Below are 57671 nucleotides of genomic sequence, written 5' to 3'. Positions count from 1 at the left end.
GCGAAGTTGATCTCAGCGTATTTGGTAATAAAAGCTCACGTAATTTCCAGTGGGACTTTTATGATGCCAGCCAAGACACCGACGGCAATCTAGGAACAAGCTGGAGTGATACCACACAAGAAGCCACTCATTTGCGTAACTCCCCACGAGACTTTACCGTATTTGGTATCGAACCCACGACAAGTCTTCTTATTGACGGCGATATCAGTCAGCATATTATTGCTGGTGTACGTTACGTTAATGAAGACATTAGTTATCAACTTAACCACATAGACAAATCGTCACAAGTCGCAACTCGACCACGTGACTGGCAGATGGATACCAATGCCATGGCTTACTATGTCAGCAACAAACTGGGCTTTTTTGATGATACATTATCGATTACCCCAGGCCTGAGATATGAAGATGTTCATATGACCTTTAGCAATCTTGGTCAAGACTATAGCCAAGATAACCATGTTACCGAATGGCTACCTGGGATCACCTTAGGTTATGAATTCAGTTCAAATTGGTTTGCTTATACCAATGCGCAACGTTCACTCAGAACACCACAAATTTCACAGTTATGGCCTAAAGATCAAACTCTGGAGTCAGAGCTATCTTGGAACTATGAAGCCGGTGTGCGCTTTACCCCCACACCAAGAAGTAACTTAAGTATTGCGGCATACCGTATCGATTTTGAAAACAAAATTGAATACGACAACGATATCAGAATGTTTGTGAATATTGGCCAAACGCGTAACCAAGGTATTGAACTAGAAGGCACATATTCACCAATGGCTCTTCCAGATTTGATATTAAGTGGCAGCTATAATTATTTAGATACCGAACAACTTGACGGCGAATTTGCCGGGAACGAATTAGCATATGTGTCTAAACATCAACTGTCTGCCAGTGCTATGTATAGCATCAACGAGATAGATTTAGGCTTGATGGCGTTCTACTACAGCAAGTCATTTTCTGATCTGGCTAACACAGTAGAAGAGAATGTTTCAGGCACAGCAGGCGAAGTGCCTGCTTATACCGTGGTTAACTTTAATATTGGCACTGAGTTTTTCAAACAAGATAATCACGGCTTAAAAGTCGGTTTATCGGTTAACAATCTATTTGATAACCAGTATTACTTTAGAGGCTTAGATGTTTCTCCCGCTGGACGAGTTGCCGCGGCAGGTCGCTCACTTAGCTTAGATGTTGGTTATACCTTCTAATCAAGCTAAGTTGCTAAGGTGAGTATTGTCAGCTCAACGAGCAAATTCATCGCATACCAAACGGCTATATAAAACACAGCCTCAACACAAATGTTGGGGCTTTTTTATCCGTTATTCAAATACCATTTTATGCTAAAACATCACCAATAAATTGCAGCCGCGTTGCTTGTTTGATAAGCCTAGATTGAGGCTAGTAAGCCTTTAATTCGCTCATGTACTTCATTGGTGATTTTTTCATGACTTTTTTAAACATGGTAATAAAAGCACTGACCGACTCATAGCCTAATAACTCAGAAACATGCTGCACACTGTGCTTATCTGACAGCGCTTGCAGTGAGGTAATAATATGAATTTGGGTGCGCCACTTTCCAAATGTCATACCGGTTTCTTTTTTGATCAGCCGCGCTAATGTGCGCTCGGTTAATGCAAATTGTTCGGCCCATTGTGGTAGTGTTTTTCTGTCGCTAGGTTGGCTTATCAATTGTTGACTCATCGCCTGAATAACAACATGTTTAGACAAGGCAACATCTAAATGCTGAATAGGCATCTCAATCAGTTGATCCAATAAAACCTGCGCTAATCGTGCCGTGTTACTGGATAAATCATAATGCTGATCACGCCCTGCAAGCTCACACATCAGCTCTTTTACTAAGGGCGTAATCGCCAAAGTACAAGTATTGAGCGGCATTTTGAACATCGTATTGTCAATAAATAAGTGACATAACTGGGCGTTGTCTGATGCGCGGTTACTGTGGACTTTATTTGCCGGGATCCAAATGGCACTATGGGTTGGCACCATCCACATTTTTGCAGACACCTCACAGGTGACATAACCATGCAAAGCTAAAATCAACTGCCCTTTAGGGTGAGTGTGTAACGGAATTTCGTGGCTGGCACAGGTATGCTCAATTTTGGCGATAATAGCTTGCGGCATATCTTCAAAATTCTTGATTTCATCCCAGCCAATTGCATCAAACATCGTTTTGTCAGTTTTCAATCATTAAATGTCACTATTTCTAAATTATAACGTCCGGCAAATCTTTATACTAGCGACCATTATTGACGCTAAAAACAAAAACACGGTATGACTTCAGCTATCTTACATAACAAACCGAAATCGCGCTTCTCAGGCATATTACTGGTGCTGGGCATTTTGCTTATTGCGGCAAATTTACGCGCGCCTTTTACTGGGATTGCCCCAGTACTGGAGCAAATTATTAGTCACTTTGGCCTGACCGGATCGCAAGCAGGCTTTTTAACGACATTGCCGTTAATTGCCTTTGCCGTTATTTCACCAATGGCGGCAGTGTTTGCTAGAAAACAAGGTTTAGAACACGCATTATTTACCGCGTTGATCCTGATATTTTTAGGTATTGCCGCTCGATTTATCGACTCCTCCACCATGCTCTTTATCGGTACGGCTATTATTGGTGTCGGAATCGCGATTGCCAACGTGTTATTACCCAGTCTGATTAAACGTGATTTTGCCACGAAAGTAGCACTGATGACCTCAGCCTACGTGCTGACTATGGGAGTCACCTCTGGTGGGTTTTCAACCTTGGTATTTCCCCTTAGCCAACTCAATGGTTTAGGCTGGCAATTTGCTCTGGGCTCAGCAGCCATCATCACAATTGCCAGCTTAATCGTCTGGACAGCTCAGCTGGGTAAACACACTAAACCAAGCTATTGTGCACATCAATCGGCTGCCTCAAAAAGTGTTTGGCGTTATCTTTTAGCCTGGCAAATTAGTTTGTTATTAGGCCTAAACTCATTTCTGAATTACATCATTATTACTTGGTTGCCAAGCATACTGACTGATACTGGCCACTCAGCCGTTGAAGCCGGGGCGTATCATGGCGCTTTTCAAATTGCGACAGCACTGCCAGGCTTAGTATTAATTCCGTTACTGGCTAAGTTAAAAGATCAAAGTGCGCTGAGCTTTATTCTGGCGCTACTCAGTGCGCTCAGTGCCCTTGGTCTGCTGTATATGCCTCACTTTGCTTTTGTGTGGACACTAATGCTGGGCTTTTGCTCTGGGGCTTGTTTTATTTTAGGCTTATCGTTTATTAGTTTGCGCACCGATAACCCGCACCAAGCCGCATCACTTTCTGGTATGTCACAAAGTGTCGGCTATTTACTGGCAGCCGTTGGACCTATGGTCGCAGGCGCGCTACACACTGCAACAGGCAGTTGGGATGTTCCATTATGGTTATGTGCGATTGCAGGCGTATTGTGTGCTTTATGCGGTTTAGGTGGTGGCAGAAACACCACCTTAAGCAAGTCAGTTAGCGGATAAAAAACCACCAAGCGGCTATTACAACATCGTTATAGCCGTTATGTTATTAGCAAATATTACACACTGCGGTTGAGATATTTACGCGCTTTTTTATTGCCTAATTCAGCACTTTGTTTTATCCATTTATCACCCTCAGCTTGATCTTGGTTGGCAATTAATCGTGTTCCCAAAACATATTGAGCATCGCTCAGCCCAAGCTCAGTAGCTTTAATTGGCGCGCTCAAAGCCTCCCTGTAGTATGTAACTCTAACCATAAGCCTTTAAGCGGCGGTTAAATTCATTGCCTTAGCATATCTGCTAGGCGAAAACGTTATGGTAACCAAAAACATAAATGTAAGGGTCACTATCACCATAAGCCAGGAAGTTTGAAAACTGCCGCTCCATTGGCGAAGAGCTCCTGCGATGTAAGGGATAACCGCTGTCACGATAAAACCAACACCTTGAACAAAAGCGGTTAATGCTCCGGCCAGTTTAGGTGAAGATAAGTGGTCAAGCGTTACGGTCAGAGTCAGCGCAAAACAGCCGCCAAGGCCGTAGCCGATCATTGCAACCCATGAGGTTAACATTAACTCAGGCGCTAACATTAATCCGCAAAATCCAACTAGCTGAATACCGACCGCAAAAAATAACCAAGGACGTCTATCAAGACGACCAGCAGATAATGCCGGAGCAGCTAGAGCACCAATTACCTGAAATATCGTCATAATCCCAATGAGTTCACCGCTATCTTGGGCGCTCCAACCTAATTCCTGAGCATAACTTGGTAACCATGCAATCATGCAGGCGTAACCGCCGTTAGCCAGCCCAAAGTAGCAAGCCAGTAACCATGCACGGCGATTAGTAAAAAAATTAATCTTAACGCTATTGTCGCTAATATGTAGATTTTCTCTGGGCCTTGTCCACCACAATAACAGTGCTATCAAGGCCGGTATTAGCCAAATACCAAGCCCAGATTGCCAATGACCTTGATGGTTCGCCACTAGCGGGCTAATGACTGCGGCTATACCTCCACCAGCCATAAGTGAGGCAGAATATCCTCCCATTGCTAGTGGCACACGTTGTGGATACCAGCGTTTAACTAAACCAGGAAGTATCGCCTGTACAATTGCGATGCCTGTACCCGCCAGCAATGCACTGGCAATCAGCGCGCCACTATCGTTGAGCCATAAACGCCAAAAACTCGCCAAAGCAATTGCAACAAGGCCTGCTGTTATCCACACACTCTCGCTAAATAATCTGCCCAACCAAGGCAGCAATAAGGCAAATATCCCCATACATAACATAGGTAACACTGTAAGTAAGGATGCGGCTTGTAAGCCTAAACCGGTAGTGGCAGTAATGTCGTCCAGCAAAGGGCCTATGGCGGTAAGTGTCGGCCGTAAATTGATTGCCATCCCAGCAATAATGAGCATCGGCCACAACATGGATAATACCGACTGGTGTGCAGCGGTAGTATGATCTTCACTCATGAGTAATGGATAATCCTATTGGTGAAAAAAATAATCGGCACTAAGTGCCGACTATGGTGAAATGATTTGGTTTTAAAAAGGCTTATAGGGTAAGAATTTACCATCAAGGGTAATCACTGCGCGCGAGCCACCTTCAGGATCTTCAACCTTCTTAATATCCATTTTAAAATTGATTGCGCTGATTATCCCATCACCGAACTGTTCGTGCACTAAGGATTTTAAGGTCGTGCCGTATACTTGCATCATCTCGTAGAAACGATAAATCGTCGGATCTGTAGGGATACTATTTTCAACACTGCCGCGTAATGGAATAGCTTGCAGCAACGTAATCGCACTGGCATCAAGACCAAGCGTTTCGCCAACTTGCTTAGCGGCGTCGGCGGGTAAAGGCTGCTGACCTAGCAAAGCCGCTGTAACGAATACATCACTTAAGCCAGTACCCTGGGCGATTTGTTCAAATGAAAGATTCTTTTCTGCTTTGGCTGCAATAATGAGATCGGTTAATGCTTGGCGAGCAGTATGGCTAATTTGTGATTGGATCATAATAATACCTCTATTGTGTTTTATTTACACAGCAACCTTTAGCTGTGTGTGGGTTGCGCGGACGTCAGGATAGTCCGCAAGGGAAACGAAAGTATTGGTGTGGTAGTCCAAGGCATCAATACTGCCTGACTCGATATCGTAGACCCAGCCGTGCAAAGCCAGACGGCCTTCTCCTAACGCGAGGCGGACCGAGGGATGCGTTCTAATATTATCAAGCTGGGCGATGACATTTTCTCGCACCATAGCTTCAATCCGTGCGCGTTCACTTGTGTGCTGGCGGGCTTCATTGACGATACGAGCAGAGTCGGCATAGCGCAGCCAACTGCCCACCGCAGGCATGTGATCCATACACTTGCAGGTGGCAATCGCGGTCATCGCTCCACAATCAGAATGTCCACAGATAACAACGTCGGTGACTTGCAATGCGGTTACGGCGTACTCCACCGATGCCGAAACACCGCCGGGTTCAGGCCCATAAGACGGTACAATATTACCGGCGTTACGAATAACAAACAGGCCACCCGGTTCATGCTGGGTCACCAACTCAGGCACTAAGCGACTGTCCGAGCAAGAAATGAATAATGTGCGTGGATGTTGGCTGGTAGCCAAACTCTTGAACATCTCTGCACGTTCGGGGAATACGTCAGTTTTAAACTTTAAAAAACCTTCAATAATATTTTTCATCATAGTGACCTCTGCCTTGCAATACAGTGAATGCTACGCCCACACTAGAATAAGGTAAAATACTGGTTTATTATGATATCGATAAGCAATACTTATACATCGGATCGCATATGCTATTACGACACATCAACTATTTTCTCGCGGTGGCGGAATATCGCAGCTTCACTCGGGCTGCAACTTCACTGTATGTTTCACAACCGGCGTTATCTCAGCAGATCAAACAATTAGAAGAACAATTAGGTTGCCAGCTATTTGATCGTTCAGGACGCAGCGTACGTCTAACAGATGCTGGAGAAATGTATGCCCGCTATGCGCGTAACGCCCTCCAGGATCTACAAGAAGGCAAGCGAGCGATTAATGATGTGAAAAACCTCAGTAGTGGAGAACTGCGTATTGCTATTACACCAACTTTTACGACCTACCTTATCGGTCCTTTGATAAAAGTATTTCATCAGCGTTACCCCAAGGTGACACTGAGCGTGAAGGAAATGTCACAGGAGCAAATGGAACAGCGATTGCTGGACGACGAATTTGATGTCGGTATCGCATTTGAAAATGTGCATTCTGCGGATATTGAATCGCAGACTCTTCTGGTAGAAACCTTGGCATTAGTCGTGAGAAAAGATCACCCTCTTGCGCAAGAGTCAGTCGTTAATCTGCAAATATTAAACCAGCAGTCAATGGTATTATTAAGTAATGAATTTGCTACCCGTGAACAAATTGAACGTTATTGCCGTCAGCATCAAGTACAACCAAAGGTGTTGATGGAGGCTAACTCACTCAGTGCAGTTATTGAGATTGTGCGCAATACTCAGCTTGCCACTTTGCTGCCGTCAAACATTACTGGCGAGCGAGATGAACTCGTCGCTATCACCCTAACCCCCTCTTTACTGCAACGTACAGCAGTATTGCTCCAGCGAAAAGGAGCCTACCAAACCGCGGCGGCGAAGGCGTTTATAACCTTAGCACATCAGCATTGTCAGCCAGATAACTGTGTTGAAAGCGATAGCGAACAACATTAGGTTGCTAGCTCATTGGTTATGGATGTGTGGATCAAGCTGTTTATTAATGTGATAGGTATTTTAAGGCAAGGTATTGATTATTACGATTCGCAGTGACCTATTAGCTATCGTCGCTGCGATTTTCGACGACAATGTATACTCTTATAAATTTTAGTCACTAAACTAAGATAAATAATAAAAGACTTATTTAGATAACATTAGAAAACCTATCAATATATTAACCTACTTACTCTACTACTATAGCCTTCTCTTAAAATAGATAAGTAAACCATGACAATTAATATATTAAGTATGCCATGCCATTAAACACATATAATACATATAACACATCATATTGTTTAATGTATTAAATCGATTATATTATCTAAGATATTAAGCACGCCGTATTATTTAATATAGAATAAAATTTACTTTAAAGTAAACACACTAATTACAGCGTTAATAAATCATTAAAAATAAAGTAAATACACTATTAAAATAAAGCTAAATCAATTTAAAAACCACACTCATTAACATATTTAACAATAACAAAACAACTTTAGATTTAATGTATTTTTATTTTGTTTAAAAAATATAAAAGTGTTAGCTTTTAAATGCGCATAGTAGTAATGATTAATTATATGTTTCCTGAGTACATATAATATCTATTTGCGCGTTCAATGAAGGACACTTTTAATTAAAATAAAGGAATAATCATGAGAACAAAATCAAATATAAAAATATTAACCTTATCCTGTTTAACTGCTTTAGGAGCAACCTCTTACTTTGTGGAAGCTGCTATCCCTAATACTATTCCAAAACTGTCTATGGTAGAGCACGCCGCCCCTGATCTTGATTCACTTAAAAATGATGTTATTTCTAACCCATCGTTTATCAGCTCACTATTCTCCCTAGGTCATCACCTTGGGTATGCTTGGGCTGGTGGTACCGCATCACAGTATGTTGGTCAGGATATAGAAGTAAGAAGAGAATCGGGCAACGAGTATAGTCTCAAAGCACGCTATAATAGCAATGATCCACATGCTGGCGGCTACCGCTCAAGTGAGCGTTTGAAGGTTAATTTACAAAATATACATTTTGTAACTAACCCTCAAGACTTACGGTTAGGTTCTCCTCAAGTTTATGATCGCGAAGCTATTTATACTGCTCCCGTGGTGATTTATAACTGGGGAGACACCGAAGATACCGGTGTAGCCACCCTAAATTATGACTACACCACCAGTTGGGCAAAAACTGATAATTTCTCCTTCTCTGAAAAAATTGGTGTCACCAATAAATACGAAGTGGGTATTCCTGGAATTGGCGGAGCGAGTTCTGAAATCAGCGCCGAATTTTCTGCTAGCCAAGGCTGGAGTGAAACCGACGGCAAAAGTACAACGATTTCTAGCCAAGCACAATATCGAGCAATGATGCCGCCTCGTAGTAAACGTTATATATCAATCACCCTATTTAAACAAAAGGCGGATGTTCCTTATACCTCCAGTTTATTTATGATGTACGATATAAAATATGAGAACTTCTTAAAATGGGGTGGTAATGCGCATATTGATCATCCGACAAATAGACCTAACTTCCCTTATACTTTTGGTGGAGCGAATGCGAATAATCTTAATGGGCCAGAAGCCTTAGTTGATCAATATCTTCATCAGGATATTAACGGTTACGGTGTATGGGATTGGCCTACTGCAGTTAACTCCGCAAACAGTAAAAACAATTTCGAATGGATATTGGCTAATATTAGTAGACAACATGGTGCGCCTATTAGTGGTAAGTTTACCGCTATCGATTCGAGTCAATTTAATATTGATGCTAGTGAAGCATATCCACTAACAGCTGAAGATATCGCTAACCGTCCCGAAAATTTACAAAGATCAGGACTTAATAGCAATATTCAGATGACTGTCGGTGACATCCAAAATGATGACTACGACGGTTTAATCAGAAATCTGAATATTTCGAAATCAAACCAAGTCATGTTAAATAATTAAAGTACCTTATACTTTTACCTAGTCAATGCGTTACAAAAAAGCTACTCATTCGAGTAGCTTTTCTTTAGCAGTTATTCCTGCATAAGTTAGTTATTCAATAAAGTCAGTAAACTTTTATACGATCCGCTTAATATAAAATCAAAGTGATAAGTTAAGCCTAGATAAAAATGATTCGGGCTGAAAGTTACCGACTGAGTATCACTAAGTCCACAACTTTAGGATGACAAATTTGAGAGTAAGCAGGCGACGTTATGTTATTAAGTGTAAAAGATTTCACAAAACGATGCATTTACAACTTATGTATGACGGCATAAAAACTTACTCAACCTAAAGGCTGACAAATTTCAAGCTAACTGAAAAAATTTAACATCAGAATACTAACCCATAATAAGCAATTCATTGTCATTATTGATCTTTTTTGAGTATTTCGTTGCCACCTACTTTTGTACTAAGACTTTTTTTACCGCGTTTATCCTAATAAGGTATTTTAAGCTCGAGATGTAACTAAATAGTTACAATTGATAATCGTTTGTCATTTACTAATCAAACCATTTTTAATAAAAATATGGCTGCATATCCTACTTTTTAGAGGTCTCGTCGTTTATGGAGACTATAAAAAAAATGGAGAATCGTATGGAACACAAACATAAAATAGCCCTCGCAGTATTGGCAGCCCTGAGCACACTTCCAATGCAATCCCAAGCAGCACAATTACTTCCAGTGAACAGTAACAAAGCCATTAAAGATACCTATATAGTGGTCTTTAATACCCCGAGTATTTTAAATCTACAAGATACATCCGCGTTAGCTAATTTTTCCACTCAACAAGCCAACATTCTCGCTAATGATTACAATATTAGCGTGGTGAAAAACTTCGGTAACGCACTAAATGGCGTATTGATTAAAGCCAATGCCAAGCAGATCGCTGAACTTCAAGATGACCCTAAAATTAAATACATAGAACAAGATCAAATGATGTCGATCTCCCCTATTATGTCTGCCAGTAGCGATCAAGGCAGTCCAACGTGGGGCTTAGACAGAATAGATCAGCGAGATCTGCCTTTCGATAACAACTACCATTACGATTATGATGGTACGGGGGTCACCGCCTATATTATCGATACAGGGGTACTCAATAGCCATAATGAATTTGGTGGACGAGCCACCAGTGGATATGACTTTATCGATAACGACTCAGATACCACAGACTGTAATGGCCATGGTACTCATGTTGCGGGCACAATCGGTGGTGCCAGCTATGGGGTTGCAAAAAATGTCAATATTGTTGGGGTACGGGTACTCAGTTGTAGTGGTTCAGGCAGTAACTCTGGAGTGATTGCAGGCATTAATTGGGTCAAAAATAATGCCTCTGGTCCTTCTGTAGCCAACATGAGCCTAGGTGGTGGTGCATCACAAGCAACAGATGATGCCGTTAATGCTGCGGTTGCTGCAGGGATTAGTTTTGTGGTTGCTGCAGGTAATGACAATAGCAATGCTTGTAATTACTCTCCAGCTAGTGCCGCCGATGCGATTACTGTGGGATCAACAACCAGCTCTGATTCACGCTCAAGCTTTTCAAACTATGGTACTTGTCTTGATATTTATGCCCCAGGCTCAAGCATCACCTCGGCTTGGTACACTTCAAACAGTGCAACTAACACCATTAGTGGTACTTCAATGGCCGCGCCACATGTTGCGGGGGTTGCTGCGCTATATCTTAATGAAACCCCCAGTATGACTCCAACACAAGTGACTAACTTGCTGGCGACAAGAGCAAGTAGCGGTAAGGTATCTGATGCAAAAACTGGATCGCCAAATTCACTGCTGTTCTCACTGGATGGCGATGGTGGTTGTGGTGATAACTGTCCGCCGCCGCCTTCTGACACTGAACTTCTTGATGGTCAAGCTATTGCAACAAGCGGGGGCCAGGGCTCAACAAGTTACTATTTCATTGATGTGCCAACCAATGCAACCAGCCTTGCGGTTACCTTAGCTGGTGGTTCTGGTGATGCCGATATGTATGTCAGCCAAGGGGTTAAACCGACCATTAATAGTTATCAATGTCGTCCATTTCAAAATGGTAATAATGAAAGCTGCGACTTCACTAATCCTGCTGCTGGTAAATGGTACGTTATGATCCAAGGTTACTCAGCCTTCGCTAATGCTAACCTTACTGCGGACTACAATCTAGGTGGCGGAAGTAGTTGTACAGACAGTGATTGTCTTGTTAATGGTGTTCCAAGAACAGGATTAAGCGGTGCAAGCAGTTCACAAACCTTTTATAAGGTCGTCGTACCAGCTAATAACACCCTCAATGTGACCATGAGTGGTGGTAGCGGTGATGCCGATATATACGTCAAAGCCGGCACACAACCGACCACAGGCAGTTTTGATTGTCGTCCCTACAAAAATGGTAACAATGAAAGCTGTTCTTTCACCCCAACGGTTGAAACGACTTATCATGTGATGCTAAGAGGTTACACTAACTATTCGGGGGTAAACCTAGTAGCAAACTATGAGTAAATAACCTTAAACGAGAAGTAAAAAATACCGGCTATTTCTGATTGAAGTAGACGGTATTTTTTTCACTAAACATTTGCCGCTTTAGCGCACGTTTATTCGTCACTATAAAAGTCTTTATCCGATTTCACTCTGCACGATTATGCTCAAAATATCGGCTTGAATAACCGATAATCATCCATTTTAACTATTATTCATAGCTGTAATTTAATTGTGGCCAAATACCGCCCAGATGACATTCAGGTGGTATTTATACCGACAATATAGAACAAGCATTCTGATAGACAATGTCGATAATAGTTAGCGAGCAACCGCTCAAATATAGGCTTAATAATTGGCCATAACTGTCGTTATGGCCGATTATTTATCTCAACGCTACGCGCATTAAGTCGATACATCTAGCCAACACTGCCGTTAGCATCAGGCCAAGCCTAAACCACTATTTACGGCAGTAAACTAACGAAATAGCATTGATTAGTTTTAACGTAAATCAACCTGCAGTGCGACTCCTGAACTCTGGGGTTCACTCTGCACTGTGATGTAATACCACCCCACGTTTGGTGCATCGACTGTGATACTTTCTTGAGTGTTAGCAGGCGTGACAGACGCTGCATCGAAGTGTTGAGCATTGGCCCACGTTGTCCCCGAAAACAGGCTCACATCACCACTGCCGTGGGCCGAGTTGATGCTTAACTGACTCGTACCTTCTGGCACCCAAAGATAGTAATCGCTGCGACCATCGGTGGTGCAGATGGCTTTGCCTGAACTCAGCTCACCATGACTCAAGGGTGATTGTGTCGCGCAGGCATTGTCGATTATAGCTGGCGTCGGCGTGTTGCTCGCGCCTGTATTGAGGGTGAGTGTTACGCCGCTAAACTCAGTGGCAGTATCCACTGTGATATAACGCCAGCCGCGATTGGCACTGAAGCTAAGCGACTCTTGATTACCCACTTGAGTGCTCTTGGCATCGGCATTATCGGCGTCGGCCCACTGGCTGGCATTGAAGTAAAGATTGGCATCCCCAGAACCGCCCTTAGTGGTGACGGTGAACTGAGTATTATCTTCCTCAACCCAGAAGTAGAAGCTGTTGCGTCCACCACTGATACACTCGTTTTTGCCCAGTGTGAGCTGGCCGTAATCTAAGGTCACTGCACCGCAATTTGCTGGTGGCTCAGGATCTACGCCGCCATCTCCCAGATCGGGATCAACATCAGCGAACAGCTCAGTGGTGCTAACTTGCATATCGACGCCGCCAAAATCCCCCGACAAGGTAATGTAGTGCCAATATTCGTCAGGGTTTAACTGCACTTTAATAACTTGATAGTTACCGTTGCCGATCCCCGCGCCTTGGTTTTGTTCTGGGCTTGCCCAACTTTTAGAATTGAAATAAATGTCGGCATCACCCCAACCGCCGCCAATCTTGATCCACAGATCTTGGGCCGAGCGCTCGGTATTAGTGAAACTGAAACTGGCGCGGCCGAGTTTGGAATCAATACATTCCATCGGCACATCGATTTTAAGGCTGGCCGATTCTGTGTAACGGTAGGCTTCGTTCGTCACTTGGCAAGGGGAGTAATCTTTACTGATAGTGCCCGCAGGACCAGTCCAGTTACCTTCACGGCCACTGGGCTCAGCATCGACATCACTTGGGCCTTTATCGACAATGCCATTGTCAGCCGTGCTCAAGCCGCTGGCGAGCCAACCTTTCCACTCGTTGTCGTAACGTGTACCGATACCATCCATAAAGGTTTGATATTCCGCGTATTGGTCGTTACGTAGGTAGGCGAGAATCTGTCTTACATCGTCCCTGTGATGCTCAAACATAAAGCGCACCGCAAGATAACCCCAACGGTAGATACGGTCTTGGCCCGATTCATAGTTGTTTTTGAATATGGTCGACAACATAAACTCACCGGTTTCGCCCATGGCAATCGCCGCGGTATTGGCATCACGGTAAGAAATGTATTCCGCTAGACCTTCAATCCACCAAATGGTATTGGCCGACGTGCCGCGACTAAAGTCACCAAACAGGTTATAGCGCCCGTCTAGGTAGTGCACATATTCGTGTTGCAGGTTCCAGACATGGAAATCCGGCGTGCGCCATTCGGCTTCATAGGCGATAAAACGCGCCTGATTTTTGAGTCCGGCGGGCGAGCCTTCAAGGTACATGCCGCCGTTGTCGGTATTGATACCAAAGATACTGTTGGCTAAGGATTTATACTCAGACGAGCTGCCAAATATCACTAGCTCTAAATCATCGTTGTTATCTTGCCCTACAGGTTGCATGCCCGTTTCAAGTTTGCTGTGGAAATAGCTTTCTTGGCTGGTCAACACATCACAGGCCCACTTGGCTTGATCTTGATAGAGATCTTGGGCGCGGATCTTGAGACTGTCGGAGCATTTCCAGTTGAAAGGTAGGGTATCGGCCTCTAACTGCGCCTTAAAACCACAGATATTGTAATCGTTACAATGGCTGCGATCGTAATAGTCGGCCATTTCTGCCGTCGCGTACCAAAGCACTTTGCTCGGTTCGCTTTTACTGGTGCTGCTGAGGATGTTTTTAACTAGCTGAGTCACTCGCGGGCGCATGGCATCAATGTAATACAGCCGAGATAACTCTTTGACTGAGTTGACTAACAGATACTCTGCACTGGTGCCTAACAAGTCGCGGTGTTCGAGTTGAAAGTTATTTAGCGCATCTAAAATGCCTTGGTCACGTGCGAACAGCGCCTGCATGTCATCATTCCACTGGGCGCGGAATAAGGTGGTAAACACTGAGTTTGCTGCGGCGTTCATGGCGAAACTGGCTTGCCAGTTAGCGTCGTAGTCCGTTAGCACTTTTATGGTGACATGATTAAAATCGGCGCCGATCTCGGCAGAGTCAATCAGGATTAAGGCTTCTTTCAACACGCCAGCATTGTCATCGGAAACAGTCCAAATCGCAGCGTTCGCAAATAAAGCGTTGAGGGCCGATTTTAAGCTGGCCTTAGCGGCGCTGCTGTAAGCGGGTACATCATTTGGGCTGTAAAACTGCACATAGAGGGCTGCGCGGACAAAGTAAATATGCGATTCAAGATGCTGAACATCGACCCCAGTGTAGTCCTTGGCTTTAGTGGCAATGGCGTTGGCGACACTGATCACATTGGCCTCGCTAAATAGCGCGGTCGCAGCACTGCCTTTGAGGCTATAGAGCTTACCGACGCATTCGGGTGTCGATTGGCTCAATTGATCCACTAGGGCTTGGCCCGATTTACCGACAAAGTCACTGCAGTCATTGCTCTGCACTGCGGCGCTGCGACTCTGTAACTTAAGTGGCAGTTGCTCCGAGACATCTATATGACGTTTTTGACGCGAATGTACCTCAAGTGAATCTATTGGGGTGGGCTCATTTGGTGATGCCATCAATGGCGTCTCCCGCAGCAGCGCTCTATGGGATTCAATTTGGCTAATGGGCGCCGAAGGCGGTAGTGGCAAAGGTTGAGCTTGTGGTGGGTTTAGGTTTAGTTTGTTAGTGGCTAAGGGGTTATTTGTATGATTGTCATGGGCAATAGCGGGAATCGAAACGGCTAAACTAATAGTCGCGAAGAGTAATATCTTTTTCATTGTGTATCCATTTTTATCTTGTCTGCAATGCAGATCTTCCTTGGGCGTTATTTGATGCGTGTAATATAAGCTTGCATCAAACCTCATTGGCCTTTTTACTGAATAAACAATGCTATAACTTGGTTAAACCGTAAAAAGTACCCAGAAATAATGGCGGTAATTGGTCAAAACATCCAGTGTTTGCCAGACTATTTTCTGCTTCGCTCCATTTTATCGCCCTACTAGGGTTTGCTCTATCTGCACGTTGCTCCAACATAATGACGCCTTAGGCGGCATGGAATAACCAATGACGTTGCTAACCTCACCGGACAGTAAAGTGACAGAAACAGACATGTATCTAGGCATCAGCATTGAATCTCAATTGGATAGCATTTTATGTAAACAAATTGCTGCTGACATATTTTCAAGTAAAAAAGGTTTCCACTTGGTAATATGTAGCCTGATAAGAATAATCATTCATTTTACTGCGAGAGCATTATGATCAATCAACTACAGCAAAAATATCAACTGTCATTATTTTTGCTACTGGGTACTGTGGCTATAATGGGTGTTTTTCCATTTGTAGTAATACGTTACCTCGATGGTAACTTTATTGCTGCTGGTATTGATATAACGCTCATACTAGGCATAGTCGCATTGGTCGCTTATGCATATTTCTCTAAAAAAATCCGCATAGTAAGCGCAATAGCAGCGGTATTTATTAATACCGGTGTTGTAGCCATAGTGATAGCAAATGGAATCGACAGTTTTTTGTGGGTTTATCCAGTCTTCGCAAGTACTTTTATTCTAGTCAGACCGCTTGAGGCCTTATGTATTAATTTCGTCGCTGGCGTTGCTATGGTGGCCCTGTCTGATATTTTTAATACAATTTCATTAAACTCCTTTGTTATAACAATCTTGATGTTATCAATGAGTGCATTTATTTATGCCAGTCATGGCGTGAAGCAGTTTCTCTTACTAAAAAAGCTCAACACTATTGATGAACTCACTGGCGCATATAATCGCCGCGCCATGAGCTCAGATATAAAAGCGGCTTTATCTAATGCAGAAAATAATGGTATTGAGCAATTATTGGCTATTCTAGATTTAGATTACTTTAAGACAGTCAATGACAAGTTCGGCCATGCTGTTGGAGACCAAGTACTAAAAGATTTTGTAACTATCACCACCTCACATATTGGTAAATACGATCGACTTTATCGGTTCGGGGGCGAAGAGTTTGTATTATTAATTCCCAATATGAGTGATCAACATGTGTTTATTGATAATCTTAAAACGGCGATTAAGCAAGAATTGAAAACACCAGATGGTAAAGAAATAACCGTGTCATTTGGCGTTGCCCCATGGGTACCGGGTACAACGGCTGATACTTGGCTTCAACGCGCAGACGAGGCACTTTATCTCGCAAAGGGACAAGGTCGTGACTGTGCTGTGTTCAGCAATAAGTAGCTTTTGCTAGACTTAGCGATTAATAGCAATCTGTAACACTATGCTTGTGACTGCAAGCTACAGTAATGGATAAATATCAATCTATCCTGATAAACAGATTTAAATCCTTTTTAGTATAAATACACCAGATGTGAATACTTTAAACAAAAAAAACACAAGTTGGATTTATATGTCTTTTTTATATTTACATTAATATAAATTTAAATTAAAAATTAACATTCAGAATCAGTGAATATTTTATAAACATGACAAAAACGACATTAATATTGTTATACATTGATTTTAATTTTGTTGCTTTATTATGTGTGCGAAAATAAAAGCAAGATTGAGATGACTCTCCCTTATCTCAATTCATATTCTAAATTCAGCAACCACAAAGCTGTATTTATTTTCGTATCTCAATTTAAATAAACAGTATTAACATCCCATATGAAGTCATATTCACTAAAGCAAAAGATATTACTATCGGTTGTCCTCGCCCTTGCGGTTGTCATTGGACTATTATCGTGGCACAGCTATTCAACCCAAAAAAGCTCGTTACTGCAAAGTAGTGTTAATCAGGTAAGTGAATCTGGTAAACAACAGGCAAAACTAATTGAAGGATGGTTGTCTGATCGTAAACGGATCATCAGCTCAGTTGCCACTAAGGTCGAAGGTGATACGCTTAATGCTTTGCAACAAGCAAAAATCTCCGGCGATTTTCAGCTAACCTATTTCGGTAACAATAATGGCATAATGATTGATTCAGACCCGAGTATTGATCGTACCGGCTATGATCCTAGATCGCGTCCTTGGTACCATCAATCACAACAAGCACGTAAAACAATTATTACCAAACCTTACGTAGATGTCGCCTTTAATGTATTGGTCGTCACTATCGCTAAACCGACCAGCAATGGCGTAGTTGCTGGCGATGTTTCAATTGCTAGCTTAGTCGATAGCGTCAACAGCATGTCCCTGCCAGCCAACGGTTATGCCATCATGATGCATAAAGACGGCACTGTGATTGCTTATAAAGACGCAAATAAATTGATGGGCAAAATTACGTCTATTGATAATAAGTTAAGCAGTCAATTGATCCAATCAAGTCGTCAAACAGGCAAATTAGTACCTGTCTATTTTGATACTGAAGGCAGAGATAAATTACTCTGGAGCGAAGAGATACCGAATACTGATTGGCAACTGGTTTTTGTACTCGACCAACAAACCCTAGAAGCACCACTTGCCAGTTTAATGTTTACCCAACTAGGATTGGCTGTATTAGTACTGATTATCAGTGTGTTATCAATTTCATGGTTATTAAGCCTGTTACTTGCACCATTAAGCCGTGTATCACAAGCATTATCCCGCATCGCTGACGGCAATGGTGATTTAACCCAACGCATCACTGTCGACAGTCAGGATGAAGTCGGGGTGCTAGCCGATAACTTTAACCGCTTTGTGAGTAGTCAACATCAGCTGATCAGCCATATTCGTCATCTGGCGCACGAACTGCATTTAGATGCAGAGCAGAGTTTACTTACAAATCAAACAAGTGTTGATGAGCTACAACGCCAACAGCAAGAAGTCGCAATGGTTGCGACTGCAGTGACGGAAATGTCATGCGCAACCCATGAAATTGCAGCCAATGCTGAAAGTACTGCTGCGGCGGCGCAACAGTCAACCCAAAGCAGTATTCAAGGTAAAGGTTTAGTTGATAAAACTCGCACGACCATTAATTCGTTGGCATCAGAAATAGATGAAACCACTACCGTCATTGGTAAATTAAGCCTACATGCACAAGCCATCTCTAGCATTTTGACAACAATTCAAGGGATTGCTGAGCAAACTAACTTATTGGCATTAAATGCAGCGATTGAGGCCGCTCGTGCGGGTGAACAAGGTCGTGGTTTTGCCGTAGTGGCTGATGAAGTGCGAGTATTATCTCGTCGGACTCAAGACTCAACGGCAGAGATTTATACCACTATCGAAACCTTACAAAGCACAACCAAACAAGCTGTTTGCTTGATGGACAGTAGTAAAACATTAGCCAATAACAGTGTTGATGATGTTAACGCTGCGGCAAACGCTCTGGAAGAAATAACTGAAGCGGTCAATATGATTTCTGATATGGCGGGTCAAATAGCCATAGCAGCAGAAGAGCAAACACAGGTGACGAACGAAATAACTAAAAATACTGTTGCGATAAAAGATGTCACCGATGAGATCACCTCATCGGCGATGACTCATTTAGACCAAGCCACAATGCTCAAAGACCGTGCGACAGATTTGAGTAACAAAGTCGCCACCTTTATTTTGTAACCATGTTTTATTGGTCTGGTGCAGGCATATTGCTAAGCAAGAATATCCAGCCGAGTTCCAACGACATTTGGATGAGTCTTTTGAGGTAAAAGCCAGTTAGCTTTCCTCAAAGACTCAACAAAATCAAGATTCGTAATCTAAAGCCAATAGTAATAACCTAAAACACTAATATTCGATGTTCGACTTGATGCTATTTCATCGCGGATTTGATGTATAAATCGAAGCGATTTTTTTTAGTTTCAATCACAGAATGCGGCTTTACACCGTCTAAATCCTCAGCATAATCAGGGCGTTTTACAACGACACGTTTGGTGGCTAATGCGATAGCAGGTGCCAGTAATCCATCGGCATCAAGATCAGCCCCAACTAAGGTTTGGAATACTCGCATTTCTTTTTTTACCAGCGCTGACTTTTCACGGTGTGGGTACATGGGATCAAGGTAAACCACATCAATCTCGCTGACGTTAGTGCTCGTTTTCACCGCATCGGCTAATGCATTGAGGCTGGAACCATGGAACAAGCTCATACGCTCATGCATCCATTGGCCAATTTCAGCATCATCATACGCGCGGCGTAAACCGTCTTCGAGTAGCGCGGCAACCACGGGGTTTCGTTCAACCATAATGACTTTACAACCTAGGCTGGCCAATACAAATGCATCACGGCCTAAGCCGGCAGTTCCATCCACAACCGTTGGCGTTAAGCCTTGTTTTAATCCAACCGCTTTGGCGATAGATTGACCTCGCCCGCCACCAAACTTACGCCGATGAGCAACCGCACCAGAAACAAAATCAACACTAATGCCGTCTAGTTTAGGCTCATCTCGTTTATGCAAACTTAGGCAGTTTTGCTCAAAGCGCAATTCAAAAGCAGCATGCTGATCCCACACAAGCTGCCAGCGCTGGGCAATATCGACTAATGAAGGATACTGCTGATTAAAGAAGATAGGTGTCTGCAACAAGATGATTACCATGCCAATATAAGAAACTACGCCATTATGCCAAAAGCCATCACCAGTGAACACCTATACCTCGCGCGCTAGAAAACTTATAATGTCGACATTACACAGTTTTTGCTGTCTCATTTAGTAAATGGAAATGCCCATGCTCAGTTATCGCCACGGTTATCATGCAGGCAATTATGCCGATGTGCTTAAGCACTCAATGCTTATTCAAGTATTAAAAGCGATGCAGAAAAAAGATAAACCTTATGTGTATATTGATACTCATGCAGGTGCCGGCGCCTACTCATTAACCGATGAGTTTGCTCAGAAAACGGGCGAGTATTTAGACGGCGTGGCTAAATTATGGGACCACGCAAATTTACCTACTGCATTGGCTGATTACGTTGAGACAGTAAAGCACTTTAACGCTGAATTTGATGGTGAATTAACGGTTTACCCTGGTTCTCCGGCGATTGTCGATGTCGAACTGCGTCCGCAAGATCGTATGGTATTGCACGAACTGCATGTTACTGACCACGAGTTACTGGAAAATTATTTCATTGACGACAAGCAAGTAAAAGTCATTCGAGGCGATGGTTTAAAAGGATTAATTGCCGCGGTTCCTCCATTAGAGCGCCGTGGAGTCATATTAATTGATCCCAGCTATGAAATGAAAACTGACTATCAGGATGTGGCTGAAACCATTATTAAAGCTCATAAACGTTTTGCGACTGGGACATTTGTTTTATGGTATCCAGTGGTAAAACGTGAGCAAACAGAAGCTATGTTAACCTTGCTAAAAAACAGCGGAATTAAAAAACAGTTGCGTATTGAGCAAGCCGTTAGCGCTGACAGTGACGAGTTTGGTATGACAGCTGCTGGCTTATGGGTTATTAACCCACCTTGGCAATTAGATGTATTAGCTAAAGAAGCATTAGATTATTTAACTCCATTATTAGGTCATGCCGATGGCCATACGACTGTGAAGTGGGAAGTCGGCGAATAATTTAGCCTCTGCAGGGTTTATGTTGCTGTGGCGTGTAAATGATTAATGATTTAGTGGCTAAGATTATTTAACGCCGTTATTAAATCTAGATCATGCCGATGGCCATACGACTGTGAAGTGGGAAGTCGGTGAATAATTTAGCCTCTGCAGGCTTTATGTTGCAGTGCAATGTGAAGAATGATTACTGATAGTAGATAATAGAAAATGCCCAAACCGCAGCAACGGTTTGGGCATTTTTGTTGGTTATCTTCAAAGCTGTTACTGAGCGTTATTTAAAGAATGCACCTGCTGCACCCGGAAACACCACTGGGCTGACATTGCCATTCGCGGCAACGCTGGCCACGCCATATAAGTAATTATCGATAACCATATTATCTAACGTGAACTGATCAACCTTGCCGACATAGCGACTATGAGTCCATTCTGGCACTGTGGTTAAACGCCAATAGACGCGATATCCAACAACAGTTTTATCATCACTTCTTGCCCAACTTAAGGTGGTACTCGGTGATACTTGCCCTGCAATGGTAACCTTGGTTGGCGGTGCTGGTGCCCACGCTTGTGACGCTAAGCTCAGTGCATTAAGTGCAGTCAGTTTGGCTGTAAAGTCAAAATCGACACCTTCAATCACATCACCATACGCAATGCCATTTTCAACGCGAATATCTTGATGCTGACGATTATAGTTCTCGTTGGTTTCCATAATCCGTACGGCAGGCAAGCCAGCCTGATTAAACGGTAAATGATGTCCACCACGGCCAAAACGGTCGAGGCGATACACTAGCATCACCTCTAAATTAGTCATGTACTGGTCTGCTAACGATTTAATTTTACGGGCTAAATTACGTGAAGCAGAATCATTTTCGCCGCCACTAAAATAGCGTTCTTTGGCTTCATCTGCGGTTTCGGCAATACGTACACCTTCAGAAAACACCCGCACACTACTGTTATTCACCACGCCATTAATGCCTGATATATTGCCAATCATGTCATTATTTAATACTGCTTGAACCTGCCAATTTTGCGCTTTAGCATAGTCAGCTAAAATATTACCGCCATACAGGCCTTGCTCTTCGCCCGACAACGCAGCATAAACGATAGTGCCGTTAAATTGATATTTTGATAATACGCGAGCAGCTTCTAGCGCTCCCGCAACCCCCGACGCATTGTCATTAGCGCCAGGAGAAATTGAGCTGGCATCTAATACATCACTGACACGTGAATCAATATCACCGCTCATCATCACTACGCGCTTAGGATCTGTTTGACCACGTTGAATAGCAATAACATTAACCACTTCGGTTGGGTTCGCAATTCGTTTACCTTGAACGGTATCAGCCACAGTCACCACTTCTAAACAGCCGCCACACTCTTTAGATATACGATTAAATTCAGCTTCAATCCAACGTCTTGCAGCACCAATACCCTGGGTATCAGATTGAGTATCAGACAAGGTATGGCGGGTTCCGAAACCGACTAAAGTGCGAATATATTGCTCAATCCGCTGGGCTTGTGGTGCAGTCGCGATGTCGTATAAACGCACATCTTCTTGCGATGGCGCAGCTGATGATTTATCGGCAGCAACGGCGGGGACAGCTACAGCGCCCAATATCAGTAATCCGGCCATACTAGTAAGGCCATAGCCCTGAGTGCGACGGAACGGGATACGCTTGGAGTGAAGTTTATCAAGTAAATGATTCATTAATAATTACCTTAAATTAACTGGCTAATGCCTTTTGATAGCGTTTTAATAATATTTTTACACGCTTTACATAAGCTTGTGTTTCAGGATAGGGCGGTATGCCGCGGTATTGCATCACAGTAGTCGGGCCAGCATTGTATGCTGCACACGCAAGATCAATGTCGCCGTTGAATTGGCTGAGTAACAGTGCAAGATAACGACTGCCACCGCGAATATTTTGCTGAGCATTAAAAGGATCATCAACGCCCATATCGCTAGCGGTCGCAGGCATTAACTGCATCAAGCCTTTGGCACCCGCTTTTGATAGTGCACCCATTTTGAAAGCCGACTCAGCATGAATAACGGCCCGAATAAGTGCAGGATCCAGCTGATATTGGCGCGCTGCTAAAGCAACATCGGCAGCAAAAGGTGAAGTAAATAATGGAATTTTATACCAATCGATAACCGAGTCGACACGACATGCAAAACATTCATACAACAGCACTTGGTAGTCATCACCCTGCGGTTGTACATCGCTAAATACCATCACGCCATTGGTTTGCTTATATTGGTAAACTTTACGTTTTTCAACGCCTAAATCACTCACGATACCATTGTCGGAATAACTCGCCTTAATGCGCTGCTTACTCGGTACACTGGCCGACGGCTTTAACGGGTAGTCATTCGTTAAGGTGCGCGGCTGCGGTTTTTCATCGACATAGCCTGCTGTTAATGACAATGGATCTTTGATTGAATCAACCTTGCTTCGACTCGTCATCTTATCCATTTCTGATGCCGGAGCGGTGTTTTCTGCAACGGGTGCAGGTTGTGTAGGTTGTAACGATAACTGTTTTTTAACTGCAGCTTGTTCAGGCAAGTACTTAGCTTTGAGTTGTGGCTTGTCAACTTCTTCTACGGCGGGATAAATCACTTGTTTGGCTTGCACCTGCATGTGTAAACCAGCGCAAGCCAACAATCCCATGATACCCAATAGCGTCTGTCGATTACCCCATATCATTGGGTTAGTCCTGCACTTGATCGAATATTGGCATCGGCGCGATACGCGCAAATTTAGCCACAGCAGATCCAGGAAAAATTTTAACACCGCTGTTTAACTCGTCGACGGCTTTGCGGTAAAAATCCTCTGCATGGACAAAATCGAGTTCTAACTGTAAATACTCGGCAAGCTGGTCAGCACACAGTTTGTCTTTATTTACCGTTGATAATAACGCCTCTAAACCTTGATCAATCTGTTGCCACGCAGCAATAGATACCGACAAGGAGCCGCCCGCTACGTTTGATTCTTCTATGGGTTGTTCCCAATCATGTTGGGGCTGCATTTGTTTAAGTTGCAACAATTGAGCTTGTTGATCATCAGTTAGGGGGTGTTGATACGACTTTTTTTCCTGGCACAGTTCAGTGAACAACATTAATCTTTTATCAATTTTTGCGTCGATCACTTTCAGCGCTTCAATGGCTGAAGTGCGCTTTTTAAGTAGACTGGCATACCAAAGATAAGCCAGAATAGCGGCTAAAGTGAGGCTAATAAATAGCGCCTGCATGGTGACATCCTTTATTATTGTTATTCACTATCATAATCATAATTTAATCAAAAGTTCATCTTTATCGATGATAGCTTAGCTAAAAAATAACCATTAAAGTATCAGTAAAGCACGAATAGATGTTAATAAGCTGTTTTAATTAACATTTTGACTATAACACAACAAATCTGCACATGTGTGACCTAAAACCGTACCGTTTACAATTAAATAGCTAACTTTATCAAACACCTAATACAATTTTAACCAGAGTGTTTTTTAAACACATTTTCAGTTTTCTATTGAATATAAACCAAAATACCGTTTAATAATGCCGACTTAATACCTTTTGAGTCAGTTTTCACTCTCTGTATCTCTTCAAAAACAATAGTCATAAAAAAGCCCAGTTAAACTGGGCTTTTTACAATCAATAATGTAAAAAATTAAATATTTTTTCTATCGTTATCGACTTTTTCATCTTCCTCTTCCGTTGGTTTTTCACGCTTACTGAAAATGCGCTCAACCACCACAAAGAATAACGGCACAAAGAAGATACCTAAGAAGGTGGAGGTCATCATACCGCCCAATACCGCAGTACCGATGGCATTTTGACTACCAGAGCCAACTCCAGAACTAATCGCTAATGGCACAACACCTAAACCAAATGCTAATGAAGTCATTAGAATTGGGCGTAAACGCACACGTACCGCATGTAATGTTGCCTCAATTAGCCCAGATCCTTTTTCGTAATATTCCTTGGCAAACTCGACAATTAGAATGGCGTTTTTAGTCGCCAGGCCCACCGTGGTTAACAGACCGACTTGGAAGAATACGTCGTTAGGTAAACCGCGACCATTCATTGCCAATAGCGCCCCAATAATCCCTAGTGGTACCACTAAAATCACCGATAAAGGCACTGACCAGCTTTCATACAGAGCAGCCAATACCAAGAACACAATTAGGATAGATAAAGCATACAAACTAGGTGCTTGATTACCCGACAAACGTTCTTCGTACGACAAACCATTCCACTCTAAGCCGTACCCTGGAGGAAGCTGCTTGGCCATCTCCTCTAATGCATCCATCGCGTCACCAGTGCTATAACCCGGTGCTGTTGAGCCTTGAATATTGACCGCGGGTACACCGTTAAAGCGCTGTAATTGTGGTGAGCCAAATTCCCAAGTACCGGATGCAAATGCCGAAAACGGTACCATTTCACCATTATTGTTACGTACATACCAAGAGTCTAAATCACCAGGTTGCATACGATATTTAGCATCCCCCTGAACATAAACCTTTTTAACTCGGCCACGGTCAATAAAGTCATTCACATATGACCCACCCCATGCGGTACCCAGCACGCTGTTGACGCTATTAATATCAATATCTAAAGCACGCAATTTAGCGTGATCAATATTAATTTTGTATATCGGCGCATCTTCCTGACCATTTGGACGAACCCCAACAAGATTCGAGTTTTGTGAAGCCATGCCTAATAATTGATTACGCGCTTCAATTAACTTGGCGTGTCCTTGACCATTTAAGTCTTTCAGGTAGACATCAAAACCATTTGCAGTACCAAGCTCGATCACTGATGGCGGTACAAAGGCAAACACTAACGCCTCTTTAATTTGCGCAAAGTGACCCATGGCTCGTCCTGCCAATGATTTAACATCTTCACCCGGTGCTTCACGTTCAGACCAATCTTTTAAACCCACAAACGCAAGTCCCATATTTTGCCCAGAACCAGCAAAACTGAAACCTGAAACGGTAAAGACTGACCTCACAATGTCTTTTTCTTCAGTAAGATAATAATTAGAAACGTCTTTTAATACCTTAACCGTGCTTTCTTGGGTGGAGTTAGTTGGCAAAATCGCTTGTGTAAACAAGATACCTTGGTCTTCATCGGGTAAGAATGCCGTTGGCATGCGTAAGAAAATCCAACCCACAGCAATAACTAAACCAACATAAATCAGCATGACTCTAAAAGAACGCTTAAGAATACTGCCGACACTTGATTCATAACGCGATGTCATTGCATCAAACTTACGGTTAAACCAGCCAAAGAACCCTGTATCTGCGTAGGAATGACCTTTTTCGATTGGTTTTAACATGGTGGCACATAATGCCGGCGTTAACACGATGGCGACAAACACCGATAAAGCCATCGCTGAAACAATAGTAATAGAGAACTGACGATAAATGACCCCGGTGGAGCCAGACATAAATGCCATTGGTACGAACACCGCCGACAAGGTCAAACCGATACCGACTAAGGCACTGGTAATTTGATCCATTGATTTTCGGGTTGCCTCAAGCGGACTTAAGCCTTCTTCAGACATTACGCGTTCAACGTTTTCAACCACAACAATCGCATCATCTACTAGCAAACCAATCGCCAATACCATGGCAAACATGGTTAAGGTATTAATGGTAAAACCGGCTGCAGATAACACAGCAAATGTTCCTAATAACACCACAGGCACAGCGATTGTTGGAATAAGTGTTGCTCTAAAATTTTGTAAAAACAGGTACATGATCAAGAACACCAACACTATGGCTTCTATCAATGTATGCACCACACCTTCGATTGATTGCTCAACGAACGGCGTTGTATCATAGGGATAAACCACCTCAAGCCCTTGAGGGAAAAACTCTTTCATCTCATTAACTTTGGCTTTAATACCCTCTGCAGTGTCTAACGCATTCGCACCGGTGGCTAATTTAAACGCTAAACCAGATGCGGGTTTACCATTATAATATGAGTCTACCGCGTAGCTTTCTGCGCCTAATTCCACTCTGGCAACATCGGCTAGAAAAACGTTGGCGCCCGACGAATCAGATTTAACAATAATTTTCTTAAACTGCTCTGGTGTTTGTAAGCGGCTTTGTGCTGATACCGTCGCGTTAAGCTCTTGACCCGCAACCGAAGGCGCACCACCTAATTGACCCGCTGATATCTGAGCATTTTGCTCACGTATTGCAGCAATGACATCAATACTGGTTAGTTTGTATTGGGTTAACTTAAGCGGGTCTAACCAAATACGCATTGCGTACTGCGCACCAAAAAGTGTCAGTTCACCCACACCAGGTACACGGCTCATTGGGTCTTGTACGTTGGCAGCAACATAATCGGCAATATCGCTTTTCCCCATTGAACCATCAGCAGACACAAAGCCAAGCACCATTAAAAAGCCCGAGCTGGACTTGTTAACTTGTACACCTTGTTGCTGAACTTCAGTGGGTAATAACGGAGTAGCCGCTTGCAGCTTATTCTGAACTTGTACTTGAGCAATATCAGGATCGGCCTCAGCATTAAACGTCAGGGTAATCTTCGCATTACCAAAACTGTCACTGGTCGATGAGATATAACGTAAGTGATCCAGCCCGGTCATGCGCTGCTCAATCACCTGAGTAACCGTGTCTTCCATGGTTTTAGCCGAAGCACCAGGATAGAAAGCACTGATCACCACTGTTGGCGGTGCAATACTCGGATACTGTGCAATGGGCAAGCCTTTAATGGCTAACACACCCGCGAGCATAATTAATAATGCAATCACCCAAGCAAAAATAGGGCGATCAATAAAAAAGCGAGCCATAATGATTCCCTATTTTTGTGGTTGGTCAGCCGTTAACGCCTGAGCTGAAACAGGTGCACCAGGACGAATTTTTTGCAATCCTTCGACAATTAATTTATCGCCAACAGACAAACCATCAACAATGCGCCATTGATTACCAATCACTTCAGCTGTTTTTACCACGCGCATTTCAACATTACTGTCTTGATTAACTATCATTGCGACAGCTTCACCTTTAGAGTTACGCGTAATGGCACGTTGTGGCACTAAAATCGCTTGTGGATCTTGGCCAGCATTGAGCAATGCACGAACATACATACCCGGTAACAGTATTCCGTCTGGGTTAGGAAACTCAGCGCGAAGGGTTACAGAGCCAGTCGTTTCATCAACGTTAACTTCAGCAAATTGTAGAATGCCTTGTTGTTCGTAGGTGCTACCATCTTCAAGGATTAAGGTTACTTTAGCATTTTCACTTTCCAGTAACTGCCCAGAACGTAAGTTAGCTTTTAAACGTAACAGCTGCGCACTTGACTGCACTATGTCGATATTAATGGGATCAAGCTGTTGAATTGTCGCTAACGTATTGCTTTGGTTTGCCGTCACCAAGGCGCCGGCAGTCACTGATGATTTGCCAATACGACCAGAAATCGGTGCTTTAACTTCAGTATATTCAGTGTTAATTGTCGCAGTATTAATCGCGGCTTTAGCAACCACAACCGCAGCTTGTGCTTCTTTATATGCCGCTTCAGTCTCGTCAAAATCTTGCTTACTGATCGCATTGGTTTTAACTAACTTGTCATAACGCGCTGCTTTGGCTTTAGCGGAAGCTAAACCAGCATTGGCACTCGCAAGATCGGCTTGCGCACTTACCAGTGCAGCTTTATAGGTTGCGGCGTCAATTTGATACAGTGATTGACCTTGCTTAACTTCAGTCCCTTCAGTAAAGGCACGTTTAGTGATAATACCTGTGACTTGCGGTCGTACTTCGGCTTCTAAATACGCACGACTGCGGCCAGGTAGCTCAACTTGAATCGCTTGCGAAATCGCTTCAACGGTCATCACGCCAACAGGTGTAGGTGGTCGCGGTTGTTGTGACTGGGCATTTTCATCCCCTTTACCACAAGCGGTAATCCATAATGCAGCAGAAATAACTGCGGCGACTTTCAATGCTTTGTGCATGAGTGCTCCTACTCCAATTTATTTTCAATATGCGCCACTCGATCTTGAGTAGCCGATTTGAAAATAGCTAATATTAAACTTTAAAATTTTCTGTGTACTTTATCGCATAGGTATAAAATTCAAACAACTTAGCTGATGCGAATAAATTGTAAATAAATAATAAGCTTACGTTATATATACTTAAAAAGTTAACAAATTGTGCTATTCGAGTGAGTAATAAAACAAGCTCGATCAATTATTTCATTCTTAACACTATTTATTAACATCTCAGCTGGATCAATTTGTGGGTTAACAACCGCACCAATGTTCACCAGTAATACACTAACCTAGTGGTTGTTGATGACAAGCTTATTTAAACCATCAATCTTTTATACTGCAAGCATACTATAGCCAGCATTACTCGCCAGCTTGATAATTAGCCAACCATTTGAGTATCATTAAAAGTCAGCAAGCTCATATTATATTTAGTTAATTGACTGATACGCCCAAAAGACTCAAACCAATCATGTAATGGTAAATTAAACGGGCTATTTTACTTACTTTATCACCTTAGCGTTAACATCAATATGAGTCTGTGAGCATGGCAATGACAACATCTGGATATCGCGTGGTAATTTATTATAGGCGCCCATAGCAAACATGCTGAGTCAAACAGCCAAAAAGAGTTATCAATTTGTAAAAGCCATTAAAATAGCCACTGTTAAACAATACATTATGCCATTAGCCTTACATGCCATCAGGCGATTTAATTTCAATGCCCTTTGTGGCTGACTAAGATGATCCTCTGCCACCACCAATAGCTCAAAGCAGTCTGATTAAAAGTTTGAGGAACATAATGATAGTGTTTATCACCCTTAAATCTGCAACTATTTTTAACTATTGCTTCAAAAAGTAAACTACACAGTGTAGTTTAATAATCCATTGTTGAAAAGTAAACTGCTCAGTGTAAAATATTACAATAAGATCGCTTAGATGAAACCAATGAACTCAGAAAAACAAACACGTAGCCAATTAAAACGTGCTGCGATTATAGAGGCCGCCAGAACAACCTTTAAATCATTAGGGGTTACGGCTACCAGTATGGATAAGTTAGCCGAAGTGGCTGGGGTGTCTAAACGAACAGTCTATAATCACTTTGCGACTAAAGAAGCGTTAGTCATGACTTTAATGACTGATTTGTGGGAGCAAGCATTATCTCAACCCACTGTAGCGTATGACGCGCATCAACCTTTAGAAGCACAATTACAGCAGTTAGTACGTGACGATATGGACTACTTACAATCAAAAGAACACATTGAAGTGTCGCGTATGTTAATTGGTCATTTGTTCTATACCACTGAAATGCAGCAAGAATTACAAAAAGTGATCAAAGAAGAGAATGCCATTTTACGTTGGATTAAAGCGGCCACGCAAGATGAGCGATTAAGCGTGACAGATGTCGAGCAAGCGCAAGCAGAATTGCAGAGTTTGATAAAAGGCCAATGTTTTTGGCCATTAATCTTTCAAGTTGAAGAGCCACTGAACGACGAACAAAAACAACAGATTGCCGCCAATATTACTGCCATGTTTTTATGTCGTTATAAGGTTTAACCGCATCGTTTAAAGCATGAAAAATTAAACGCGATTATCGCCCACGCCCAATGAAATAGTCCGGCTAATTTGCGCCAAGCTCATGCCCGACTCTTGTTGCCAATGATTAAAAGCCGCTTGGGTTTGGCGTAAAGCCGTTTGCGATGTAAAGCCAGCATCAACCACGTTATGGCCAGTTAAATAGGCTTGAACATCTTGGCTTAATAAAAAGGTATCTTTACCAATTGCCCGTAAAAAATAGGGCCCAGTATTACCGCCTAAACGAGTGCCGCGCTTTTTAAGCACTTGCCATAAACCGGTAATATCATCGCTTGGCCAATGAGCAATAAACTCCGCAAAACTTCCATGCTCTTGGTTAATGTGTTGGATCATATAGGCATTATCAACAATCGCCTGTGTTTTCTTTTGATGACGAATAAGCTCAGGGTCGGTTGCACGCTGTTGAATTTGATCGGGTGAAAGCATCAGTACCTTCATCGGCTCAAAACCAAAAAAAGCTTTCTCATAGGCAGGCCATTTGTTATCAACCACTCGCCACACAAATCCACTTTGAAACACCCGCTTGCTCATCACAGACAGCAATTGAGCATCAGTATATTGGCTGATTTCGTCAATATCGAGAGTATCCGGTAACATCGACTTCACTACTGCAGGTCCGCCTTTACGCTCACAGGCTCGAGCCCAAATATCGCTGAATTTTTCTAACCTTGCCACGCTTCACCCTCACTACAATATCAATTATATAAACACTCATCACTGGTACGTAATCTTGTACCATCCAGTTTACTTTAGAATGTTATTCACATAATGATAATTAAATATTACGTTGTTTTTTAAGCTGTAAAAACTGTTTCCATTTAACCACTTCCGCTGGCATCTCTGGCACATCGCCAGTGAAACCGGCTGCCGCAATTAAGGTTTCTATCGGCACTTGTTTACCGCGACACATAAATACACCGCGTACATGAGCAATACAATGTAAGCCGCGCTCGGTGTGCATCCGATGCTCAATATAAAAATACTTTTCATCCCAGCCAACAATTTTGGTGTTTATGGTAAATTTTTCAAATGGCTTAATATCGCGGATATAAGTAAACTCAGCAGCATTCACAATAGGTAACCATCTGTTTTTTAAAAATGCCTTCATCAAGCCCATTTCGGCTATCAAATAAGTGCGGGCTAGATCCATAAAGGCTGGATAGCGGGAGTTAGTCAGGTGTAAATTGATGTCACAATCTAATGGCAACACACGATAATCAATCCGGCTAGTACCTAAAAAACCGATGCGTTTACAATGCCCTATACGCCATATAAACAACCAAATAAAACGAAAATACAAATTCATTAACTGTGACTCCTGATATAAACGCATCAGGCTAACAAAGGTCATACCAGTGAGCAAGCTCGTTCAACTCATTAAACAATAGAGATTTGCATCCAGTGATTAAGATAACTGAACCTAGGTATTGCTGCGCTGTAAAATAAGCATTAGTAATGCTTTATTACATTAATGAGATCGATACCCCTTTTCATCTTAATCTTAACTGATTAACATAGTTGCGTGTTTTGCTGAGCCAGCAGTCTGAGCTTAGATGTTTAACACACACATATTGTTTTTAATTCTCAGGGCGGGGCGCAATTCCCCACCGGCGGTATACTTGAAAAAGTGAGCCCGCGAGCGCTCGATTCGTCGAGGTCAGCAGATCTGGTGACTTAGGTATTTACTCATGAGTAATGTCTAACAGTCCAGAGCCGACGGTTATAGTCCGGATGAGAGAGAATAGAGATACATCAATTAGCCTAGGCTATTGATGCAATTTGTTTTGGATTTAGATCCCTCTTTACAAGCCCTGATTCTGGTCATTTTAGGAGTACAACCATGAATCAGTTATCACTACTTGCCGAATTTGGCGAACCAATCACCCGTGTAGAAAATGCATTAGCAGCGCTAAGAGAAGGCCGAGGCGTATTACTACTCGATGATGAAGACCGCGAAAATGAAGGCGACATTATTTATTCTGTCGAGCACTTAACCACAGCCCAAATGGCATTAATGATCCGCGAATGCAGCGGCATTGTGTGTTTATGCTTAACCGACGAACACGCCAACAAGTTACAATTGCCGCCAATGGTTATCAATAACAACAGCGCCAACCAAACTGCGTTTACCATCTCCATTGAAGCAAAGCATGGAGTGACCACTGGCGTTTCCGCTCAAGATCGTGTTACTACCATTAAAACTGCGGCAAACCGCGATGCCAAAGCATCAGACTTGGCTCATCCTGGACACGTATTCCCATTACGTGCTCGCGCTGGCGGAGTGATGTCTCGTCGTGGTCATACCGAAGGCACCGTCGACTTAATGCAAATGGCAGGCTTAATGCCAGCTGGCGTATTATGCGAACTGGCCAACGAAGATGGCAGCATGGCCAAAACACCAGAAATTATCGCCTTTGGCCTTAAGCACAACATGCCTGTACTCACCATCGAAGACATGGTGATGTACCGCAACCAGTACGATTTAAAACTGGCATAATATGTTACTAATACGTCATTCATAAGCAGACTTGTCTGCAGTGAATGAAGATGAAATAACAAGATTAAGAGGTGCTAAGCACCTCTTTTTTTATGCTTGAAATCATGAAGATTATAGAAAATAAGGCCTTATGAGTTAATCCTCGTATGACTTGTTATTTGCCATCCATAACCTCTCTTCCTCACCCCGAGGACTACCACCGCATAACTCTCATTTGAACTCAACGAGTATGTTTACGCTATGCAACACTTTACATTGCAGACTGAAAAAAGCAGGATAAATAACCTCAAAATATATTGCTCACGGCTACCCTTGAGAGTTAGCCAATATTAAATAAAGGACGCTTATGAGCAAATGGAGCACCACTAGCACACTTTCGCTGTACTTAACGCTAATCGGCTCAATTAGTGTAGCCAGATTTGTGACATATTCGTTGGAAGATAATTTTACCGGGTTATCTGACTTACCCCGTATCGTTGATATCGGTATTTATGCCGCCCTAATGACAGTGTTTTATTATTTTTTCGGCCAATTTTTTAACTGGTTGTACTCTGAAGTTCAAAAAAATAACGACGAAAATTCAACTGAGGATAATAAATTGGAGAGGTAACATTGAATAGTTATACCAAAAATATCACTCCTTACGTGCAAGAGCAGTTATCTAAAGCAGATCAATCCGACCGTTTAGGTAATGTTGCAGATTCATTTGTTTACCTTGAGAATGCTCACGTGCTTGGGCAGGAATCAACCTATTGGCATGTAAAAGTGCATTATTTAATGCTGCGTTGGGCAATAAAACAGCGTGATATGAATGAAGCCATAGGTCAAATGATTCGTATCATTGGGGCGGTTTTATTCACTGCAATAAAAGGCGTACCAACGGGGAACACTGGCGGTAGCAATGTTAGCCTAGTAAAAGTCATGCCCATTAAACCAGAGCATGCCGAGATCATAGCGAAAGTAAAAAAACAACATAACTCAACGAGCGAAAAAGATTAATAGACGCCTAGCTACATCATACTGTAAGCCAATAATGGAATGTTAAATACATTACCGGGTAACACAAAGACATCTCTAAACATGGTACATGGGAGGTTCACATGAAACGAGTCACAGGTATCGGCGGCATATTTTTTAAAGCAAAAGATGAACCTGCATTACAAGCTTGGTACAAGCGTCATCTCGGCATTGATGTTCAGGAATGGGGCGGCACGGCTTTCTCTTGGAGCGACTCAAATAACAAACCCGTAGGTGGAACGACTATCTGGGCGGTGAGTTCAGAGAAAAGCGACCAATTTGCTCCAAGCCAAGCCCCATTTATGATCAATTACCGAGTTGAAGACCTCAAAGCTGTCGTCGCAGCCCTAAAAACTGAAGGCTGTAACGTCCTCGATAAGATAGATGAGTCTGAATTTGGCAAGTTTGCGTGGGTGATCGATCCTGAAGGTAATAAAGTCGAATTATGGCAACCGCCTTTAGGTCAATAATAATGCTGAATGTAGCCATTTGCAGGGTAAAAAATAAATGATGAACATGAAAGCATTTTCGACGTTAGCCGGATTATCTTCTCATACGCTGCGATATTATGAAAAAGTCGGTTTACTCAACAAGATTCAGCGAAACAGCAGTGGCCATCGAGTCTACACAGCTAAAGATTTAGAATGGATTACGTTTATCAAACGCCTCAAAGACACTGGCATGCCTTTAGTAAAAATTCAAGAATACGCCCAATTGCGAGCATTAGGGCAAAGTACAGTGCTAGATCGCCAACAACTACTTGAGCATCACAAAGACCAGTTGCAAGCTCACATTAAACGCCAGCAACAACATTTACTGGCGCTAGAAAACAAAATTAATTTGTATAAAGCTAATAAAGTCAGTTGACTTAGAGTTAACTCTAACTTGTAAGGTGTGACTTCTACTTATCAATAGGAGTACATCAATGTCAAATTCAAGATTCACTTTAGGTCTGGAACAGTTGTCCAAAATTGACGGTGAAGCAGGTCATAATGTTATCGAAAGCCTACAAGATATTTGCCCTGACTTAGCTCGATTTACCATTGAATATCCGTTTGGCGATATATATACCCGACCCGGTTTGGATGTAAAGTCGCGAGAAATAGCCACTGTTGCTGCACTGACCGCATTAGGTAATTGTAAACCTCAGCTCAAGGTTCATCTGAGTGCGGCTTTAAATGTCGGTTGCAGCGAAGAGGAAGTAAAAGAAGTATTATTACAAATGTTAGTATATGCTGGTTTTCCTGCGGCATTAAACGCTATGTTCGCCTTTAAAGAAGTGCTTCAAGAGCGAAAACCAGAATAAGCAAGTTGCGATTAATTGTGAGTCCATAACAAGGACCAGCTTAAGAGCCGCTTATGCTCCAACACTGACGTTAACGAAATGATTATGCCCAAGACTCTAGCTTATAACTCAATAGAAAGCTGGTTCAATATGGCCCTAACTTGTTCATCATCCTCTGCAAATTGAATACCTACGTTAACTTTTCCGTTCTCAAAGCGACTATTGCACACCTTCGCGGGAATGGTTATTTCAGTATCGTTGGGTGAACGCATAATGATGAAAATATCTTTCGGATTAACTTTAACTTTCGAGTTATCAGTTTTGAATACAAAACCACAGCCTTTGGCAGAAATATCCGAAATAATGCCTTTTAATTGGGATAGTTTTTTTACATCATCATCGTCTCTTGTGACAATAGATGCAGGTATATGAGTCACAAAACGTTGATGAGTGCGAAGCTGACGGTTTTCTATTTTAGCGGGATAACTTAAGAAGATAAATTTTTCAGGGATTTTAGTGATATTTCTAATGGTCGATCGAAATGCATAACACTCGCCTTGCTGGCCCTCCAATAAATAACGAACCACCACAACATTACCTTCCACAAGCACATCACTGTAGTTACTCATATTCTGAGGAGCTGGATGCTTGAGGATAATATATTGACCTAGATCGTACCCGACCAACATTGCTTTAAGACGCAATTTAACGGGATGGTCGATCTGTAAATCAACAATTTTTCCGGGAGTTAACTCGAAAAATATAGCGTTGGGTGTGGTTGTCAATGTTCTGGATCCATGGGAGTTTGATGATAAATTTACAACCGTAAATGTATGCTGTGAATAAAACCAAAACAATAGTTATACACAGTTTAAAACTAAAAAGATGTCGCCAAATTAAATTAATTAAATCTTTATTGAATATTCATTACTCAATAAAGATTAATTAGTCAGTTAATAAGAGGCACGAGTTAAGTACCTCTTATGTTTGAATCCATCCAATTACACCGCAATACCACTGTGACGCAGTAACGCATCAGTGTTTGGTTCACGGCCCATAAAGCGTTTAAATAACGCCATCGGCTCTTCACTGCCGCCCATCTCAAGAATGTTGTTTAAAAAGCTTCTACCAGTGTCAGCATTAAAAATACCTTCGGCTTCAAAACGCGAAAAAGCATCAGCGGAGAGTACTTCGGCCCATTTATAACTATAGTAACCTGCCGCATAACCACCAGCAAAAATATGAGCAAAACCATGCTGAAAACGATTAAAGCTTGGTGGGGTTAATACCGCAATCTGGCTGCGTACTTGGTCTAAAATGCCTTGAATATCGACACCTTTTGCTGGGTCAAATTCGTGATGCATTCTAAAGTCAAATAATGAAAACTCAAGTTGGCGCACCATCATCATGCCAGACTGGAAATTTTTAGCTGCCAGCATTTTATCCAGCAAGGCTTTTGGTAATGGTTCACCAGTTTCATAATGACCAGAAATTTCCGCTAACGCTTCTTCTTGCCAGCACCAGTTTTCCATAAACTGGCTTGGTAACTCTACTGCGTCCCAAGGCACACCATTGATACCAGACACGCCACCAACATCTACCTTGGTGAGCATATGGTGAATGCCGTGGCCAAACTCATGGAACAAGGTGGTTACTTCATCATGGGTAAATAATGCCGGTTTGCCATCCACTGGGCCATTAAAGTTACAAGTTAAATACGCTACCGGTTTTTGCAAACCCGTAGAGGTCATACGGCGACCGCGACAATCATCCATCCATGCACCGCCACGCTTACCGCTGCGAGCATATAAATCTAAGTAGAAGCTACCGCGATGGTGTTTTTGATCATCAAAAATATCAAAGAAACGCACGTCTTTATGCCAAGTGTCGACACCTTTCTGCTCACTAATAGTTAAGCCGAATAAACGGTTTACAGTATAAAATAAACCTGACAAGACTTTATCTTCAGGGAAGTACGGGCGTAATATTTCTTGTGACACTTGGTATTTATGCTGTTGCAGTTTTTCAGCGTAAAAACTTAAGTCCCATGATGCCATTTCGCTCACGTCATAATGCTCTTTAGCAAACGCACGTAGCTCGGCTAATTCAGTGGCTGCCTGATCTTTAGAACGCTCGCCTAATTCATTTAAAAAGCCCAGTACTTGCGCTGGATTTTCTGCCATTTTAGTGGCTAATGATTTATCAGCGTAGCTAGCAAAGCCGAGTAAATTAGCTAACTCGTGACGCAGTGCGACGATTTCATTCATATTGTTGGTGTTATCAAACTCACCAGCATTAGGGCCTTGATCAGACGCACGAGTCACAAATGCACGGTAACATTCTTCACGTAACTCACGATTTTCGCTGTAGGTCATCACAGGTAAATAAGACGGGAAATCAAGTGTGAATAACCAACCTTTTAGCTCTTTAGCATCCGCCATTGCTTTGGCAGCTGAAATCGCTGATTCCGGTAAACCGGCTAAATCGGCTTGGTCAGTAATCAACTTGGTCCACGCTTCGGTAGCATCTAACAGTTGATTCGAAAAGTGACTAGTTAACTCAGATAAACGTTTAACAATCTCACCATAACGTGCTTTTTGGTTATCGTCTAAGCCGATACCAGACAATTCAAAATCGAGTAAGCTTTGCTCTATGACCATTTTTTGCGCTTGGGTTAACGCAGTAAATTCAGCAGATTGATGGATCGATTTGTACGCTTCGTACAACCCCTGATGTTGACCAACATAAGTGCCGTAATCAGACAAAAGCGGCAAGCAAGCATCGTGTGCATCGCGTAATTCATCACTACTGATCACTGAGTTCATGTGTGACACAGGTGACCATGCTTTACTTAATTGATCATCGATCTCTTCAAGGGGTGCAATTAGATTATCCCAAGTGTATGAGCTATTTTTAGCTAATAGCTCATCAATGGTTTCACGACATTTGGCAATCGCTTGCTCAACAGCAGGCTGAATGTGTTCAGGTTTGATTTTTGAAAATTCTGGTAATTCTGCGCCACTTAGCAATGGATTGCTCATAAAGATTCCTCGAAATATTTCGCGTGAGTATTTAGCTTATATTGGGTTAAATAATGCCATTTTCAAGCATTGGAGCAATTTATCCTAACAAATATAACCAGCATTTCTAATACACCCGATGATATTTCCATTGCCCATTTTCGAGGGTACGCTAGCAGATCCATTACAGCATATGCTTTCTGCTTAACCGATTTATCAAAAGAATAGAATGACCAGGCTCCCACTTTAATTTGCTACTTGAGCAAAATATCTAATATTCAACAGAAGTCTCAAATAAGACTTATTATCATTTAATTAATTTTTAAAAAGGCTAACATACGCGGCATCAACATCTCTCTAGCAATATTGTAAGTATGAGCAAGATAAGTATGTCCTTTGATTGTTACCTGCCAAGTCAGAAGCATTGTGTCTGCTATTTTTGGGTTGCTCTCTTTATTGCAATAACGTTTCCCTTAACATCCACGCTTGCCATGGCAGACGACCAGCCAATAATGGCGTTAGATGTTGCCTGGAATGATCATTATATTAGCCAAGGACGCAATAACTTAGCCAACGGTGGGATTGTTTGGGGTGTCGCCAGTGTTGCACAAGATAACTTAGTCGCTTTCGCCATTGCTGGACGCGCGACTCAAGTTCACTATATTGAATGGAATGCAGGTCTAGAATACACCCTCCAACTTCATGATGAAGTTGATCTCTCCCTGGGTTATCAGCGCGTAGAGTGTTATGGCGCTGAACGCACATCTGACAATGAATTTTTCAGTTCATTAACCTATAACGGTATTCGCTGGCTGGTACCAACCATTAACTACACGTTTGCCACTGAAGCGGCGGGCTACTTTGTGGAGCTCAGTTTACACAGTCCATGGGATATTAACGAGCGGCTCACATTAACCCCCTATTTAGTACATGGCGTTGATTTTCAGTACAGCAGCGAACAACACAATGGCGCTAACCATGTGCAATTTGGTTTAGAAGCACTGTACCAATTAACAGCTAACCTAACGGTTTCAGCACAACTTAGCCGCACTATTGCTCTAGAGGACATCAAGCTGCAAGCCCGTACCGAAAATCATCAAGGCAGTCTAGATACAACCTATACAGGTGTGCACATAAGCTGGACGTTTTGAAGCCTTAGGCTCGCAATTTAATCATCTGCGACTACACTTAATGACCAAGATTAAGCTATGCAAGGAACGCATATGTTTACCCGCCAAGTGCAATTCGCCACCTTATGTGCCGTGCAATGGATAACCTTATTAAGTGCTCCAATATTATATGCTGGAGAACTCAGTGAGTTAACTCAAGCATCGACGAATAAAGCCGTATCACTCACTAATGACAATGCCAAAAACTTACCACTACAATCTGCCAGTGATAGCCAAGGTAATACGATTAGCTTACCCAGCGACACCCGCTCAGCATTAGAATATCGCGCCGATGAAATCTACCTCAAACCTAGCCTACAAAAGCTTATTAAAGCCAACCAACAAACCAATACCTCATCACGCCAAGCTGGCATCAATGTTGTGGACGATCCTAGCTGTCGTTGGCTAAATAACCGTATAAAGCACTTAACCAAACAACAAAGACAAAATCAAAACAGTCAATTTAGTCATTATCAAGATGAAATTGATATTAGAAAAAGTGAATGGACCTGTCTTAAGTGCGCAACTACCGGTCCCAATGACGTTGACCGAGGGGAGTGCCAACATAAACGCTGACTCATTTAGCATAAAGCATTGAGCTAACGACTAGATTGCAAACACAATCCCCCCTACAATGGACGCATTAACCGTAGTGGAGATCATCATGGCTCAACATTTTGACTATATCGCGCTTGGCGCAGGCAGTGGTGGTATTGCCTCTGCAAACCGTGCAGCAATGCGTGGTGCAAAAGTATTAATTATTGAAGCAAATCAGGTTGGCGGCACTTGCGTAAACCTTGGTTGTGTCCCCAAAAAAGTCATGTGGTATGGCGCTCATATTGCCGAAGCACTTAACCTTTACGCCAAAGACTATGGTTTTGACGTTACCGTCAACAAATTCGATTGGAACACTCTAGTTGATAGCCGTGAAGCATATATTAGGCGCATTCATGATGCCTATGGCCGTGGTTTTGCCAACAATAACGTGACCTTATTAGACGGCTATGGCCGCTTCGTCAATAACAACACCATTGAAGTCAATGGTGAGCATTACACAGCCGACCATATTATGGTTGCTACTGGTGGTGCACCGACGATTCCTGATATTCCAGGCGCCGAATACGGTATCGACTCAGACGGTTTCTTCGCTTTACGCGAGCAACCTAAACGCGTTGCTGTGGTAGGTGCGGGTTATATTGCGGTTGAAGTTGCCGGGGTATTACATGCCCTAGGTAGCGAGACTCATTTATTGGTGCGTAAGCATGCTCCACTTCGCAACTTCGATCCTATTCTAGCGGATGCATTAGTTGATGCTATGGCCGCTGATGGTCCAACGCTGCACACCCATAGTGTACCTAAGTCGGTCAGTAAGAATGACGATGGCAGTGTCACTTTAGAATTAGAAAATGGCGAAAGCTTAACAGTTGATTGCTTAATTTGGGCCATTGGCCGCTCACCATCAACGGGTAATATCGGTCTAGAAAATACCGACGTGCAGTTAGATGCAAAAGGCTACGTCATTACTGATGAACAACAAAATACTACCGCAAAAGGGATTTATTGTGTTGGCGACATTATGGCAGGTGGTGTTGAATTAACCCCTGTTGCCGTTAAAGCGGGTCGTTTATTGTCAGAGCGTTTATTTGGTAACATGCCCGATGCAAAAATGGATTACAGCTTAATTCCTACTGTAGTCTTTAGCCATCCACCCATAGGTACTATGGGCTTAACAGAGCCTGAAGCGGCTGAAAAATATGGCCAAGACAATATTAAGGTGTATACCTCAACATTTACTTCAATGTACTCTGCAGTAACCGCACATCGCCAAGCCTGTAAAATGAAGCTAGTGTGTGCAGGTGATAATGAAGTCGTCGTTGGTATTCACGGTATCGGCTTTGGTATGGACGAAATACTACAAGGCTTTGGCGTGGCCATGAAAATGGGCGCGACTAAAGCAGATTTTGATTCAGTAGTAGCAATACACCCAACGGGTGCTGAAGAATTTGTTACCATGAGATAAGTTACTGATAATCAATAAAAAACCGTGAATACCTTAATCGATATTCACGGTTTTTTTATCTTTATTTAAACCTAAAAAAGAGCTTTAAACCTATTTGAATCTCTTAATATGATGTTCCGATTTTACAATTCAGTCCATGCTACCGCCCAAGAAGCTCCTACGCCCGGCTCATAACTGGTAGCAGAAGCTGACCACTGCATACAGTAGCCGCCGTATGGGAAAGGTTTACATTGATAAACCTTTCCTGTCTTAGGTTGCAAAACCTTAGTGCAGGTAACATAACGCGTCACTTCAGCTGGAAACACGAAGTCGGCTTCTGGTACTGGTAGCTCATCCTTTAAAAACACATCAAAGTTCTGCTGGATGACATCCCCTTGCTGAGGTTCACCTTTAACTTGTAAGTGATAATGGCCAACTTTAGGTGCTACAACCTCCAGCACTAAACTCGCATTGGTATTATTAACCGCTTGACTCACAAATCCAGATGCAACGCCATCATGATTAAATAAATAAGCTGACACTTGCATAGCGGAATTGGTTGTCACATCAAAACTCACTTGAGCCGCACCATCGTTGATTTGAATAGCATCAGCAAGCGAGGTCACATCGAGCTGATTCCCTGGGGCAGGCGCTAAATCAAACTCGACTTCGACACGCTCAATACCTGAGTCAGTTAGGGTAAAAATATCATTTTTACCGTAAACCGGCATGATACTGCCAGCGGCATTCTTTTGTCCTGCATTGAGTTGTGATTGCTGTGCATTAATAGTGCTGGCAAGAAGGAAAGGCCAATTCTGTTTATCACCTTGAGTCGCATCGGTAATTGTAATCGTGGTTTGCTTAGAGAGCTGCTCGCCATTAGCATCAAATACCCTGGTCATCACTTTGTCACCAGCCTTGAGATCCAGTGACGGATTAATGTCACCCACATCTTGCCATTCGTTAGGGATTCCCGGGCCTGAACTCAAATTGACATCAATAGCATTATAGAAACTATTGCTGGTGTCACCGACTTGCCATACGGCTAAAATAACGTGGTAACCACTTAGTCCCTCTGGCACGTAACAGTCATGAGTAACTAATTTAGGTGGCTGAACCATGCCACCATCGACCACACAAAAAGGCGCTAAATCGAAACTCGCGCGGCTTAAGGCTTGGTTTTGGTCCCAACCCTGGCGAGTAATATAATAGCGCCAGTTACGGGTGACATGGTTAGCGGTAAACTGCCAAGTAAATTGCTGCCATCCGGCGTTGATATCCGTTTTAGACCAACGGACCGGACTCTGAACATCTAGAGGAGAAAAGGCACCATTTGCAGCGCTCGCTAACTTACCATCTTCAGGGCCTGATTCAGGGAATCCCGAAGGCCCTTCAACACTTTGTGGCTCCCACTGAACGGCGCCACAGCTTGCATTATTGCCAGTTTTACAAGCGTATGAGCGTGACTCTGGCGATAGCACATAACCATGCGCTTCAACAGACAGACTGACGAAAGAATTTGCAGCCATGAGTGAGGCTGCGAGTAGGCTTAACTTAGAAACATGAGGTAAAACAGGAAGATTTGCCACTTAAATGCACTCCATTGGTTACCTATTACTTAAAAATAAGTGATAGGCCTCGATATCAATATCAAAGTGGTATTTTGGCAAACAACAGCGTTAAAAAAACGGCTGTTCGTTTCACGCAGAACCTGAGCTCTGCGGCAACTCCGCTATCTTAGTTTCGTAAAAATTAATTTACCACCTTAGACCGGAAGCTTTGCGTCCTAACTTTTCAATTAGTTTGCCAAATACTATGAGTGTTAGCTTGGTGATAACGTTATTTATAACAAGGTATCAACTAACACGACTAACCTAACAACAAACATCAACCGTGTCAAAAAATATAAAAACAATAAATACAAACACTTAAAAAGTACATTCAGTGTTGGCGTGGGCTCAAGGCGACATGATTTTTATCTGCTACTCTCTAGCATTTAGGGACTCAGATTCATGCTGTTGTAAACATAGCATCGATGACATTGCCATATTTTACTGATGTACTAAAACACGATTGTGTGAGTAGATAGGTAGGTGGGCCATTATCGATTTTAGTTTAGAAAACGCTTAAATGACTGCGATTAATAATTGTCCCAAGCTGGCCAAATGCGTTCCAGAGCAAGCCGTTAACTGAAGTTAAGAGATCCATGGCATTTAGGGTTCAAGAGCGAGGATAAATTATTTATGCGGGTTTACCGGCTAGCCACTGCAGGAATGTATTAATCGTGGGCATGCGTTTGTGTGAATGGCCCATGAGCTGGGTCATGGCAAAACTAAACTGGTAGTACATTTCAGCATCGTCGGGATGCTTTTGTGCATCGTCACTGTTGATCATAGCACCGCGTAAATAGTCACAAAGCAACTCGCCACGATTAAAGCCACCAACCTCACCAATCTCTGTCAGGGTTTGTGCATTCCATTGTTGATATTGTTTAAGTACTAGCTCAAAACGGGCACGATAATAATCGCTGGCTTGTATTAGTATTGACTCGTTGGGGATCACTCTAGCAATAACAAATGATTGTTCTGATAAAATACGGTACAAACGTTGGCAATGATGAAAAATAAACCGTAAATAGGGATCACTATATTGCTGTGTATCTTGTTCGGCTTGAATTAACCAATGACGATAATCTGCACTGGCTACGGCCACAATTAAATCGGCCTCTGAGGTAAAGTGATTATAAATAGTGCCCTTGGATATCTGGCTGGCTTGAACTAGATGCGAGCGGCATAAATCAAAGGTTTTATGGCCTTTTAAACAACGTTGTGACACTTCAATCAAGTAGTTCCCACGATCCTCCCAGCTACCCATTCCTTACTCCAAGATATTTTAATTAAATAACCATTAACACCTCACAGTTACACTATAGCAAGCTTTGTGGATAGCCTAAATTGAGTAATACTTATACCACTATGAACTTACTCAATAGCCCATGTTAAAAATTGACTTACTTGAAAGTTTTATCGCTGTTGCTGAATGTGGCAACTTGTCAAAAGCGGCTGATAAAATTTGCCGAACCCAATCAACGTTGAGTCTACAAGTTAAAAAGCTTGAAGAAAGTGTCGGTCAAACTTTGCTGATTAGGGACAACAAAGGCGTCACCTTGACCGAGTCAGGTGAAACCTTGCTGAGCTATGCCTATAAAATGATGCAACTTAACTTACAGGCACTTGATGAGTTAAAAGATTGTCAAAATCGCGAAGTGATCCGCCTTGGTGTGCCAACCGATTTTATCAAGTGCTACCTAAGCAGCTGCTTATTAGAGTTTATTCGTGAATTTACCAATATTGAATTAGTTATCGATACCGATGTAAGTGGCAATTTATATAAACGACTCCATCAAGGCGAGTTTGACGTGATAGTCGCAACTCACTGGCAAGCCCCCGTCAACGGCGAACTGTTATTTACGCGCCGCTTTCATTGGGCCGCAGCAGCTAACGGTAACGCCCATAAAAACAAAACCATCCCCGTGGGCTTATACCCAGAAAACTGCCCTATTCGAGCACAAGTATTCGCCAATCATCAATTGTCTATGCGTCCGATAAGGGTATTACTGTCAACACCATCCCCACAAGCGTTATCGATGGCGGTCGAAAATGATCTTGTGATTGCGCCGGTAGCCGAATTTAGAATAAACGATAAAATGCAAATTTTAGATCCACTTGAACATGGCTTACCGCCACTGCCGATGTTTAACGAATCGCTTTACCTCAACCCAGATACTCAAACCTATGCGACCTTGCAATTAATTAATTTAATAAAAGCCAATGTTGAGCATAAAGGCTATCAAATCAACTAACATCACTACTATACCAAGCCGCATACTGTGAGGTTACAGAATCAAGCTGCCAAACAAAAAGGCCAATAACACACTCGATACTATGGTCACTACGCCTGGGATTAAAAATGGGTGGTTAAACACCGCCTTGCCAATACGAGTGGAGCCAGTGTCATCCATTTCTACCGCCGCCAATAACGTCGGATAAGTCGGTAATACAAATAACGCACTCACCGCCGCAAACGAAGCAACTGCCGTTAATGGACTCACCCCAATTGCCAATGCAGCTGGCATTAACGCTTTAGTGGTCGCACCTTGAGAATAGAGCAACATAGAAGCAAAAAATAATGCCACCGATAATAACCATGGCTGACTTTGAAGCAAGGTTCCCGCAACCGCTTTTATCTCGTCAATATGATTAGACACAAAGGTGTCACCCAACCAAGCTACGCCCAACACACAAATACACGCTGACATGCCCGACTTAAACGTTGATGCATTAGAAATCTTGCTGGCATCTAAACGGCAAAACCAAGTGATCGCCGCTGCGGCAGATAGCATAAACAACATAATCGCCACATCGCGCGACAGCACTGGGTTCACAATTAAGCCCACTTTGTCAGAAATGGCTGTGGCGTAAGACATTACCGCCACTATCGCGACTAGAAAAATAGCCACCGACCTTCTAGCGCCAGGTTGCAAAGTGACTTGGGTTTCACCCCGAATATTGACGAGTCCGCTGGCTAAACGCTGTTGATAAATGGGGTCTTGCGCTAACGGTTTACCGAGCATCGAGGCAACAGCGGCACCAATTAAACAAGCAATAAAGGTTGAGGGGATGCATACGGCTAATAGCACTAAATAATCCACCCCGAACGGTTCTAAAATACCCGAGAAAAACACCACTGCGGCAGAAATAGGAGAGGCCGTGATGGCAACTTGCGAGGCGACAACTGCGATAGATAGAGGCCGAGATGGTCGTATGCCCTGCTCTTTGGCGACTTCGGCTATAACTGGTAATGTCGAGAATGCAGTGTGGCCCGTTCCGGCAAATAAGGTCATAAAATACGTTACCATTGGCGCTAAAAATGTGATGTGCTTAGGGTGTTTACGCAGTAGTTTCTCCGCTATTGACACCAAATACTCCATTCCTCCGGCCTCTTGCATCGCAGCAATCGCGGTGATCACTGACATAATAATCAGCATCACGTCGATAGGGATCGCACCAGGTGTTAATCCTAAACCGACGGTAAGAATTAATACCCCTACGCCACCAGCAAAACCTATCCCTATACAGCCCATTCTTGCACCAAGGTAAATAGACCCAAGCACAATTATTATTTCTATTATCATCATAGTGTTAACTCTATTCAAACCCAAATACGTCAATGAAATAGCAGCGATTGCTACTTTAAAGATCGCGATATTACTCTGTTGAGCTTGGCCGAATGTAGACCTGGATCAATTAACTGCATTGCAATCCAAAAGAGGTGTTTTGTCTGCAGGTTTATTAGTCAGTTAACTGAAAAAAGTGTGATTGCGCTTAGATGTTAATGTGGGTAAAAATAGAAAAAAACCAATCTATGATTGGCATTTAAGAGGGGATAAAAGTGAAGCGTGACTGTCTAGCGATTAAAATATAAAGCCACATTAAATACTTAATATGTGGCTTACTGAACTAATATAAATTTAAATTAGTTTAGCCTTTATGCTTATCAAACTTAAACGTATGACAGTTACTGCATAATGGTTTTTTAGGTGTATGTTCGCCATGACACTCTTGGCAAGGTACATCTTTGCCATAGTGAAGGTTATTGTGTGGGTTCTGCCACTTGTCTTCTTCACTTCGGGCGGTTTTCTTTGCTAAGTCATCAACATCATGACACTGCAAACAGGATTGATCAGATGGAAACTGCTTGATGCCATTGTCATGACAGGTTTTACAGTCTTTACCGATAACCTCTTTATGATAGTCACGGATCTCTGCTGACTGTACCGATAAACTGGTTAATCCAAGTAGTACCAGCCCAAGTATAATATTAAAGTTTTTCATTAATGATTCCTCTTGTTCACTGGTCTAATTAAACTTTCATGAGACTTCTAGCTGCAGTCATACCCATCACCATACATTCTGGAATAGAACAACTCCCTAGACGACTAACACCATGAATACCACCACACACTTCACCAGCGGCATAAAGGCCAGTAATAGACTTACCAGTAAAACTATCTGTTACTTCGGCTTTGGTGTTTACTTTTACACCGCCTTGGCAGTAATGCACTTTTGGCCACAAACGAACGACAGTAAATGGCGCTTCGATCATTTTATTTTTCGCCAAGGTCATATCTTTACCAAATTGCTTATCTTCACCCGTTTTTACATAGCCATTGTATTCAGCGATTTGTGCTGTTAACCCCGCTAAAGGCACACCAAAGTGTGTTGCCAACTCTTCAACTGAATCAAACTTCCAGCCGACATTGTACTTAATCACTTTTTCGGTATTTGGATGTGCTTTAGAATCTTTAAAGCTTGAAATCAACAGTGGTGGTACAGGATTGCCTTTTTCATCACGGTTACTTAATTCAGCATCAGCACGTGTTTTGCGATCGGCAATCTCATTCATGAAACGCTTACCGGTTGTCCGGCTAACGGCAATTGAATGAGGTAAATTGAAAATTGAATAGTTAGACACATAACCAAAGCCACCTTCATCAGGTGAAGCCCAAGGACCAGATTGAATGTGAGCTAAATGCACAGGGATAGCACCTAAACGGAACATTTCAAACATGCCCTCGCCTGTTGCACCTGGTGCGTTGGTACAACCCACATCTGCAGTTAAGGTTGGATCTTGCGCCATACGTAAATCAACGTTTTGCGCAAAGCCACCAGTAGCCATAATCACACCACGTTTGGCGCGAATATTGAGAACCTTACCAGGCTGATCTTCGCCAAAGTGATAGTTTTGACGCATTTTAACACCAACAACTTCGCCTTTATTACCGACGAGGAATCCTTCAAATTTTGAACGATTGTGGGTGTTTACACCAATACGTTTGCACTCTTTGTACAATGGCTGAGTAATACCAGCACCACAACTTACTGAGGTTTGGTATGTACGTGCAACCGAGTGACCGCCCAGTTGTTGTAAGTAAGGATGGTATTCAGAACCCGCATCTAAGGTCATTTGTAACGCTTCAACCGCATGAGATGCGACATGGCGTAATAACCCTTCATCGGCAATGCCACGGCCAGACAATAATTGATCATTAACCATTTTGTCTACTGAGTCTTCAACGCCTTCTTTCTTTTGCATCGGCGTACCAGGTGCGGCGAAAAGCCCACCGTTAATTGCCGAGTTACCGCCAAAATAGGACATTTTTTCAAATATATGGACGTCTGTTGCACCATGTTTGGTGGCTTCGATTGCGGCAGCTAACCCCGCAAAACCAGAACCAATAATGACGATTTCAACTTCTTTGTCCCATTTAACCCCTTCTGCCTTTTCAGACACAGCTATTGCTGGTGCTACCATCGCTGCACCAGCAGCAATGCCTAGACCTGCAATAAACTTACGGCGCCCTAATAGATCGATATTGCTCATAGGTTATCACCCCTTTTTATATTATTGACGCTTCATCATATCGATGGAATCAATTCCAAAACGGGAACTGTTGTTAATGTTTGGTGAAAATAACAACAAATATCGACTTATCAATTATGAGTAGAAATTTTAGCGGGATCTGTTACCAAGCAGAGATATTGGAATGCAGTCCAAACGTTGAACTCATCTGGCTAACATATTTATGGTTGATATCACCGCCCTATGTTTGGCCTAAGTATTGCGCGGCAAGATAGTGCTAAATCTGTTTCACTGTTGGATGAGGAGTCCTTATGAAACCTTTAACCAAAGCATCATCTATTCACACAACGCCGAATGACCTATCACCAAATACTTGGCTTAATAAAGTGCCCGAAATCACGCTGATCTTTTGGGTAATAAAAATGATGTCGACCACGGTAGGAGAAACCGCAGCAGATTATCTTAGCTTCCATCTTCATGTAGGCATGATTAATACCAGCATCATCATGGGGATATTATTACTTGTCGCCTTATTGGTGCAGCTTAAGCAAACTCGCTATCGCCCATATGCTTATTGGGGTGTAGTGGTACTTATCAGTATTTTTGGCACCTTAGTCACCGACATTCTCACAGACAAACTTGATGTGCCTTTGCCAGTATCGACTGCGGTGTTTAGCCTATTATTAGCGGCAACATTTGCATACTGGTTTAGCAAAGAACGTACTTTATCGATTCATTCCATTGTCACTCTTAAGCGTGAATTATTTTATTGGCTGGCCATTCTCATTACCTTTGCTTTAGGCACTGCAGTCGGTGATTGGGTATCTGAAGACATGAATGTTGGCTACGGCCTTTCGGCTTTGATATTTGGTGGTTTAATCACTGTCATTAGCGTGGCTTTTTATCGCTTCAAAGCCAATGCAGTATTGTGCTTTTGGTTGGCATATATCTTAACCCGCCCACTGGGTGCCTCTATCGGTGATTTATTATCACAACCGGTTCGTAAAGGTGGCTTTGGGTTTGGCACCACCAGCACCAGTATTGTTTTTTTAGCGATTATTGTTGCACTTGTAGCTTACCTTTCAGTGCGCGCCAAACAGCAAAAAAGCCAATAATAGATCAACATAAGTGAGTATCGATATGGAAACACTACAACAGCAGGCGCGGGCTAAAGTGCCACAAGTCACCTTAATATTTTGGCTGGTTAAAATACTGGCGACCACCTTAGGCGAAACGGCAGGTGATGCTTTATCGATGTCGCTTAACCTCGGCTATTTAGTGAGCTCAGTTATTTTTATCGGTTTATTCGCGATAGCGGTAGCAATACAAATTCGCAGTAAACATTATTCTTCGAGTATTTATTGGGCCACCATTATCGCTACAACGACCGCTGGCACAACGATGGCTGACTTTGCCGACCGCTCACTAGGCATAGGTTATACCGGGGGCACACTGTTACTGGTGAGCTTATTGTGCATGTCATTTTCAATTTGGTACGTCAGTGCCGGTAGCCTGTCTAATCAATCGATAAATAATACCAAAACCGAATGCTTTTATTGGGTCACGATTTTACTGTCACAAACCCTAGGTACAGCTTTAGGCGACTGGACTGTGGATAGCGCCGGTTTAGGTTACGATGCCAGCGCGCTTATCTTTGGTAGTATGCTATTAGTATTATTAGCCGCCTATCTTTGGAGCCCAATATCTCGCACACTGTTGTTTTGGCTTAGCTTTATTTTAACCAGACCTTTAGGTGCTGTAGTCGGTGACTTTTTAGATAAACCCATTAGCCATGGTGGATTAGAATTTAGTCGCTTTACTGCATCGGCGGCACTACTCTTTGGTATGGTGTTGTGTTTAATACTATTTAAGCAGCAAGCTGCAACAAAGAATCATTAATTAAGACTTTCCACTTTGTGTCATTGTGTTCAATTGAGGTGCTATGCGTATTTTATTAGTAGAAGACGATAAAATGATTGGTGATGCCATGCAAAGTGCCTTAAAAGATGTCGCCTATGCGGTTGATTGGATATGCGATGGCGAAGCGGCACTGCACAGTTTACGTTGCCAGCAATATGATGTGGTGTTGCTCGACCTTGGCTTACCTAAGCTGGATGGCTTGCAAGTGATGCAATATATTCGAGCTCAGCACCCCGCTCTGGCGGTGATCATTATTACCGCCAGAGACAGCTTAGAAGACAGAGTCAAAGGGCTCGATTTAGGTGCCGATGATTATGTCATTAAGCCCTTTGATATGAGCGAACTACAAGCTCGTATTCGTGCGGTAGCAAGGCGCAATGCCAACCAGCATACGCCTGAATTAACCAATAATATTGTGTGGCTAAACCCTGCCACACATGAAGCCAAAACCCTCACTCAAGATAATATCTTACTGTCTAACCGTGAGTTCGCCTTACTGCAAACATTGCTTATCCGACCCGGTTCAATTCATTCAAAAAGTGATTTAGAAGAACGTATTTATGCCTGGGGTGAAGAAGTAGAAAGCAATGCGGTAGAGTTTTTAATCCATTGTTTGCGTAAAAAACTGGGTACAGAAACCATTAAAAATGTCAGAGGTGTAGGATGGATGGTGTCAAAAAATGCCCCCGTAACTCGTTAAAAACGCGATTATCTTATTGGATTTCAGCTGCAATTTTGTCTGTTGCGATCATTGCTGCCAGCTTTACTTTTAGCAGTGCTTTTGAAGAAGCCCATGAACTACAAGATGATGTATTGCAACAAATGGCTGTGCTATTTGACCGTTACTCGCTGACCCCAAACGACAGTACACTAACCCCGTTAAGCCAAGATCAGTTGGAGTTTCAAGTTTCGGTGCAGTTATTGGGTGACAATCCAGCAAGCAATCCTATAACGAAAAATATCCTAGCCTTGCCGAGCAATTTAACTGATGGATTTCACACGGTTAATTTAGCCACACAGTCATGGCGAGTATTTGTGCGCACCTTATCATCCTCGCAGCGAATAGCCGTCGCCCAAGAGACCGCCATTCGTGACAACATCGCCTTTGAAACCGCGCTGCATACCCTAATGCCATTGTTAGTATTAATTCCGATTTTATTATTATTACTCGGCTATATTCTAGGTAAAATTCTGAGTCCAATTAGCATTTTAGCCCACGATGTAGACCGTCAAACTGAGCACGATTTACAGTTAATTCCCACCACTCAATTGCCGAGTGAAATTGTGCCCTTTGTTGAGGCGATTAATCGCTTACTCAGCAAAAACAGCCAGGTTATTACTAGCCAAAAGCGCTTTATTGCCGATGCCGCCCATGAACTCCGATCGCCTATCACGGCGCTGTCGTTACAGGCTCAACGTCTTCAGCAAACAGAGTTAACCGACGATGCACGTCAGAAACTAAATGCATTACAGGCTGGGATCTGTCGCAGTATTCATCTTCTAGAACAACTATTATCGATGGCGCGTCAACAAGACAACAGCATCCAACAACATCAACGAACCTCACTAAAAACAGTATTCACTGAGGTGATTGAAGAGCTATACCCACTTGTGGAAGCGAAAGAGATTGATTTGGGCTTTAGCCAAGATAGCGACGCCCAGCTCAACGCCAACCCTGTCCGTTTAAAAACCTTAATTCACAACCTGATCGACAATGCTATCCGCTATACACCTAGTGGCGGTAGAGTTGATTTGAGTATTATTGAAACCGAGCAAGGCATAGAGATGACCGTCAAAGATACAGGCCCAGGTATCGCAAATACTGAAGTTCAAAAAGTGTTTGAACCTTTTTATCGCATATTAGGCAGTAATGAATATGGCTCAGGTTTAGGCTTAGCGATTGTGGCGAGTATTGTGCAGCAGATGGATGCAAAAATTAGCTTAACCCCAGCAGATCCAGTAAACAACTGCGGGCTTTGCGTGACGGTACAGTTTCCCCTTTAGGTGCATCAGATGTTGCTTGAAGCCGCATCAACTTATGTTGATGCGGCATACACCAAGGACGACTTAACCTTAGTTTTCTTCACATAAATTACGCCCTGCGGCATAACAACTTGGCTGACGCGGGCACACGGCACCACGCGAACAAATTAACTGGGCATCTTTTTTAATCCCACGTTCAATCCAATTAATGTTCAGAATTTTTGCCACACTAGTGAGATCTTTTTGGATGTGTTTAGGAATAACGATAGAGCCGCCGCCCGTAGCACAAGCCTGTTTCAAATCATGAGCAATCGACTGAGCGTCTTTGCCTTGCGCTTCAATCGCCGGATTTAAATCTATTCCAGCACATAACACATGTGCATTGCCCGCCGAGTCGTCCACTTTAATCGATTCACAGCAATAAATACGTGGTTCATTACCGACATTTAAAATCGATATTTGCGCAGAGGTACCCTCGACTTGCTCGTTAAGCATCCTAAATACAGCCCAATGCTGACAAGGATCTTCCACTAGGCGCATATTGCCCCAAGGCAAAGGAATACCATTACCGCGATACACAGCTTTTAACTTACCCGGCGCATAGGCATCAAAATAATGCCAATGAGGATAAGGTGATACCACTGTCATGCGGCGCATAGCCACTGAAGCTGACACCTGCAATTGCTTATGCACACTAATCTCATAGCCATGACGATCCAGTAACTGTCGATACGGCACTTTTGGACACAACAAAGCACCGGCAAAGAAGCTTGATTCAAAATCGCGCCACGCATGTAAAATATCTTGTGCATTCAATGTATTGGATTGAGGGACAAGAGCATCATCAAAGTCATCACGGCGACCCGACATCATCACACTCTTTAAGCCATCTTTATTGTGTAATACACAATGACCTATGTGCACAGCCAAATCATAGCGCAATCTACTGGGTCTGTTTTTCAACATATTACTAATGTAAATAGTCCCCGGCGGCTCAAAAAATGAAGTCACTAACTGCTTAGCACTGACACCCATTTCGTTGATCACTTCTTGTGGAACCCGGTCGATCCATTTAATTTTTAAGCCCATGCCTTTGGCGATATCGATAATATCTTCAGTGGCAAGCGGCATGCGTTTTAAGCCGACCTCTTCGGCGGCGCGCTCTAAATCAGGAAAATGATTTTGATGATGCTCTTGGTGCGCGCGGATTAATAAATGAGCAAACTGGCGGCCACTGGTACCAGTTTGCGACAACATTTCAGGAATGGCAATTTGCAGAATGTCATTAGAAAACAAAAAACTCGGCTCCAGCGGCATACCACTAATGCCACCTTTGTTGCCTTTTTCCGGCGTAATGGCTTCATCTTCTGGCACATCATCAAGAAACCATTCCACTTCTTTTTGAAAAACGACCGCAATTACCGCCAACATATCTGCACTCGGAACACGCTTTCCGCGTTCGATCATCGATAAATATGACACAGATGGCGAATTACCTGAATCAACACGTACACAACGAGCTGACAAGTCTTCCATGGTTAAGTTATTGCGTTTACGCAAGTTTCTTATCTTTGTGCCCAAAAAATGGGTCTTTCGCATTAGGCTTTTTTCATTTCTCATTTTGTATAATTCACACTGTAAAATTTTTATTGTGAAATTGTTTGTAAAAATAGCATAGACTAAAAATCAAGCTGCTAACAGAGCTTATTGATAAACAATAATGACAAAGGTTTCTGACCGACAACAACACGAAGAGGAATAAGGCGATGAATATGTCTACTCAAGCAAGCGCAACAGCCACCCAAAACCTTAACCGCTTCATTGGTGAGCAATTTGTGGCAACGACCAATCCACAGGATCGCAGCACAAATGCAAAAGACTTTTTGGATGCACAATTTCCATTAGCCGAAGGCTCACACCAAGATGTCACCAGCTATGTTGTTTACTACACCCACTTATTAGCATTTTTGAAAGATGGTTCTCAGTGTGGTTTACAAAATCCATGTCAATTTGTGGCATTGACGGGTCATAAAAGTGAACCGACTTCAGTGGTATTAAAGAATAATGATACCCATGTTGAGATTAGCTTCGACCGCCAAGGACAAATGGGCACCACAGACCAAGCTAATATTGAAGACATTCAGGTTGCGATTCCAATTAAGAATTTGCCGACGCCATACAAGCAATGGATTAGCTTAATCCACACAGGCTGTCAGCCAACTGAAGGCAACTGTAAAGTGTTTACCGCTAAAGACGGCAGCGACTACGCACTGCATCAGCGTTAATACGTTAGCGCGATAACACTGCGACCATTTAGCAAAAAAGGCTTGTCCCATTAATAATGCGACAAGCCTTTTTGTTACTTAACCATGTTGCGGCGTAGCATCGAGTAAGGTCAGCACGTCTTTATGTCGTCATACTGAGATACTGAGATACTGAGATTACGAGATTATGGCCAAAAGAACCGTGATGTTTGCGAAGTCTGGTTCGCTGGTTCCGTTGGCGTTGGATTTTCCAAGCTTTGAATTTGGGTGACCCTAAATTGCACTGTTTGTTGCGTACTCTCACTCGCTCGGTTACTTAAGCGACCACTGACGGTCAACGGATAATCCAGTTGTTCTGCAGGTTTTATCGCAATCAAGCTGTCGGTAACGATTTGCAATACTTGCTCTTGAGCATCGTCACTGTGGATACTGATTTGATAAAAAGCCATTTGTTGCGTTTTATTGCGAATTTTGAGCTGATAGCTGTTTTCAACCTGGTCGACGCCCACTTGACGATACAAGGTTTGACGATCGCGGATCACATTAAGCTGTATATGGCTCAAGTGGCTTAAATCGCTAATGATCAGAATAATCATAATCAATAGTGCACTGGCATAACCGAGAGATTTGAGTGACCACAAACTGGCTTTTGCTTGTCCTGTTAAGGCATTCTCGCTGGTAAAGCTGATTAAATTAGCGGCATAACCAAATTTTTCCATGGTCTGATTACATGCATCAACACAGGCACCACAGTTAATGCATTCGTATTGTAAGCCGTTACGAATATCAATCCCAGTTGGGCAAACATCAACACACAAATTACAGTCTACACAGTCACCTAGCTCCGTTTTTTGTGAACGTTTACGTGGCCCACGAGACTCACCTCTAGCAGCATCATAGCTAACCGTTTTAGTATTGGCGTCAAACATCACCGCTTGAAAACGCGAGTAAGGACAGCAATGCAAACACATCATTTCACGCATCCAGCCGGCATTTAAATAAGTGCATATGGCAAAAAACCACACCCATGTGCCAGTCCAAAAGCCACTGCTTGCGCTAAAAATATCAACATACAACTCGCGTGCAGGCATAAAGTAACCAATAAATCCGCAGCCGGTCAGCAAGGCAAACACCATCCACACCGCATGCTTAGTCACTCGTTTACGTACTTTACTCAACGACCATGGGGCTTTATCTAACGCCGCCCGATGATGATGATTACCCTCTACTTTGGCTTCAACCCACATGTAAATAAAGGTCCACGCAGTTTGTGGACACAAAAAACCGCACCACACCCGCCCCCAGTAAACAGTAACAAAAAACAGCCCAAAAGCAGCAGCCATAAAAAACCATGCTAATACGGTAAAGTCTTGTGGCCACAAGGTGATATTGAAGAAAAAGAATTGCTGTTCGGTTACATCAAACAGAATGGCTTGCCGGCCTTGGTAATTGATAAATGGGATCAGGAAAAAAATCGCAATCAGTAAAGTATTACTGTGCTGGCGCAGTCGTTGAAAAACGCCCTTCTGTTCTCGAACATGAATTTTTGTCGACGGCGTAGCAATTTGCACTACTGGGATCCGTTGTGAAATGGCAGCGTTATCGACTGGCATAATCACTGCCGGAGTTTGAGATGATAATTTAGGCATGAAGATATTCCTATAACACAATATTGCCCTGTTATAGCAAAGACTAAGCCAACTCAAGAATCACCTTAATCGCATGATTTTAAACAACTAAAATAAAATCCCCATAAATAAAAATCACGATATATCATCTTTTACGCGATATATCGCGGCTTAATAAAGTGAGTAATAAAAATTAGCGTGTAATGGCTAACTTTTTCATCCGAGATCGTAAGGTACTCGCCGGCATATCTAACATTGCAGCAGCACCAAACGGGCCAGAAATACGCCAATGGCTAGCATTTAATACCGTAATAATATGCGCGGCTTCGGCTTGTGCCATGGTTAACGTGCTAGCTGCCAACGGAGGGGCAACCACTGCGGGCAAAGTATTAAACAGTAAATGGCCACTTTGCGATAAAATCATTTCTCGCTCAATCAGGTTTTGTAACTCACGTACGTTACCTGGCCAAGCATATTGCTGTAAGTTCTTCAGCCCTTTAGCACTCACTTTAGTGATTTTTTTTCCAAGCTTTTTACTCAGTGATGTGACTAAATCACTGACCAATTGTGGAATATCTTCACGGCGCTCTCGTAAAGGAGGCACGGTAATTGGAAATACGTTCAGGCGGTAATATAAGTCCATGCGAAACAAGCCCTGTTCTACTCGTGCGGCTAAATCGTGATGAGTGGCAGCAACTAAGCGAATATTAACCTTAATGGTTTCACTACTGCCAACACGCTCGAAGCTTTGCTCTTGAATCACTCGCAACAATTTAGATTGTGCCGATAAACTTAGCTCGGCAATTTCATCTAAAAATAAGGTGCCATTA

At 42.7% G+C, this 57671-nt stretch carries 48 protein-coding genes, 1 pseudogene and 2 riboswitches (2 of these 51 cut by a window edge); of the genes and pseudogenes, 24 read left to right on the top strand and 25 right to left on the bottom strand.

The window, feature by feature from the left end; all coding sequences use genetic code 11:
* On the top strand, positions 1-1208 hold the 3' portion of the coding sequence (locus GW828_RS13095) for a TonB-dependent receptor family protein (RefSeq protein ID WP_182742408.1). Its footprint begins 925 nt before the window's first position; the window shows 1208 of its 2133 coding nt (coding positions 926-2133); its start codon lies off the left edge, out of view; its stop codon occupies positions 1206-1208.
* A 190-nt stretch (positions 1209-1398) separates the two neighbouring features.
* On the opposite strand, the gene GW828_RS13090 is transcribed toward GW828_RS13095, so the two are convergent.
* Positions 1399-2187: an AraC family transcriptional regulator gene (locus GW828_RS13090; RefSeq protein WP_182698277.1), complete on the bottom strand. Its 789-nt coding sequence runs from the start codon at positions 2185-2187 to the stop codon at positions 1399-1401.
* Between the two features lie 117 nt (positions 2188-2304).
* Here GW828_RS13090 and GW828_RS13085 point away from each other — a divergent pair, with 117 nt between their 5' ends.
* Entirely contained in the window at positions 2305-3504 is a 1200-nt protein-coding gene (locus GW828_RS13085) for an MFS transporter (RefSeq protein WP_273058066.1), read from the top strand.
* A gap of 56 nt (positions 3505-3560) precedes the next feature.
* Here GW828_RS13085 and GW828_RS13080 read toward each other — a convergent pair whose 3' ends face one another.
* The 4 genes from GW828_RS13080 to GW828_RS13065 form a co-directional block, all read right to left on the bottom strand.
* Positions 3561-3728 carry a hypothetical protein gene (locus tag GW828_RS13080; protein ID WP_273058049.1) on the bottom strand — a complete coding sequence of 56 codons (168 nt, stop codon included), beginning with the start codon at positions 3726-3728 and terminating at the stop codon, positions 3561-3563.
* A gap of 36 nt (positions 3729-3764) precedes the next feature.
* Positions 3765-4973, bottom strand: coding sequence for a CynX/NimT family MFS transporter (locus GW828_RS13075; RefSeq protein WP_273058048.1), 1209 nt, complete (start codon positions 4971-4973; stop codon positions 3765-3767).
* 72 nt (positions 4974-5045) lie between these two features.
* A complete protein-coding gene (cynS, locus tag GW828_RS13070; protein ID WP_182698273.1) occupies positions 5046-5516 on the bottom strand; it encodes a cyanase in 471 nt (156 codons plus the stop codon).
* Between the two features lie 24 nt (positions 5517-5540).
* Positions 5541-6200, bottom strand: a complete 660-nt coding sequence (locus tag GW828_RS13065; RefSeq protein ID WP_124016779.1) for a carbonic anhydrase — start codon at positions 6198-6200, stop codon at positions 5541-5543.
* Positions 6201-6310: 110 nt separating this feature from the next.
* Here GW828_RS13065 and cynR point away from each other — a divergent pair, with 110 nt between their 5' ends.
* The 3 genes from cynR to GW828_RS13050 all read left to right on the top strand — a co-directional run bounded on the left by cynR (position 6311) and on the right by GW828_RS13050 (position 11733).
* Complete coding sequence (gene cynR / locus GW828_RS13060; RefSeq protein WP_182742411.1) at positions 6311-7222, top strand: transcriptional regulator CynR; 912 nt, start codon at positions 6311-6313, stop codon at positions 7220-7222.
* Positions 7223-7917: 695 nt separating this feature from the next.
* Complete coding sequence (locus GW828_RS13055) at positions 7918-9210, top strand: aerolysin family beta-barrel pore-forming toxin (RefSeq protein ID WP_124016751.1); 1293 nt, start codon at positions 7918-7920, stop codon at positions 9208-9210.
* A gap of 633 nt (positions 9211-9843) precedes the next feature.
* Positions 9844-11733, top strand: coding sequence for a S8 family peptidase (locus tag GW828_RS13050; protein WP_182741119.1), 1890 nt, complete (start codon positions 9844-9846; stop codon positions 11731-11733).
* Between the two features lie 477 nt (positions 11734-12210).
* Here GW828_RS13050 and GW828_RS13045 read toward each other — a convergent pair whose 3' ends face one another.
* Positions 12211-15333 carry a M9 family metallopeptidase gene (locus tag GW828_RS13045; RefSeq protein WP_273058047.1) on the bottom strand — a complete coding sequence of 1041 codons (3123 nt, stop codon included), beginning with the start codon at positions 15331-15333 and terminating at the stop codon, positions 12211-12213.
* Positions 15334-15445: 112 nt separating this feature from the next.
* On the bottom strand, positions 15446-15589 hold the full coding sequence (locus tag GW828_RS13040) for a hypothetical protein (protein WP_165870101.1): 144 nt from the start codon (positions 15587-15589) through the stop codon (positions 15446-15448).
* Between the two features lie 221 nt (positions 15590-15810).
* Between GW828_RS13040 and GW828_RS13035 the strand changes: the two genes are divergently transcribed.
* Together GW828_RS13035 and GW828_RS13030 are read left to right on the top strand one after the other, a co-directional pair.
* Positions 15811-16782: a GGDEF domain-containing protein gene (locus GW828_RS13035; protein ID WP_273058046.1), complete on the top strand. Its 972-nt coding sequence runs from the start codon at positions 15811-15813 to the stop codon at positions 16780-16782.
* A 429-nt stretch (positions 16783-17211) separates the two neighbouring features.
* Complete coding sequence (locus tag GW828_RS13030; protein WP_182698268.1) at positions 17212-19083, top strand: methyl-accepting chemotaxis protein; 1872 nt, start codon at positions 17212-17214, stop codon at positions 19081-19083.
* A 190-nt stretch (positions 19084-19273) separates the two neighbouring features.
* Here the strand turns inward: GW828_RS13030 and GW828_RS13025 are convergent, their stop codons facing one another.
* Positions 19274-20056, bottom strand: a complete 783-nt coding sequence (locus GW828_RS13025; RefSeq protein ID WP_182698301.1) for a class I SAM-dependent methyltransferase — start codon at positions 20054-20056, stop codon at positions 19274-19276.
* Between the two features lie 130 nt (positions 20057-20186).
* Between GW828_RS13025 and GW828_RS13020 the strand changes: the two genes are divergently transcribed.
* Complete coding sequence (locus tag GW828_RS13020; RefSeq protein WP_124016746.1) at positions 20187-21032, top strand: 23S rRNA (adenine(2030)-N(6))-methyltransferase RlmJ; 846 nt, start codon at positions 20187-20189, stop codon at positions 21030-21032.
* 268 nt (positions 21033-21300) lie between these two features.
* Here the strand turns inward: GW828_RS13020 and GW828_RS13015 are convergent, their stop codons facing one another.
* From GW828_RS13015 to GW828_RS12995, 5 genes and pseudogenes are all read right to left on the bottom strand, one after another.
* Positions 21301-22659, bottom strand: a complete 1359-nt coding sequence (locus GW828_RS13015; RefSeq protein ID WP_420542438.1) for a M28 family peptidase — start codon at positions 22657-22659, stop codon at positions 21301-21303.
* 91 nt (positions 22660-22750) lie between these two features.
* Positions 22751-23374: pseudogene (locus tag GW828_RS13010) on the bottom strand (lytic transglycosylase domain-containing protein); the annotation flags it as partial.
* Between the two features lie 361 nt (positions 23375-23735).
* The gene (locus GW828_RS13005) at positions 23736-24275 is read right to left on the bottom strand and encodes a hypothetical protein (protein WP_124016744.1); all 540 of its coding nucleotides are present in this window, start codon (positions 24273-24275) and stop codon (positions 23736-23738) included.
* Positions 24276-24694: 419 nt separating this feature from the next.
* Positions 24695-27850 (bottom strand): efflux RND transporter permease subunit, encoded by a 3156-nt coding sequence (locus GW828_RS13000; RefSeq protein ID WP_124016743.1) that lies wholly within the window; start codon positions 27848-27850, stop codon positions 24695-24697.
* Positions 27851-27859: 9 nt separating this feature from the next.
* A complete protein-coding gene (locus tag GW828_RS12995; protein ID WP_124016742.1) occupies positions 27860-29008 on the bottom strand; it encodes an efflux RND transporter periplasmic adaptor subunit in 1149 nt (382 codons plus the stop codon).
* 972 nt (positions 29009-29980) lie between these two features.
* Between GW828_RS12995 and GW828_RS12990 the strand changes: the two genes are divergently transcribed.
* Positions 29981-30598 (top strand): TetR/AcrR family transcriptional regulator C-terminal domain-containing protein, encoded by a 618-nt coding sequence (locus tag GW828_RS12990; RefSeq protein WP_124016741.1) that lies wholly within the window; start codon positions 29981-29983, stop codon positions 30596-30598.
* Between the two features lie 24 nt (positions 30599-30622).
* Here the strand turns inward: GW828_RS12990 and GW828_RS12985 are convergent, their stop codons facing one another.
* Both GW828_RS12985 and GW828_RS12980 read right to left on the bottom strand, forming a co-directional pair.
* A complete protein-coding gene (locus GW828_RS12985) occupies positions 30623-31312 on the bottom strand; it encodes a DNA-3-methyladenine glycosylase I (RefSeq protein WP_124016740.1) in 690 nt (229 codons plus the stop codon).
* A 100-nt stretch (positions 31313-31412) separates the two neighbouring features.
* Positions 31413-31943, bottom strand: a complete 531-nt coding sequence (locus GW828_RS12980; protein WP_182741126.1) for a thioesterase family protein — start codon at positions 31941-31943, stop codon at positions 31413-31415.
* 270 nt (positions 31944-32213) lie between these two features.
* Positions 32214-32384: riboswitch (FMN riboswitch) on the top strand.
* Between the two features lie 93 nt (positions 32385-32477).
* On the opposite strand from GW828_RS12980, the gene ribB reads away from it, so the two are divergent.
* The 6 genes from ribB (at position 32478) to GW828_RS12950 (ending at position 35457) form a co-directional block, all read left to right on the top strand.
* Positions 32478-33134 (top strand): 3,4-dihydroxy-2-butanone-4-phosphate synthase, encoded by a 657-nt coding sequence (gene ribB / locus GW828_RS12975; protein ID WP_011639277.1) that lies wholly within the window; start codon positions 32478-32480, stop codon positions 33132-33134.
* A gap of 346 nt (positions 33135-33480) precedes the next feature.
* The gene (locus GW828_RS12970; protein WP_182741127.1) at positions 33481-33744 is read left to right on the top strand and encodes a hypothetical protein; all 264 of its coding nucleotides are present in this window, start codon (positions 33481-33483) and stop codon (positions 33742-33744) included.
* Between the two features lie 2 nt (positions 33745-33746).
* Positions 33747-34133: a DUF3703 domain-containing protein gene (locus GW828_RS12965; protein ID WP_124016738.1), complete on the top strand. Its 387-nt coding sequence runs from the start codon at positions 33747-33749 to the stop codon at positions 34131-34133.
* A 101-nt stretch (positions 34134-34234) separates the two neighbouring features.
* The gene (locus GW828_RS12960; RefSeq protein WP_182741128.1) at positions 34235-34621 is read left to right on the top strand and encodes a VOC family protein; all 387 of its coding nucleotides are present in this window, start codon (positions 34235-34237) and stop codon (positions 34619-34621) included.
* A gap of 40 nt (positions 34622-34661) precedes the next feature.
* On the top strand, positions 34662-35018 hold the full coding sequence (locus GW828_RS12955; protein WP_337956442.1) for a MerR family transcriptional regulator: 357 nt from the start codon (positions 34662-34664) through the stop codon (positions 35016-35018).
* A gap of 58 nt (positions 35019-35076) precedes the next feature.
* Positions 35077-35457 carry a carboxymuconolactone decarboxylase family protein gene (locus GW828_RS12950; protein WP_273058043.1) on the top strand — a complete coding sequence of 127 codons (381 nt, stop codon included), beginning with the start codon at positions 35077-35079 and terminating at the stop codon, positions 35455-35457.
* 101 nt (positions 35458-35558) lie between these two features.
* Here GW828_RS12950 and GW828_RS12945 read toward each other — a convergent pair whose 3' ends face one another.
* Both GW828_RS12945 and prlC read right to left on the bottom strand, forming a co-directional pair.
* On the bottom strand, positions 35559-36221 hold the full coding sequence (locus tag GW828_RS12945; RefSeq protein WP_259396822.1) for a flagellar brake domain-containing protein: 663 nt from the start codon (positions 36219-36221) through the stop codon (positions 35559-35561).
* Between the two features lie 216 nt (positions 36222-36437).
* Positions 36438-38477 carry an oligopeptidase A gene (gene prlC / locus GW828_RS12940; protein ID WP_182741130.1) on the bottom strand — a complete coding sequence of 680 codons (2040 nt, stop codon included), beginning with the start codon at positions 38475-38477 and terminating at the stop codon, positions 36438-36440.
* A gap of 470 nt (positions 38478-38947) precedes the next feature.
* On the opposite strand from prlC, the gene GW828_RS12935 reads away from it, so the two are divergent.
* The 3 genes from GW828_RS12935 (at position 38948) to gorA (ending at position 41645) form a co-directional block, all read left to right on the top strand.
* Positions 38948-39607, top strand: a complete 660-nt coding sequence (locus tag GW828_RS12935; protein ID WP_273058042.1) for a hypothetical protein — start codon at positions 38948-38950, stop codon at positions 39605-39607.
* A gap of 72 nt (positions 39608-39679) precedes the next feature.
* Positions 39680-40201, top strand: a complete 522-nt coding sequence (locus tag GW828_RS12930) for a hypothetical protein (RefSeq protein ID WP_273058041.1) — start codon at positions 39680-39682, stop codon at positions 40199-40201.
* Positions 40202-40289: 88 nt separating this feature from the next.
* Positions 40290-41645 (top strand): glutathione-disulfide reductase, encoded by a 1356-nt coding sequence (gorA, locus tag GW828_RS12925; RefSeq protein ID WP_273058040.1) that lies wholly within the window; start codon positions 40290-40292, stop codon positions 41643-41645.
* A gap of 122 nt (positions 41646-41767) precedes the next feature.
* On the opposite strand, the gene gbpA is transcribed toward gorA, so the two are convergent.
* Positions 41768-43213: an N-acetylglucosamine-binding protein GbpA gene (gene gbpA / locus GW828_RS12920; protein WP_273058039.1), complete on the bottom strand. Its 1446-nt coding sequence runs from the start codon at positions 43211-43213 to the stop codon at positions 41768-41770.
* A gap of 130 nt (positions 43214-43343) precedes the next feature.
* A riboswitch (cyclic di-GMP riboswitch) is annotated at positions 43344-43442 on the bottom strand.
* Positions 43443-43865: 423 nt separating this feature from the next.
* Complete coding sequence (locus GW828_RS12915) at positions 43866-44498, bottom strand: TetR/AcrR family transcriptional regulator (RefSeq protein WP_182741135.1); 633 nt, start codon at positions 44496-44498, stop codon at positions 43866-43868.
* Positions 44499-44619: 121 nt separating this feature from the next.
* Between GW828_RS12915 and GW828_RS12910 the strand changes: the two genes are divergently transcribed.
* Positions 44620-45486: a LysR family transcriptional regulator gene (locus GW828_RS12910; protein ID WP_124016730.1), complete on the top strand. Its 867-nt coding sequence runs from the start codon at positions 44620-44622 to the stop codon at positions 45484-45486.
* A 33-nt stretch (positions 45487-45519) separates the two neighbouring features.
* On the opposite strand, the gene GW828_RS12905 is transcribed toward GW828_RS12910, so the two are convergent.
* The 3 genes from GW828_RS12905 to ardA all read right to left on the bottom strand — a co-directional run bounded on the left by GW828_RS12905 (position 45520) and on the right by ardA (position 49067).
* A complete protein-coding gene (locus tag GW828_RS12905) occupies positions 45520-46821 on the bottom strand; it encodes an anaerobic C4-dicarboxylate transporter (protein WP_182741136.1) in 1302 nt (433 codons plus the stop codon).
* A gap of 343 nt (positions 46822-47164) precedes the next feature.
* On the bottom strand, positions 47165-47518 hold the full coding sequence (gene ardB, locus GW828_RS12900) for an acrylate reductase cytochrome subunit ArdB (RefSeq protein ID WP_124016726.1): 354 nt from the start codon (positions 47516-47518) through the stop codon (positions 47165-47167).
* Between the two features lie 28 nt (positions 47519-47546).
* On the bottom strand, positions 47547-49067 hold the full coding sequence (gene ardA, locus GW828_RS12895) for an acrylate reductase flavoprotein subunit ArdA (protein WP_273058038.1): 1521 nt from the start codon (positions 49065-49067) through the stop codon (positions 47547-47549).
* A 290-nt stretch (positions 49068-49357) separates the two neighbouring features.
* Between ardA and GW828_RS12890 the strand changes: the two genes are divergently transcribed.
* The 4 genes from GW828_RS12890 to GW828_RS12875 are packed head-to-tail and all read left to right on the top strand — an operon-like array spanning position 49358 to position 52970.
* Complete coding sequence (locus tag GW828_RS12890) at positions 49358-50161, top strand: COG4705 family protein (RefSeq protein ID WP_259395296.1); 804 nt, start codon at positions 49358-49360, stop codon at positions 50159-50161.
* A gap of 25 nt (positions 50162-50186) precedes the next feature.
* Positions 50187-50945: a COG4705 family protein gene (locus GW828_RS12885; RefSeq protein ID WP_273058037.1), complete on the top strand. Its 759-nt coding sequence runs from the start codon at positions 50187-50189 to the stop codon at positions 50943-50945.
* Between the two features lie 43 nt (positions 50946-50988).
* A complete protein-coding gene (locus tag GW828_RS12880; protein WP_124016723.1) occupies positions 50989-51666 on the top strand; it encodes a response regulator transcription factor in 678 nt (225 codons plus the stop codon).
* On the top strand, positions 51630-52970 hold the full coding sequence (locus tag GW828_RS12875) for a sensor histidine kinase (RefSeq protein ID WP_273058036.1): 1341 nt from the start codon (positions 51630-51632) through the stop codon (positions 52968-52970). The genes GW828_RS12880 and GW828_RS12875 overlap by 37 nt, the downstream gene beginning before the upstream one ends.
* A 69-nt stretch (positions 52971-53039) precedes the next feature.
* Here the strand turns inward: GW828_RS12875 and GW828_RS12870 are convergent, their stop codons facing one another.
* Positions 53040-54569 carry a DUF3612 domain-containing protein gene (locus tag GW828_RS12870; protein ID WP_273058035.1) on the bottom strand — a complete coding sequence of 510 codons (1530 nt, stop codon included), beginning with the start codon at positions 54567-54569 and terminating at the stop codon, positions 53040-53042.
* Between the two features lie 152 nt (positions 54570-54721).
* Between GW828_RS12870 and GW828_RS12865 the strand changes: the two genes are divergently transcribed.
* Positions 54722-55234: an aldolase/citrate lyase/malate synthase family protein gene (locus GW828_RS12865; RefSeq protein WP_273058034.1), complete on the top strand. Its 513-nt coding sequence runs from the start codon at positions 54722-54724 to the stop codon at positions 55232-55234.
* Between the two features lie 164 nt (positions 55235-55398).
* Here the strand turns inward: GW828_RS12865 and ccoG are convergent, their stop codons facing one another.
* Complete coding sequence (gene ccoG / locus GW828_RS12860; protein WP_273058033.1) at positions 55399-56862, bottom strand: cytochrome c oxidase accessory protein CcoG; 1464 nt, start codon at positions 56860-56862, stop codon at positions 55399-55401.
* 172 nt (positions 56863-57034) lie between these two features.
* Positions 57035-57671: the end of a sigma-54 interaction domain-containing protein gene (locus tag GW828_RS12855; RefSeq protein ID WP_273058032.1), read on the bottom strand. The gene runs 806 nt beyond the window's last position; the window shows 637 of its 1443 coding nt (coding positions 807-1443); the start codon falls outside the window, past its right edge; its stop codon occupies positions 57035-57037.

The organism is Shewanella vesiculosa, from assembly GCF_009994065.1.
Taxonomy (GTDB): domain Bacteria; phylum Pseudomonadota; class Gammaproteobacteria; order Enterobacterales; family Shewanellaceae; genus Shewanella; species Shewanella vesiculosa.
Note: the sequence above shows the minus strand (reverse complement) of the source record. Positions and strands in the feature narration are given on the sequence as shown.

Excerpts from the sequence above, each read along its gene's own strand:
- GW828_RS12930 (WP_273058041.1), top strand. The coding sequence starts at position 39,680 with ATGTTTACCCGCCAAGTGCAATTCGCCACCTTATGTGCCGTGCAATGG.
- GW828_RS12915 (WP_182741135.1), bottom strand. The coding sequence starts at position 44,498 with ATGGGTAGCTGGGAGGATCGTGGGAACTACTTGATTGAAGTGTCACAA.
- GW828_RS13035 (WP_273058046.1), top strand. The coding sequence starts at position 15,811 with ATGATCAATCAACTACAGCAAAAATATCAACTGTCATTATTTTTGCTA.
- GW828_RS12870 (WP_273058035.1), bottom strand. The coding sequence starts at position 54,569 with ATGAGAAATGAAAAAAGCCTAATGCGAAAGACCCATTTTTTGGGCACA.
- cynR (WP_182742411.1), top strand. The coding sequence starts at position 6,311 with ATGCTATTACGACACATCAACTATTTTCTCGCGGTGGCGGAATATCGC.
- GW828_RS12990 (WP_124016741.1), top strand. The coding sequence starts at position 29,981 with ATGAAACCAATGAACTCAGAAAAACAAACACGTAGCCAATTAAAACGT.
- GW828_RS12995 (WP_124016742.1), bottom strand. The coding sequence starts at position 29,008 with ATGCACAAAGCATTGAAAGTCGCCGCAGTTATTTCTGCTGCATTATGG.
- gorA (WP_273058040.1), top strand. The coding sequence starts at position 40,290 with ATGGCTCAACATTTTGACTATATCGCGCTTGGCGCAGGCAGTGGTGGT.
- GW828_RS13075 (WP_273058048.1), bottom strand. The coding sequence starts at position 4,973 with ATGAGTGAAGATCATACTACCGCTGCACACCAGTCGGTATTATCCATG.
- GW828_RS12935 (WP_273058042.1), top strand. The coding sequence starts at position 38,948 with ATGGCAGACGACCAGCCAATAATGGCGTTAGATGTTGCCTGGAATGAT.
- GW828_RS12875 (WP_273058036.1), top strand. The coding sequence starts at position 51,630 with ATGGATGGTGTCAAAAAATGCCCCCGTAACTCGTTAAAAACGCGATTA.
- ardA (WP_273058038.1), bottom strand. The coding sequence starts at position 49,067 with ATGAGCAATATCGATCTATTAGGGCGCCGTAAGTTTATTGCAGGTCTA.
- GW828_RS13025 (WP_182698301.1), bottom strand. The coding sequence starts at position 20,056 with ATGGTAATCATCTTGTTGCAGACACCTATCTTCTTTAATCAGCAGTAT.
- GW828_RS13030 (WP_182698268.1), top strand. The coding sequence starts at position 17,212 with ATGAAGTCATATTCACTAAAGCAAAAGATATTACTATCGGTTGTCCTC.
- GW828_RS13055 (WP_124016751.1), top strand. The coding sequence starts at position 7,918 with ATGAGAACAAAATCAAATATAAAAATATTAACCTTATCCTGTTTAACT.
- cynS (WP_182698273.1), bottom strand. The coding sequence starts at position 5,516 with ATGATCCAATCACAAATTAGCCATACTGCTCGCCAAGCATTAACCGAT.
- ardB (WP_124016726.1), bottom strand. The coding sequence starts at position 47,518 with ATGAAAAACTTTAATATTATACTTGGGCTGGTACTACTTGGATTAACC.
- GW828_RS13045 (WP_273058047.1), bottom strand. The coding sequence starts at position 15,333 with ATGAAAAAGATATTACTCTTCGCGACTATTAGTTTAGCCGTTTCGATT.
- ccoG (WP_273058033.1), bottom strand. The coding sequence starts at position 56,862 with ATGCCTAAATTATCATCTCAAACTCCGGCAGTGATTATGCCAGTCGAT.
- GW828_RS12950 (WP_273058043.1), top strand. The coding sequence starts at position 35,077 with ATGTCAAATTCAAGATTCACTTTAGGTCTGGAACAGTTGTCCAAAATT.
- GW828_RS13000 (WP_124016743.1), bottom strand. The coding sequence starts at position 27,850 with ATGGCTCGCTTTTTTATTGATCGCCCTATTTTTGCTTGGGTGATTGCA.
- GW828_RS13065 (WP_124016779.1), bottom strand. The coding sequence starts at position 6,200 with ATGAAAAATATTATTGAAGGTTTTTTAAAGTTTAAAACTGACGTATTC.
- GW828_RS12890 (WP_259395296.1), top strand. The coding sequence starts at position 49,358 with ATGAAACCTTTAACCAAAGCATCATCTATTCACACAACGCCGAATGAC.
- GW828_RS13005 (WP_124016744.1), bottom strand. The coding sequence starts at position 24,275 with ATGCAGGCGCTATTTATTAGCCTCACTTTAGCCGCTATTCTGGCTTAT.
- GW828_RS13050 (WP_182741119.1), top strand. The coding sequence starts at position 9,844 with ATGGAACACAAACATAAAATAGCCCTCGCAGTATTGGCAGCCCTGAGC.
- GW828_RS12970 (WP_182741127.1), top strand. The coding sequence starts at position 33,481 with ATGAGCAAATGGAGCACCACTAGCACACTTTCGCTGTACTTAACGCTA.
- GW828_RS13090 (WP_182698277.1), bottom strand. The coding sequence starts at position 2,187 with ATGTTTGATGCAATTGGCTGGGATGAAATCAAGAATTTTGAAGATATG.
- GW828_RS13040 (WP_165870101.1), bottom strand. The coding sequence starts at position 15,589 with ATGTTGGAGCAACGTGCAGATAGAGCAAACCCTAGTAGGGCGATAAAA.
- GW828_RS12980 (WP_182741126.1), bottom strand. The coding sequence starts at position 31,943 with ATGAATTTGTATTTTCGTTTTATTTGGTTGTTTATATGGCGTATAGGG.
- GW828_RS12865 (WP_273058034.1), top strand. The coding sequence starts at position 54,722 with ATGTCTACTCAAGCAAGCGCAACAGCCACCCAAAACCTTAACCGCTTC.
- GW828_RS12905 (WP_182741136.1), bottom strand. The coding sequence starts at position 46,821 with ATGATGATAATAGAAATAATAATTGTGCTTGGGTCTATTTACCTTGGT.
- GW828_RS12960 (WP_182741128.1), top strand. The coding sequence starts at position 34,235 with ATGAAACGAGTCACAGGTATCGGCGGCATATTTTTTAAAGCAAAAGAT.
- GW828_RS12885 (WP_273058037.1), top strand. The coding sequence starts at position 50,187 with ATGGAAACACTACAACAGCAGGCGCGGGCTAAAGTGCCACAAGTCACC.
- GW828_RS12910 (WP_124016730.1), top strand. The coding sequence starts at position 44,620 with ATGTTAAAAATTGACTTACTTGAAAGTTTTATCGCTGTTGCTGAATGT.
- ribB (WP_011639277.1), top strand. The coding sequence starts at position 32,478 with ATGAATCAGTTATCACTACTTGCCGAATTTGGCGAACCAATCACCCGT.
- prlC (WP_182741130.1), bottom strand. The coding sequence starts at position 38,477 with ATGAGCAATCCATTGCTAAGTGGCGCAGAATTACCAGAATTTTCAAAA.
- GW828_RS12880 (WP_124016723.1), top strand. The coding sequence starts at position 50,989 with ATGCGTATTTTATTAGTAGAAGACGATAAAATGATTGGTGATGCCATG.
- GW828_RS13020 (WP_124016746.1), top strand. The coding sequence starts at position 20,187 with ATGCTCAGTTATCGCCACGGTTATCATGCAGGCAATTATGCCGATGTG.
- GW828_RS12955 (WP_337956442.1), top strand. The coding sequence starts at position 34,662 with ATGAACATGAAAGCATTTTCGACGTTAGCCGGATTATCTTCTCATACG.
- GW828_RS13015 (WP_420542438.1), bottom strand. The coding sequence starts at position 22,659 with ATGGCCGGATTACTGATATTGGGCGCTGTAGCTGTCCCCGCCGTTGCT.